The sequence below is a fragment of the Blautia sp. HA9023 genome (genome assembly GCF_056504095.1).
Genome location: NZ_JBWLUR010000009.1, coordinates 229460 through 287130, shown reverse-complemented (window position 1 = coordinate 287130; position 57671 = coordinate 229460). Strand labels below are relative to the sequence as shown.

The window sequence follows — 57671 nt, the reverse complement described above, 5'->3', positions numbered from 1 at the left end:
ATCTTGGATTTCTCTCTCTTCCATTACTTCTTTTATCTTCTTTGCCGCATTATATGCACCTTCATTTCTATGATGTCCGTCAATCATATATCCGATAGTCGCAGCTTCCGGATCTATCAGAAAACCTTCTTCATTTGTCTCAGCTTCCGGACTGTTTAAATATTCATAAATCTGGTCCAGATGGATCACCAGACATTTAATTTCATTCATTCCTGCTACATCCTGAAGCTCATAAAAGTTGCACTGTTCTTTCAGCATGATCGTAACGGAATTCGGTGTATCGTACCGACTGCTTTTAAGATGTCCCTGTTCAATATCATCTACATTTTTCTGTTTTAATGCTCTCTGGATTCCGTCCAGATGTTCATAATTTCGAGGAAGCCTTTCTATGCATGTATTCAGAAAAGCAACGTTTGTTTTTGTTGTATACAAGCAGGAATTTGGTCCCTGATCTACATTTATTATGTAAATTTTCAGATTATTTCTCTTCTCTTCCGGAGCTTCTGGATCTCTCATCATCATTTCCAGCATGTATAAAAGTTCTGTTTTCTTTCTTGCCTGCGTAAACTCTGTTTTCTCCATTATATTATTCCTCCTTGAGGTTTTGATCATTGAGATGCGCACCTCATTTATTCATAGTTTTATGATATTGCTATTTTTGTATTTTGTCAATTATATTTTTATAAAGTTTGGGTTTTCTGAGGTTTGCACCTCATCCTAAAAAAATGGAGTATGCTTGATCACATACTCCACCAGTCACATTCCAACTTTTTATTTTTTATCCCACATCAAACCCAAATTCCACCCATCCATTTCCCCACTCTCCACGGATCAGGTAGATCATATCTTTCTGTACATCTTTTACTATATAATTTCCATCTTTTTCTTCTACTTCCGCTTCTGCTCCTGCGCCTGGATCGCTTTCTCCTGAAAGTTCTGCCGGAAATGCGGTTGCTATTACTTTTTCTGGTTTTGTGTCGAAATACAGTTCCATATCTGTAGTCCCGTCCACATTCATAACCGGGAGATCTGGCCACTGAGTGACTGCTGCACTGTCTGCCGTTTTATTCTGTTCAACCCCATCTTTATCTGCATAGCTCCAGCTGTATCCTCCGCGCGTGGCTGCTGCGCTGACTTCACCATAAGATGCACGGTATCCTATGTTCAGATACGGCAGTTCCCCGGGATCTTTTTCCGGCCAGAATTCATCGAGAATGTCCTGATACTGGTCGGCATCGGATGCTTTTCCTTCTTTGACAACTTTGATCTTTGTTACACCTGGATACTGGCCAGGATAGGATTCCAACATGATCTCGTCGCCGTAGATTGCTACGATATCGCCCCGGTTCAGGTCTTCCTCGGAGATTTTTTTTCCGTTTTTATCCTGGATATTATCGGGCATTGTCACGGTAAAAACATTTCCTGTTCCCTCTCCTACCATCAGGTGACCGTCTTCTCCCGCCGGGATATACATGGCTTCTATAGGCTTCGCTGATGAAGATTCCTGACATCCCACAAGCATACTTCCCGCCGCGATCACAATCGCTGTTAAACAACATTTCCATTTTTTCATAATTACGCACTCCTCTTTGCAGCTGATCTTTATCGCTGTTATTTACCATCCTTTAAATACTGAAATCTGATATGCTCCAATGTTTTCCGGATCTTCCAGCGCTTTCTTTCTCCATGAATTCGGGGAAAGTCCGGTGATCTTTTTAAAATTCCGCATAAAGGTAGATAAAACCGTGTATCCGACCTGCTCGGATACACTCTCCACTGAACAGTTTCCTTTCATCAGAAGTTCACAGGCTTTATTGATCCGCACCAGATTCAGATATTCAAGGGGTGTTGCATTGGTATGTTCCAGAAAGATCCTCCTCATATGCGTTTCACTTAACTCACAGCATTTGGCAAGATCCTTCGCCATAATATTTTCCATATAGTGCAGTTCCATATAATTTATCAGTTTCCGAATATAATCCATTGTATCCGAGAGCGGGGTTTCTTCCATTTTTTCCTGTCCCAGCCGGTCAAAAAACAGCAAAAGGTTCAGTGCAAGAGCCGGAATCGCATACTTGTAATTTGGCCTTTTACACTGTTCTTCCTCTATGATCATCTGCATCAGTTCTGCCGCTCTTTTATTGTTTTTTTGATCCAGCGCAAAAACTTTCTGCTCCAGGTTCTTTTTTAATTTTACGTACTTTTCCGGCACATCTGCAAAACATTTTTTCAAAATAGTATCGGAATCAACAAACAGATATTCCCACTTCTGCTTCTCATCTGCCTTTTTCTGCTCCGGACATGTCCTGTGCGGAATGTTATGAGGAATGAATGTAATGGTGCCGGCATCATAAGTAAGTTCTCGATCCGCGAGCTGCACCGTTCCCTTTCCATAATGGCAATAACCGATCTCCAGATAATTATGAAAATGCATATTGTCTGTCCCGTAAATAGTTTCCCACTTTTCCCCGGTAAGCACCAGAACAGGAATATCCCGAGAAATTTCATAATAACGATATTCTGCTTTCTGCATTTATTGTCTCCATATTCTGTAAAAATTCTCTTATGTGTTCCTTTTATTTTATTAGAATCTCTGCGGAATAGCAACGATATTTTATACAGATACTCTTCTTCTCTTGAAACCCTTATATTTTCATGCTAATATATCCAATTAGACAAAAAATATAAAAATAATAAATGGAGGAAGTATGAATCAAAAAAGTACATCTGCTCCCATAGCAGAAAACAAAATGGGCACCATGCCCGTAGGGAAACTTGTACTGAACATGTCTCTGCCAATGATGATCTCTATGTTGGTACAGGCATTGTACAATATTGTGGACAGTGTTTTCGTTGCCATGCTGTCTGAAAATGCTCTGACTGCGGTTTCCATGGCCTTTCCGCTGCAGACACTTCTGATCGCGGTAGGTGCCGGTACCGGTGTCGGTATGAACGCACTGCTTTCCAAATCCCTTGGAGAAAAAAATTTCGAAAAAGCCAACCGCACAGCCAGCAACGCTGCTTTCCTGTACGGCTTAAGTTACCTGGTTTTCCTGGTTCTTGGAGCTACGGTTGTAAAACCATTTTACGCCAGTCAGGTACATAACGCAGATCCTGAGATCCTTAAATTTGGAATCGAATATCTCAGCACAGTTATGATGTTCTCCTTTGGTCTGCTTGGACAGTTTTTCTTTGAGCGTCTGCTCACATCCACGGGAAAAACAATCTTCAGCATGACTTCCCAGCTGTGCGGAGCAGTCACCAACATCATCCTTGACCCTATCCTGATCTTTGGTCTTCTCGGTGTTCCGAAAATGGGAGTTACCGGAGCTGCCGTGGCTACCGTGATCGGACAGTGTGTAGCCTGCATCGTTGCCGGAACCTGCAATCATAAATTTAATCATGAAGTACGGCTCAGTTTTAAGGGCTTCCGTCCTGATCTTAAGATCATCAGCCATATTTACGCAGTAGGTATTCCCTCGATCATCATGCAGTCCATCAGTTCCATCATGACCTACTGCATGAATCTGATCCTGGTACAGTTCACAGTTACCGCAACTGCGGTATTTGGCGTTTATTTCAAATTACAGAGTTTTTTCTTCATGCCTGTATTTGGGCTTAACAACGGTATTACACCGATCATTGCCTACAATTATGGGGCACGCCATAGAAAGCGTATGCTTAAAACTGTCAAAGTCAGCATGTTCATTGCATCCTGTTTTACATTTATCGGTTTCCTTGCCTTCGAATTCATTCCGAAAACACTGTTGGAACTGTTCAGCGCTTCCAGTGATATGCTTGCCATCGGTATTCCCGCACTTCGGATCATTGGTATCCATTACCTGATCGCATGGTTCTGTATCATTGCAGGAACTGTATTCCAGGCACTTGGAAAAGCTATATACAGTATGATCGTATCCATCATGCGTCAGCTTTTTGTCCTGGTACCTGCCGCTTATATCCTTGCTTCCATCGGCGGACTTCACGCAGTGTGGTGGGCATTCCCCATTGCGGAAATTATCTCTCTGATCGTATCTGTAGCTTTTCTGGTTGTCATAAACAGAACGATCATTCAGAAAATCACGGAAGCATAAGAACTTCAAAGCAGATATTAACCTTCCGATTTATGTAAAAAAGACAGAAGATTTCCTGTTTTCCCTGCCGGATATCTTCTGTCTTCTTTTTATTCTGTTATTTATAGATCCGGTATCCGTTCCTTCCGGAACGTTTTACCTGATAAAGAGCAAGATCTGCCTTCTGATACAGTTCCATAAAAGTATCCCCGTCCTGCGGTGCAAAAGCAATGCCCGCGCTTAAAGTAAACGTATGACCTTCCATTCCATCCATATGGATTTCACGAATTTTTTCCTGAAGACTTTTTACCCTGTTTTCCATATTTTGACGGGAGCCAATGTTATAAAGTAAAATCACAAATTCATCGCCCCCGATGCGTCCGATCACATCCTGCTCCCGGAACTGTTTTTTCAGAAAATTTCCCAGCATCTCCAGAACTTTATCTCCCATCAGCATGCCCATAAACATCATTAACCTCTTTAAAATGATCCATATCCAGGATCAAAAAGCCATGAAAACTGTCGGGATCTTTTTTCCGTAGTATTTCATCAATCATATTCTGTGTATTCTCTTTATTATAAACACCTGTCAAAGCATCGGTCTGTGCAGACCGGATCAACACTGCCTTTTCTTTATTATTGCGCACTATGATATACAAAACCAGCATTGCTACCAAAATGCAGAAAGCTCCCATAAATATCAGTTCATATCTGGAAATAAAATCATATACCTGCTGGGCATTTTTTACAGGAACTGTGTAGCAGATCATCCAGTCATTGTATCCAATCGGCATATATGCCAGATAACAGTCTTCTTCTTTTCTTTCGCCCAGGCTGAGCTTTACCAGTCCATTGTCACCCTTTTTGAAATCCACCTGCATATCCTGGAGCGTATGTTTTCCTCTGAGATCTTTCTCTCCATAATACTCAAAAAGATTGGTTCCATACGTAATCTCCGTACTGGAAGCAGATCCACTGTCAAATGCAATGATCTCTCCATCACTGGTGACCAGAAAACTGTTTCCGGCTCCGTCAAAAAGATCATCAAACAACATATGGCTCAGTGCGGTAACATTACAGGAACCGCCAAGAACTCCAATCACCTTATCATTTTTGTATACAGGCACTCCAAGCACAACTCTCACTTCGTAGTCAACACTGCTTTCCAGCGGATCACTGAGAGTCTGTTTTCCGCTTATTGCCTCTTTGAAATATCTTCTGTGCGAAACATTCTTGGTAGCTCCATTATCATAATACGCATCCCCATTTTTGTCGATGAGCGCTACCCGTTCCAGATCTGTTTTCTCATAGATGGACACCAGACGTTCTTTATTTTCTTCGGAAAAAAGTTCTTCTGACTTTCCTACTGCAGAGGCAATTTCATTCAGATACTGATAATTGATATCCAGAATCGTCCACAGATGCTCTCTCTGTCTTTCCACATTGGTCTTTAAAGTTTTCTGAGAATTCACCTGCACAGATCTCTGCACGCACCCAAAGAAAATCAAAATTCCTGCCACAACCGCCAGGACAAAAACACTGGTTGCAGTAACATAATTCTTCAGTTCAAAGTGACTCTTTTTCATACGTTTTCTCCTGTTTTTGCCTTTTTATATTGCATGCTTTTATTTTACCATGAATTTTTATTTTTCTCATCTATTATTTAAAGGTCAGACCAATAGCCTTCAAAGTTACTCTGTCTATTCTATAGTATTTTCGGCTTTTTCCTTGGCCTGGTGCAAGGGATTTTCCTATGCATACCCAACTGACCGTGCCGCATGCAGGAGCTCACTGATCTGCTCTTTGGAAATTATAACAAAAAAACTGCATCTTCCAATCCTGAGATTAAAAAATGCAGATTTTTTTCAGCAGTATCTGATTACTGTTTTGCCCCTTTTCTGGCCTCACGCCTGGATTCCATATTGGAGACTACAATAGTACAAGCTGCATCGCCTGTAATGTTGACGGTAGTACGTCCCATGTCAAAGATACGGTCAACACCTGCAACAAGTGCAATACCATCCACCGGAAGTCCCACAGATGTAAGAACCATTGCCAGCATGATCATACCCGCTCCGGGCACGCCGGCAGTTCCGATGGAAGCCAGTGTTGCGGTAAGAACAATAGTCAGCATCTGCGGAAATGTAAGGGAAATACCATAGCAGGATGCAATAAAGATTGCACAGACACCCTGGTAGATCGCAGTTCCATCCATATTGATCGTTGCGCCCAGTGGAAGTACAAAAGATGCAACTTCTCTTTTTGCTCCAAGCTTTTCTGTACATTCCAGGTTGATCGGAAGGGTTCCCACAGAAGAAGCACTGGAAAACGCAAACATAATGGCAGGAAGCATTCCCTTGAGAAATTTTGCAGGGCTTAATCCGCCCATGGTCTTAACAATAAGAGAATACACAACAAGCATATGGACAATATAACAGATATATGCGGCCAGAAGTACCATTGCAAGAGATCCGATGATCGTCGGACCGTTTGCCGCAATGACCGGGCACAGCAGGCAGAACACACCGATGGGTGACAGCTTCAGGATCATTTCCATGCATTTCATAAAAATCTCATTAAGATCATTAAACGCATTTACTACCCGGATATTTTTTTCTCCTACCAGGATAATGGCAAAACCAAGAAGAATGGCCATCACAATGATCTGCAGCATATTTGCTTCTACCATGGGAGATACAAAGTTTGACGGGAAAATATTTACAATTGTATCCATAAAAGAAGTAGCCTCTGCTGCTTCATATGTTAGATCCGTAGTCGCTACCACCGGAAAAAGCCCTTTAAAAAGATTTCCGCCAGTAAGTCCTATGGTAACCGCAAAAGCAGTGGTACAAAGATAAAAGATAACGGTTTTCAGACCGATCGCACCAACCTTTTTGATATCACTCATGGAGATGATTCCACACATAATGGAAAAAAGCACGATTGGAACAACAATAAATTTAACGAGATTCAAAAATATGGTACCGAATGGTTTAATATAAGATTCGGCAAAATCCGCATGGCTCTGCATAAGCAGACCAGCAATGATGGCCAGTACAAGCGCAATAAAGATCTGCATGGCCAGAGACAGTTTTTTCTTTTCTTTCATTTGATCTTCCCCCTGTTTTTTATACAAAAAAAGACACTGCTCCCGTCGCAGTGTCTTCATTGACGACTCATTATAACATGATCCGACTGTAAAAACAACGATATTTTATTTATTTCTCTTTTCACTTACAATCAGCGGAACAATTTCCCCTTTTTTCACATCCACCAGGCCCCGGTCTGTCAGTTTCAGTGCCGGACTTACCGGTAAGCCCAGAGTGCCCACAGACATGATCGGATTATTATGCACATAGCCCAGATCCACAAGGCTTTTTCTTACCGCTTTCAGTGCAAGGCCGTTTTCCTCGATGGATTTCTCAGAAAGAAGCCCACATACCGGAAGTGCAAGCTCAGAAAGGATCTCTCCGTCTTTCACTGTCAGAAATCCCCCCTGCAGTTCCTGTATCCTCTTTACTGCGAGCAGCATATCTTCCGGGCAGTTTCCTGCCACAAAGAGGTTGTGATGATCATGAAAATATGTTGTTGCCACAGTTCCTTCTCTCAGGCAGGAACCTGTAAGAAATCCATACCCGATGTTCCCGTTTTTTCCGTGACGTTCCAGCACCATGGCCAGCAGGCAGCCACTGTTTTCCCAGCAGATTTTCCCGTCCTTTACCGGCATTTCCACTATTTTCTCGGTAGTCTGGGTGCGGTCCGGATGGATCTCTATGGCGCGGACCGTTACGTGCCCTTCCTGAAAAGGAACTTTCACCTGAAAATCCTTTGGAAAAACTTCCGGGATCTGTACACTCCGGTAAAAATCTGCCGGAAATTCATATCTGAAAACAGGAGGCGGCAATTGCTGCTCATCCTTCGCATAAATCTGAATACCGTTTTTAAATACAGCCTCCGGTTTCAGAAGGGAAGGATTTTCAAGAAGCATAAAATCTGCAAGTTTTCCCGGTGCGATCGCTCCTCTGTCATAAAAATGCATACGCTGACAGGGTGTATAGGTGGCACAGTAGATTGCCTGTTCTACAGGAAATCCCATCTCCATCGCTTTCTGCACCACTGCATTCAGCGGTCCCTGCTCATACAAAACGTCTGCCATCGTATCATCCGTTACAAAAGAGCAATATTCGTAAAGCTGGTTCTGACAGATATATTCCAGGATTTCGGGCTTCAGCATTTTATCCTGGATTTCAAAAAACATTCCGTTTTCAATCCGCTGCTTCACTTCCTCCAGAGTGTGTTCCGTATGATCACCGTTAATACCCAGATACAGGAATTTTGCAAGATCCAGATCCAGAAGTGACGGACAGTGCCCTTCGATCACATATCCCGGATGTTCTTTTCTCAGATATTCCAGAAACCTGCTGATCTCCAGATCGTTTTCCCGGATGATCTGCCGGTAATTCATGATTTCTCCCACACATACTACATCTTTTTCTTCCAGCAGATGCTTCATGGCGCTGCAGTCAATGACTCCGCCTGTTGTTTCCAGCTTTTCGCTGGTTGAGGGAACGCTGCTTGGAATCCCGTAAAAAATATCGATTGGTGCGTCCTTTGCTGCGGAGATCATTTCCAGAATTCCCCGAATGCCTTTGACATTGGCCATTTCGTGAGGCTCAGAAACCACCGTTGTCACACCATTTTCTCCTGCACATTTGCCAAAAAAGCCAGGTGTGGTCATAGAACTTTCAATATGCATATGAATATCTGTCAGTCCGGGGATCATATAGGATCCTTTTGCATCGATCACATTGTCAGCTTGAAAATCCGTATCCTGTTTTCTGTCTATGTAATAAAATTTTCCTTCTTTCACCGCAACATTTGCAGATATAAATTTCTTAAGATAGGAATTAAATACTTTTGCGTTTTTGATCAGCAGATGAACCTGCTCCATATCCCTTCACCATCCCTAGATAATTGAATAAAAATACAGCAGACAGACTGCCACCAGTACATACATGACCGGTTCGATCTTTTTGATCTTTCCTGCTGCGATCTTCATGACGAGATAAGCCGGAAGTGCCACACAGATACCATTTGCGATATTATTTGCAAAGATCGTAAAGGTTACACATAAAAATGCCGGAATATACTCTGTGATATCTGAATAATCAATATTTCTCATCGCACCAAGCATATTGATACCGATATAGATCAGCACCGGTCCGGTTGCCGCAGACGGGATCACCAGAGCCAGCGGTGCCAGAAACAGGGAAAGCCCGAAGAAAATACTTGTAAAAATAACGGTAAGTCCTGTTTTTCCGCCTGCCTCTACGCCTGCAGATGACTCCAGATAGGTTGTAAGGCTTGGCATTCCAAACAGTGCTCCAAAGCTTGTTGCAACTGCATCTACCTTGAAACATTTATCAATACCCGGAAGGTTTCCATCCTTATCCAGATATCCGGCCTTTGCGCCGACACCCAGAACTGTTCCGAATGTAGAAAAGAAATCCGGTACAAACAAAGCGATCAGAAATGGAATATAGGCAAAATCCAGAGCACCCAGAAAATCAACTTTCAGGAACTGATGGCCAATACCTGCCGGAAGTGCAAAAATGGATTCCGAAGCATGGGTAACGCCAAAAGGAATTCCTGCCAGAGTAGTCAGAAGGATCGTAAGAATCATTCCTCCCGGAATATTTCGTACCTTGATCACCAGAAGGATCAGAAAACCGATCACTGCTACGATCACCGATGGAGAGGCAAGATCTCCAAAAGAAAGACAGTTTTTTGCATCGTTTGCCACGATCAGTCCACAGTTTTTTGCTCCAAGAAGTGCGATAAACAGTCCGATTCCGGCACTGACCGATTGTTTCAGGCTTACCGGGATCACACGTACCACTGCTTCTCTCAGACCAAAGAAAGAGATAATGATAAAAAGAACACCGCTCCAGAAGATCACCCCTGCTGCGATGGGCATGCTTACCCCTTCATTGGTGATCATAGATGCAATGATCCCAACGCTTCCAAGTCCCGGTGCCAGAGCAAATGGACGATTGGTAAACAATGCCATTGCACAGCTGGTCACAATGATCAGAAGGATCATAACCGTCAGCGTCGTATGTTTGTCATAGCCGGCACCTGCCAGAATGTTAGGAATCGTGGCAAGTACGTATGCCATAGTTACAAAAGTTGTCAGACCTGCCAGAAGTTCTGTTTTTATATCTGTATTGAACTCAGACAGTCTGAACTGTTTTTCCAGCCAGTTTTTCATTTGTTTTTCCCCCTTGATATGATGATAGAAAGTATTGTAAAATACCCATATCAGGAAGTCAAATTCATATTATACATAAAAATTATGCCAAAATGGAATAGTCGGAGGAGTCTATGAATTACCATGAACTGCAGTATATTCTCTGCATCGCAAAACATCAGAACCTTACAAAAGCTGCTCAGGAGCTTTATATTTCTCAGCCAACCTTAACCAAACATCTCCAGAAACTGGAGCGGGAAATGGGAACCAAACTGTTCAGCCGAAGTGGAAACAGCTATACGCCTACCTTCGCAGGCCGCAAATACATGGAATATGCCCGAAAGATCCTGCAGATACGGCAGGACTGGGAAAAAGAACTGAAAGATCTTACAGAAAATAATGAAGGGGAACTGAACGTAGCTTTCCCTCTGATGAGGAGTACCTGTATGGTTCCTCAGATCATGACCTCTTTTTTTCAAAAATATCCCAAAGTAAAGGTTAATATCCTGGAAGAAGCCTATTCCATCCAGGAAAAACTTCTTCTTAACGATCAGCTTGATTTCGGCATTTTTAACGAGGTTCATGAACACCCCAAGCTGGAATATGAGCTTCTGAAAAAGGAAGAGATCCTTCTGATCATGCCGCCGGATCATCCCCTTGCATCTGCCGGCAAGGCATCCACTCACAGCACATACCCGAAACTTGATCTCTCCCTTCTGGCAGAAGAGCCTTTTATCCTGCATTTTCCGGAACAGACCACCGGACAGCTTTCACTGGAAGCTTTGAAAGCTGTCCATATCAAACCCTACGTACCCATCCAGAGCCGCAACACAGAAACCTGTGTCAAGCTCTGCATGCAGGGACTTGGTATGTGCTTCACTCCAGAAACCTATGTCCGAAATATGGACCTCCCTGTAAAACCAGCCTGCTTTTCCGTTGGTGAAGATGGCGTTTTCAGCACACTGACTATTGCATACCGAAGAGGTACCTATCTTCCTCAGTATGCCAGGGATTTTATCTGTACTGCAAGGGAGGTGTTGTAGGATTAAGTAAGTATTTCTCTGTAAAAAGGCTCCCACCGCCTGCTATGCTCTGCGAAGTATTGATGTCAGCTCCATATTTCCTGACCAGCTATCTTGATTTTTATTTTTCAACATGGATATTTTTATCTGGTTTCAGTGAAAATATTTTTATAACCGCCATTCTATAGTATTTTCCGGTTTTTTCCTTGATCTGGCGCAGGTTTTTTCCTCTGCATAGCCCACGGCCAGTGCCGCATAAAGTTCTCCATTCAGCCATTCGCTCAGCTCTTTCTGTGCAAAAAATGTATCACAGATCCACAGGCTTCCAAGACCAAGTTCTGTAGCGGTAAGTGTCATATTTTCAATGGCTGCACCTATGGACTGTGCATTGCAGATTTCCGATACACGTTCATCCATAGTCAGTATCTTATCAAAGGATGCCGCAATTTCATTTACAACAAAAATAACCACCAGAGCCTGTCTCATGATCTGAAGAGTATGCTCCGCACCGGTTATATATGGGCTGCTGTCTGGAAACCGGCATGTCTTTGTATTTTCGGATACTTCTTCTGTTCTTGATCGCTTCCTGCATTTTTGCCTCCTGATTTTTTTCCCTGTAGTTTTAACCAAATCAAGTAAGTCCCCTGCTTCAATTGCGAAAAGCAATAAGCAGTGGGTGGGGACTTGCTTGTATCAGGATGAGCGCAAGCTCCTCCTGATAAACTGCGGAGCAGTTATTTGGTTATGAGCAAGTAGCGAAGCGGATTGCGAATATCCGCTTGACTTTTCCATCTTCACATAATCGAAGAGAACGAATGAAAGAAAGGAAGTTTTGTCGCATCGCAAAACTCCCCTCACTCTACATCCACACCATGTTTCTGGCAAGATTCATCATGGTCTGCATTCCTTCTTCATCCTGCGGTGCTTCCTCTCCATACAAACCATGCACCATGTTCCAGTATGTAGAACCAGCAACCGGCATCTGTGCAATTCCGAAATATTTATTCAAACCATCCAGCGCTGCAGTTGTTCCGCCTCTTCTTAGGATATATGGTCCAAAACATGCAAAAACTTTTTTCCTTAATTTGATATAAAACTGAATATCTGAATAGAAATATTCCATTTTATTTGTTAATAACTAAGACTTCCCATACCTAAAATGGGATTCGCACCTTGAAAATTCAATATTTCAGCTAACAAAATAGCAATTTATGCCGCTACAGCCTTGGGATGGAGTGCATTTCGCAGATATTCCGGCAGTCTTGCTTCAAAATCAGTGGTAAAAGCAGTCAGTTGTTCATCACTGAGCTTTAAATTTTCTTGAAGGCTCGCCATTAAGGCATCCATTAGGATGCCAAGTGATCTGTTGAAAGTAATGTCTGCCATTTCATCAACAAGGAAGAAGAACAGTTCCCCAAGAGTTCGCTGATCTTCATTTTGTCTCTGTTCCATTGCAAGTAACATATATCTGGTAAACACAATGGCCACATGGGCTGTCAGTGCATCATAAGATAAACTATGGCATTCTCCAATCAGGTTCAGCATGGATTTACAGGTCTTGAAGAAAACCTCGATCTGCCAGCGTTTCCCATAAATACGGATGATCTCTTCTTCGGAAAGAGTAGTATCTGTACAGATAAAGGCAAGCCAATCCCTGCGATTTGCTTTGTTCCTTACGCAAACAATTTTTGCAGGAATTGGATTTTCTTTTCCTACCATAACATCAACAGAAAGCAGATACTTTGATCTGCCGCGGCGTTTTTTATTCCGGGAATAGATCTCTTTGATATTCAGCTGTTCACCACAGTACAAATATTTAATCCGGCTGCTTTTCTTGATCATGGCAATCACATCCATACCTCTTGAGTGAATGTCTGTGACCTGTGCCGGGTTGGAAAACCAGGAATCAAACAGGATATAATCCGCTTTCAGTCCTGCACTGATGGCAGTATCCAACAGTGTCATCATTACTTCCGGTGCTTTTGTCTGAGCAAGTTTGCGTCTTTTGCCTGCAAGGGTTCTGTTATCAAAGGTCTTTACCGGGCCAATGATATTTGTATCTTTTGCGGATGCCAACAGACAGCTGTTAACAGGAATCAATGTATTTCCATCACTCCAGCTTAAAGTAAGCACTCGGAAGCCTTTTTTGAAATGCATATCCGTGTGGTCAAAAACTCTTGATCCCCGTTCTGTTTTCTTACAGCTTGTGCGATTAAAAAGACTGTCATCAATGATGAATACATTTTTTCTTTCTTGGTTTGTCAGATCACGAATGTCATTATTCACGATATCTGCTGCAAGAAGAGAAGTAAAACGGAGCCAGTTTGTTTTTGTAGAATTAAGGAAGCGATAGAAAGTGTTTTTAGAAAACTGTTCCTTAAAAGAGCCGGTTCGTTGCTGCATATACATACTTCTTCCGATAAAAATGTTACTGAGCTTGTAACGAAGCAGGGAAACAGGTGAAACACCTTTTTCTTTCATTCCGTTGCATTTAGCAAGAAGTTTGCCGACATGATATTTGGAAAAAAATCTTTGAACACAGTCGATTAAGTCGTTCTCATCGAAATGGTTTTGTGGTATACTGGACATGGCATAAATCTCCTTTGTAAAGATGGTTTCTAGTCAACTCCATTATACCAAAGTGAACAGATTTATGCCTTTTTTATTGGCTGAAATATTGAATTTTCAAGGTTCAACACACCGCATCGGTGTGGGAAGTTTTAGTCATATATTTTTATGTATTTTCTTATTCTGTGGTTCCGACCAATATACCAAAATCATATATCTTCATAACCTTTCATTTGTAATATCGTCCATATAATTGATAACATGTTCCATATCACGCGCCGCATCCACCTGCAGTTTTTCACAGATTAAGAAAATAAATGAAAGAAAGGAAGTTTTGTCGCATCACAAACCCCCCACTCTTTTATCTTTGGTTATCTTCTCGTCTGATAAAATTCGTACATGCTTCTGTCTCTGTCGCAGGATAAGGCACCCCTTCTTTCTTTCCAAGGGCAAAACATCTCATCATCCATACCATATTTCTGGCAAGATTCCGCATGGTCTGCATTCCTTCTTCATCCTGCGGTGCTTCCTCTCCATACAGACCATGCACCATGTTCCAGTATGTAGAACCAGCAACCGGCATCTGTGCAATTCCGAAATATTTATTCAGACCATCCAGCGCTGCAGTTGTTCCGCCTCTTCTTGCAACAGCTACCGCTGCTCCCGGTTTAAATTTAAAGACATCATAAACTTCATCACCCCCTGCACTGTAAAACGCCCGGTCCAGGAAATCATAAATCCTTCCACTGGGATGTGCAAAATACACCGGCGTTGCAAAAACAAAACCATCAGCAGATTTCGCCTTTTCTACAAAATCATTCACACCGTCATCTTTAAACACGCACTTTCCTGTTTTCTGACAGACATTACACTGCAGACAATCCGCAATCGGCTTTCCGCCCACCTGAATCACTTCCGTTTCTACGTTCTCTGCGTGAAATACTTTTTCCATTTCTTTGATTGCTGCCATTGTGGTTCCGTTGGGGTGGCTGCTTCCGTTTAGTAGTATTACTTTCATGTGAATACCCTCCTCTTTATTTTACAAAAAATTTTACAATTTCCCTTTTAATTCAATTGAAACATGTCCATGGCCTCCTCCTGGGATATATGGTCCAAAACATGCAAAAACTTTTTTCCCGGGTTTGATATAAAACTGAATATTTTCTAAACTTCTTTTTATAATTTATATGCTATCTCATCTTAACATTAAATCTACTGTCCCATTCCAATCTTCCCAATCAACTCCACATCCGCCGGCAACCAGTCTACTTTATCCAACTCGTTCTTCTTTAGCCATTTCGCATCTTCAGCTTCTTTCAGTACCAGATTGCCTTTTATCACCTCACACCAGAAGCAGTCCATGGACAGATGAAAGGTTGGATAGTCATATTCTATTGTATCAATCAGTTCTCCAACAGAAATTTCTGTATCCAGTTCTTCCATGATTTCTCGTTTCAGGGCTTCCTGGGGTGTTTCTCCTTCTTCTATCTTTCCACCCGGAAATTCCCAGCCGTCTTTGAATTCTCCGTATCCCCGCTGAGTTGCAAAAATAATATCTTCACCATTTTTATTTACTGCTTTGATAACTGCCGCTACTACTTTTATTGTTTTCATACTATTTATTTTCTCCTGTTATAATTTTGCTTTCTAAATATCTGAGCAAATCTTCTCTAACCGCATAATGCATTTTCATTGTCACTTTTGTAATGTCCCTTAAATTTCCGTTATTGTCTTTTTTCTTATCACCGATGATATTTATAATGTCGAATGTCCCCATATAATAAAAACTGGTTTCTGCATCACTTTTCTTAATAAAAAGATGCCGTCTCTTTGCTTCTACAACATCTTTCATATAACCACTTTCCGGCCCTTTGCCAATCTGAGAATCCCATTTAAAAATCATATTATCAACAAACATGTCTGCATAATCCGGCTTTCCATCTGCATATAATTTATCTTCATTTTCTGCTCCAACTTTGTGATATGTTACAAAAATGAAAACATCTTCACCAATTCGTTTCATACCGTACATCGTTGATGATAAGTCTTTTTCACAATTCATCAAAAAACTTACATCTCGCCGAGAATATTTTTCATATAAAACAAATTTACTATCCTTTGCATAGCTGTATTTGTTTTTATATCTCTTTAGCCCTACCAAGACAATATCTTTCATCTGTTTACGAAATTCTGCATGACTTAACCGTTGCGTATAACTATACATTCTTTCCAGCATATCGTCTGTATTGGCTTTCACAATTTCAATATTTGCAAATTTCTCATATTCTTCTTTATTGCTTACAAAATGTCCTTCAAGAACATAAATCGCATTATCCCAAGCATTTTCATTTTCAATCAAATATTCCTGTTTCATTTTTTCCAAAAATGTTTCTTTGGTGATACTCTCTTTTTCAAATAAATCTTTTAATATTTCCAATTCATAAGGTCTTACACCACTTAATACAGTTTTACAAAGATATTCTAATGTTACCTTCTCCTGTTCAGAAATTACCCCTTTGTAAATTTGAGGTTCTACGATACAAAGAAAATCCTGGTATGTTTTGTATTCTCGTATAAGTACCAGTGGATCAATTTCACCATTTTCATAAAAGTCCAGTAAATATGGAATTCTGCCCAAACGATTTTTCAGCATCATATAATTCTCGCGAATAATAGCTCTTATTCCTCGGATTTTATCAATAGAATGAAATATTCTTTCTTTAGAAATTTCATCAAAATGAATCGTTGAAGATCCTGGTATGATATTATTTCCACTAATCATATATTTTCGGATCGTGTCAGAATTGTAACTTCTGTCTCCATATAATGCAATCGGGATCATAAAGTTATTCCGATAATTTCCGATAAAATCCAAAATCACCACAACAACACATTAGCTTCATCGATTCGGCTGCAAAAAATCAAACCTTTTACACGTTCTCCGCTATGGCCAAAATATTCCGCCTGCTTCATAACATGTTCTACACGTTCATCCGATGTCAGATATCTGAAACTTTCCATTTTTTCTGTTGCTGATTTTCCCGCGTCTGAGATAACCTTCAGATCTGTAATCCCAAAATAATGAAATGTACATAACAGATCCTCTTCCATTGCATCCTGTAAACGAATCTCATAGGCAATCTGATGATTAAAGATTTCATAGATATTTCTGCCTTCCAGATTATCGTCCCGTTTATCCGGTGTTGCAGTCATACCTAGCCATAGCTTTGGAGTAAAATATTCCATTACTTTTTTGTAGCTGTTTGCAGAACTGTGATGTGCTTCATCGATCACGATCGCATCAAACGCATTCCTGTCATATTTCTCCAAAACATCTTCTTTGCTCAGTGTCTGGATCGTTGCAAAAATATAATCCGCATTATAATCCTGATGTTTCCCGGTAACCATTCCCATAGAAACACTTTTGTCAAATACTTTCTTATAAGATTCCAACGCCTGCTTTGCGATCTGTCCTCTGTGAACAAGAAACAGCACTCGTTTATATCCAAGTTCTCTCATGGCAAAAGCGGATGCATATGTTTTTCCCGTTCCTGTAGCGGAGATCAACAATGCCCTCTTTTCACCAGCTTCCACGATTTTCTGAAGATTTGTAATAAAACCAATCTGCATGGAATTGGGCTGTAGACGATATTTTTCTATGGATGTGATTTCTTCACTTCGGGCAAGTTTTCGCTGTTTTTTTATGAGTTCGTATCTCTTTTTATAGTTTTCGTAAAACTCATCAAAATCCAGTGCATACTTACTATTCCAAAGTTCATAAAATTCATCTACTACACTTTTTGACATTTCACCCTGGCTGGTGGATACAATTCGTGTATTCCATTCCCGGTTTGTAGTAAGTGCTGTTTTTGTTATATTGGAGCTTCCTATGATGATCCTGTAGATTTCTGCTTTCCGAAAAATATATCCCTTTGTATGAAATCCTTCTCCGGATTTGTCTACATCATACATTTTCAGCGTTATATTAGAAAGCGCATTCAGCGTTTTCAGAGCTTCCGGTTCACTGAAACTTAAGTAATTGGTTGTAAGAATTTCACCTTTTATCCCTTTCTCTTCCAGCTCCTGCAAAATCTGCAATAAGGGTGTAATTCCGCCCATTGTAATAAATGCAACACTGATCTGAAACTGATCGCAATGTCATCAATTCATCCTCTATTGATGACAGCACCTTTTTCCCCTGTTTATAATCGTTTGAGATAAACTGTGGTTTATATGCCAGATTTGATGTACTTGTTTTATCTATGTATGCGGTTTCAAATCCATTACGTAATTCCTGAAGTTTTTCCTGCATTCCCATTCGTACTATTTCCAATCCTGTTTTTAATGAATGTTTATTGCCAATATCGATTTTTATAATTATACCATTGTTCTGTCCCTATTTGTTTTGCAATTGTTGATCTTACAAATATTTTCTCCCATACACCACAAAAATCCCTTCCCGCACCGCACATCCACATCCTGGAAATGATTCCCCTTATTCCATTCCAGCACACACTCTATCTTCTCGCTGTTTTTATAACAGCTATCCATTTCCCGGATGTTCTGCCCGACCTGGCGCATTGCTGCATTCCGGGTTCTCTCTTCACGGTCTCCCAGGCTGAGATATACCCTTTTCGTTTGTATCTGTTTTGTTTTCATATATTCCAGCCATCCTGGAAACCAGACCGACGGAGACATTCCGGCTGCTGCCGCAAATTTGACAGCGCAGCTTTCCTGGTAAGCGCTCCACAGGGCAAACAGTCCCGCAAGGGAATATCCTCCCAGGATCACCGGAATATCTTTTATATTTTCTTCTAATCCATATCGTCTTCCAATCTCCGGTATCAGCATTTTTTCTATAAATGCCAATGTCTCTCCGGCACCTTTCCCAAAGTCCTCTTTTCTAAATACCGCCGGAGCACACCAGGGTGACAGATCCTGATTCCAGTCTTTTACCAGAAACGAAACCAGCAGAAAACTTTTTTCCGTGTGCTCTGTCATAAACCGGATCTGCTGATCCAGCATCTGTGAGTGTGGTTCGTTAACCGGCTGGAGCAGAAGATATTGCGGATTTTTCTTTCCATATGCAATGCATGTAATTTCGTTGATCTCAAAAATATTTTTTTCCATAATCATTTTCTCACGATACATAATATCCAATCTTATCTCTGGCCATCCGGTACTGTTCCAGGGACATGACAACCTTTCCTTTTCGGGTATCAATAAGGCCGTCTTCTTTCAGTTTTGTGATGGTTCGGTTGATGGTTTTTACAGTCATGCCCAGTTCTTCCCGGATTCCTTCTCTCGTTTTCCGAAGGATAACTTCTCCCTTCTTCTCGATATTGTGGGTGGAAGCAAATTTCAGCATATAGTCCAGAAACAGGAATGTAGGAGGATAAAATAATCTGGCACCCCGGTTATAGGAGGAGCGATAGAGTTTGTATGCAATCTTGTGGGCTACCAGCCGCAGAAGATGGATATCCTGGGCGATCCACATCTCAAAATCCTCCCTAGAGATCATAAACACCACACATTCGGTCAGTGTTTCAATGGATACGGATGTGAGCGGTTTTTCCGCAAGAATGGTAACTTCGCCGATAAAATCAATTGCTTCATTTTTTTCGATCATAAATACATTTCCATTCTCAAATTCATTGATCACCCGGTGGTCTCCACTGCATACGATCCCGAAATAATCCAGGGGATAATCTTTCTGATGGATGATGGTCCCAGGCGGAAATTTCCGGATGGTGTAACGGGTTTTCAATTCTTCCGGCATGTTTTTAAAGTAGGTTTCTGCCTCCGGATAGGTTTCGATCAGTTCTTCCAGTGTCATTTCGCGTCTCCTGATACAGGCAGATTACATGGGATCATCTGCCGTTTTTCATAAAACAGATATTTTTTTCCTTCTGCCTGTTTTCTAAATCCCCTGACATAAGAATGGTCATATTATATCATGGTATTCTCATAATTTTACAAATTTTTCTAAAAAAGTACCTTTTGTCCTTTTTTTTGCCTTTCCAAAAGCGTACAATCCTCACCGTGAAGAGTTCAGATGAGCATCGTTATTTACATATTGATCTGCTTTGTCCAAAGCTCTGCACCGGATTTCCACAGATGGTATCCGAAACACTTTACTGGCAGTTTTTTGCATCCAACCAGTTGCTTATCACAGATGGGAGCCCCGAAAAACTGTCTCTAAACACAGGGAGGAAAGAAATGAAGCAACAGGACTTTATGTATTCAGGCCTTGGCGAGCGCCTGAAAAAAGAATGGAAAATCTATCTCGCCGCACTGATCTTTATCATAATTGCTGATTCCATAGGACAGATCAAGATTCCCCTGGGACCAGGAACTTTGATCTTGTTTCCTATTTTTTATTCTATTTTTCTTGGTATCCTTTCAGGGCCTCAGATTCTGAAGATATTCAAAAAGCCTGAGGTAAAGGCTGCATCCAAACTTGTTATTGTATGTATCTGTCCTTTTATCGCCAAGCTTGGCATTAACGCAGGTGCAAGCATTGAGACTGTGATCTCCGCAGGTCCGGCACTTCTCCTTCAGGAGTTCGGAAACCTGGGAACCATCTTTTTATCACTGCCGATTGCACTGCTCCTTGGCCTGAAACGTGAGGCTGTAGGCGCCTGCCATTCTATCAACCGTGAAACAAACCTTGCTCTGATGCAGGATGTTTTCGGCCCGGATTCTGCTGAAGCCCGGGGAAGCCTTTCCATTTATATCATCGGTGGAATGGTTGGAACTATCTTCTTTGGATTCATGGCAACTGTGATTGCCTCCACCGGTATCTTCCATCCATATTCTCTTGGTATGGCTTCCGGTGTTGGTGCCGGTATCATGATGGCAACAGCTACTGCTACCTTATCGGAAATGTTCCCTGCAATGGCCGATCAGATCAGTGCACTTGCAAGTGCCAGTGAAACCATTTCCGGTATTGACGGAATTTACATGGCTCTGTTTGTAGGTATTCCACTGTGCAACTGGCTTTATGCAAAACTGGAACCCAAGCTTGGCCCCATCCATGACAAACTAACTGGAAAAGGAAGAAAAGGAGAGAAATAACAATGAGATATATTGAGTGGGCTGTAATGTTTCTTGTGGCAGGCATCGGAATCGCCCTTGCCAACTTTGTAGGATTTCAGGTAAACTTTATGGATTCTGTCCCAGGCATCCTGATCCTTCTTGCGATCTCTTTTGTATCCGTAGTGATCAGTAAGCTGGTACCTTTTAAATTGCCGGTGATCGCTTACTGTTCTCTTATCGGACTTCTTGTGGCAAGCCCGTTATGTCCGGCACGTGAGTTTGTGATCGAAGCTGCCGGAAAGATCAATTTCACCGCACCGCTGACTATGGTTGGCGCTTATGCCGGAATCTCCATCAGCGACCAGCTGAAAGAATTTGCAAAACAGGGATGGAAAATGCTTCTCATCGCGGCTCTGGTCATGATCGGAACTTTTACCTGTTCTGCCATCATCGCCCAGATTGTTCTTTCCATGACGCATGTGATCTAACAGATCTGACCAGATCAGATATGTCCCCTGTGACATCACAAAAACACGAAACAGCGTGATGAACTTTCTTGTAACTGTCTTCAAGCCGGCTGGTGTATTTTCACTGACCGGCTGTTTTTTCCTGTCACCCAAAACAAAGATTTCAAAAATCAGCTTTAATCTGAGAGGTAAACATGAACGAAAAAACAACTTGTGATATCTTAATCCGCAACACTTCCATCCTGGATGAAAACTTCCAGATCCGGTGCAATATTTTCATCGCCATTCAGAACGGAATCATTCTTTCCATCACTGAAAAAGAACCTTCCGGTCTTACAGTCACAAAAATCATCGACGGGAAAGATCTCCTGTGGATGCCAGGTCTTGTGGATGGCCATATGCATACCGGACAGCAGCTTCTCAAAGGTGCGGTTCTGGATGAACTGCCTATGATCTGGACCAGGATCATGCTGCCTTTTGAGAGCACTCTGACTCCGGAAAAAATGCGCCTCAGTGCCAGCCTTGCAGCCCTTGAGATGATCAAAAACGGAACGACCGGTTTTGTGGACGCCGGAAGCTATTTTATGGAAGAAGCCGCCAGAATTTATCTGACTTCCGGTCTTCGTGGCGCACTTTCCCATTCTTCCATGGATCAGGGAAATTTTCCGGATTCCATCCGCCAGACCACAGAGGAAGTTCTTGCATCGGAAGACCGGCTTTTTGATGAATTTCATGGAAAGGGTAATCTGAAGGTATTCTATTCTTTACGGGCACTGATGAACTGTTCCCCTGCACTTATCAAAGCCACTGCCGGGCGAGCCACAGAGCGGAATACTTTTTTCCAGGCTCATATGAACGAATACGCAGGGGAAGTGAATTATACTCTGGAAAAATACCGAATGCGCCCTGTGGAATATCTGGATTCCCTTGGAGTCCTGAATGAAAATTTTCTTTCTGCACACAGCATCATGTTGTCCGCCCACGAGCGTTCTCTTCTTGCAGAAAATCAGGTAAAAGTTGTTCATTGTCCTTTCAGCAACTGCGGAAAAGGTGTACCGGATACTCCTTCTCTTCTGGAGCAGGGAGTCTGCACCGGCCTCGGCACTGACGGAGCCGCCCACGGAGGCCTAAGTCTCTGGAATGAAATGAAGATCTTCCGCTCTGTTATGAATGCTTTCTGGGGAGCAAAAAATGCTGATCCCGCTGTAATGCCTGCAAAAACCATCCTGAAAATGGCCTCCGAAAACGGTACACACCTTCTCGGCGAAGAAAAATCCGGTGTATTAAAAGAAGGGTTCAAAGCAGATCTGATCTCCATCAACTGGCGCCAGCCTCATCTTCTTGCCACAAACAATCCGGTAAATACACTTCTGGAATGTGTCTGCGGAAATGATGTGTCTGACAGCATTGTAAACGGAAAGCTTCTGATGCGAAACCGCCAGGTCCTGACCCTGGATGAAGAAAAGATCCTTTGGCAGGCAGAAAAATATTTTACTTCCGGGGAGGTGTCTGAATGAGTTCTTTAACCATCCTGACTCTCGCGATCATCGCAGCCGCAAATATGGCAGTCGGCGGATGCATCGGAATCTGTGGAATTGCCGGTTTTCTGCTTCCCATGCTGTATACCAGCGGACTGGGCTTTGATGTGACCTATGCGCTGGCACTCAGTTTTCTTGCGTTTCTGGTGTCCGGCATCATTGGTTCTTTCAATTATTACAAAGCCGGAAATCTGGAGGTACGGATGTCCCTGAAACTTGGTATCGGCAGCCTCATCGGAGCCATTGCCGGTGTGTTCCTCCAGTCCATGATCGAGAAATCCACAGCAAAAACCATCCTTTATCTGGTGGTACTGTTTTCCGGTGCTTCCATTCTGGTCCGGATGTGGAATGAAAAACGGAAAGCGGATTCTGTCTCTGCAAAGAAAGTTATTTCCGATGGAAAAAAATCAGCATCTTCTAATCCTTCCCATCCAAAATCTATTGCAGACCATATGGGATTCCTGATTTTCCTCGGAATCACAACCGGAGCGATCTGTTCTCTCTCCGGTGCAGGCGGCCCGGTACTTGTGATGCCTCTTCTGGTAGCATGCGGAGTGTCCGCAAGGATTGCCGTCGGTGTGGCACTTTTTGATTCTGTGTTTATTGCCATTCCTGCATGTATCGGCTATCTTTCCAGAATTACCTGGACAGAAATCCTGGGACTTCTGGTGCTGATCGTTCTGACTCACGGAATTGGCGTATGGCTTGGAAGCCGGTTTGCAGGAAAAGTTCCGGTTCAGGGGCTGAAAATATTTGTAGCCGTTTTCTCTGTCTGCATCGCAATTTATATGCTGGCATAAAATACTGTAAATTATCTTTTTTTGTTGCATCATTCTAAAAATTCCTGTATAATCAACATAATCATTACAACAAAAGAGCGTAACGTACAAGGGCGTACAGCACATATTTTCATATGTCTGCACGCCCTTGTGTTATTTCTGCAGTCTTCCGATGATCACTTTCTCCATCACAGCATAAGGTATCTTTTTCATACCTGCCGACCTTAGAGCTTCGGAGATCTTTTTTTGAATATTGCAGAATCCGCTTTGAGAAAGGGAGGAGATTTCTATGATGAATGCAATCGGAAATGTGATAAACCAGATTGACAGCCTGGTGTGGGGCTGGTGGATGATCATTTTGCTTCTGGGCACCCATATTTTTATGACCATCCGTACCGGTGTGATCCAGCGAAAGATCGGTACTGCCATCCGCCTGTCTGTTACCAAGGATCCCGACGCAGAAGGTGAAGTCAGCCAGTTTGGTGCTCTGACCACAGCACTTGCTTCTACCATTGGAACCGGAAATATCATCGGTGTGGGAACCGCCATTGCTCTTGGCGGTCCCGGCGCAGTTCTCTGGTGCTGGCTTACCGGTGTTTTCGGAATCGCCACCAAATACAGCGAATCTCTCATTGCCGTAAAATACCGTGTCAAAACCAAAGACGGCCGTATGCAGGGTGGTGCCATGTATGCTCTGGAGCGTGGACTGAATATGCGCTGGCTTGGTCTGATCTTTGCATTCTTCGGCGGTTTTGCTTCCTTTGGAATCGGATGTGCCACACAGGTCAATGCCATTGCAACGGTATGCAATGAAAACCTCCATATCCCACCTGCAGTGATCGGTATCGCAGTAGCGGTTCTTACTGCTCTTGTTATTTTCGGTGGGATTAAATCCATTGCAACGGTATGTGAACGTCTTGTTCCGTTTATGGCATTTTTCTATGTGATCGGCTGCATCATCATCCTTGGGATCAATTTTGACTTTATTATCCCCGCTGTAGAAACCATCTGCAAGCTTGCATTTACACCAGGGGCTGCTGCCGGTGGTCTTGTAGGACGTGGTATCATGATGGCCATGCAGTATGGAATCGCAAGAGGACTTTTTTCCAATGAATCCGGTATGGGTTCTGCTCCTATCGCTGCCGCTGCTGCTCAGACAAGAAATCCGGTACGTCAGGCTCTTGTTTCCAGCACCGGTACCTTCTGGGATACCGTTGTAGTGTGTCTGATGACCGGTCTTGTTCTCGTTACCAGTATTATGAAAAACCCATCTATCGATATGGGAAATATCACAGATGGCAGTGTCCTTACCACCCTTGCTTTTCAGCAGATCCCAGGTTTGGGTCCCGTGATCCTGGTGGTAGGTATCATTTCCTTCGCATACTCTACCGTCCTTGGATGGGCATATTACGGGGAACGGTGTGTCGAGTATTTTTCCGGCAAAAAAGGCCTTATTCCATATCGTGTTCTGTACATTGCGGTAGCCGCCATTGCTCCTGTTATTTCTCTGAATCTGGTATGGACCGTAGCCGATATCCTGAATGCCCTGATGGCCATTCCGAACCTGATCGCAGTATTACTTCTTTCCAATGTGATCATAAAAGAGACCCAAAAATATATCAATGATCTGGATGCACGGGATGACACACCTGTAGAAGTGATCGATAAGTAAAAACACACAAATATGATTATTTTATATAACAAAATTACAGCTCCGACTGCTTCTGATATTACAAAGCAGTCGGAGCTGTTCATTTATGATCGGAACGCAATCGCAAAGCAATTACTTTCATAATAATACATCCTGCTCTTTCATCTCTTCAGACACTGCAAGATATTCTTTGCTGTTTTCCACAATCCCAAGTTTTTCTTCCCAGGTAAGATTACGTTTGATTCTGGCCGGACTTCCCATTACCAGAGAACCATCCGGGATTACTGTATTCTTGGTCACAAGGCTTCCGGCTCCTATGATGCAGTCGTTTCCAATCTTTGCACCATCCAGGATCACTGCCCCCATTCCGATCAGTGTCCGGTCTCCGATGATACAGCCGTGGATTACTGCATTATGTCCTACAGTAACATTATTTCCGATATGGACCGGCATGTTATGGCTGACATGAATCGTACAGTTCTCCTGGATATTCGTCTCCTCTCCAATCACTACAGGAGCATCATCTCCACGGATCACTGCATAATACAGCACACAGCTGTCACGACCGATCGTCACATCACCCAGGATCACCGACTGTTTTGCGATCCTGGCACCTTCTGCAATTTTTACATTTTTATAATTCATATTAATCTCCAAACATTATCAAGGGGATATTCGCGATCCGCAGGATATTTCCCTGATTCAGCTAAACTTTTTTCAAACCACAGACTGTCTTCAGCCCATGTTATATCTGGTACGGATCACGATATCTGTATATTGGAATTCTTTCTCCGGCTTCTTACTGTCAAATAGTAGCTGAAAAAGAATGGTCACCGGGGAATGCCCCTGTACAGCGGCATCCTGGCCGATAAGGAAATTAATGGTACCCTCTTTCAGCCATTTCAGATTTTCTTCCAGAAAATCGTTGGCGATCACATGCATGGTTTTGTCTTTTCCAAGCTTCTGTAGCGTCTGGCAGACACCCTTTACACCATGACCCGTAATATAGATACCGGTCAGTTCCGGATAAAGTTCCAGAAGTTCTTCCACGATCTTGGATGCCACCCACTCATCATCATAGGAATATCTTGTATCCACAACCTCAATTCCCGGGAAACTTTCCTTGATCTCTGTTGAAAATCCCTTCTGCCTGCTGATCAGGCCAGGATTGGCAACCTGTCCGGAAATGATGGCAACCTGTCCGCTTCCTCCTGTCATTTCCCCCATCAAGCCTGCTGCTGTACGACCGGCCTGAAACGTATCCTGTCCCACAAAACATAATCGCTTCGTATCTTCCAGATCTGCATTAAAGGTAACTACCGGAATTCCATACTCTTCCTGATACTGATCGATCCTCGCTCTTAATAACTGATCTTCCGATGGTGTCAGCGCAATCCCGTTAAAACCTTCTTCCCGGAGTTCTTCCATTGCAGCCATTACTTTTTCCGGCTCCACACCCTCGATCTCATAGATCTTTACCGTTCCGCCAAAACTCTCCACTTCTTCTTTTGCTTCCAGGACACCCTTTAAAACCTGCTGCATAAAAGGGGTCTTCATATACTGAAGGATCACACCGATACGGATCTTCCGCTTTGCCATAGCAAGGGCACGACCTGCACGGCTGGGTTGATACCCCATCTCCTGAGCGATCTTTTTGATCTTTTCCTCTACTTCCGGGCGGATACGGCCTCTGTTGTTCAGTGCCCTGTCCACGGTGCCTCTTGAAACCCCGGCCGCTTCCGCGATCTGCTGTAACGTTACTGCCATATTTTACCCTCCAAAACATCTCCTGTGCTTACTGTGTTCACGTGCACATATTTTTACTTTATTATACACATTTACGTGTTCTCAGGCAATCCCTGATTTGATTATTTTTATAATTTCCAGGCAAGTCCCCACCCACTGCTTATCTCTTTTCGCACCCCCACAAGAGACTTACTTGATTTTGTAAAAAAATGCTTCCGAAAATTTTTCCGGAAGCATTCTTATTTATCATTCTAAAACAAATCTCTGCGTCAGTCCAGAAGCTCCTGTACCATCTCCGGGGTAAAGGTCACGGCTTTCACATGATCCACCTCGATCTGATACAGCGCATTGGCCGCGATATGCTCTGCCGCCTGCTCCAGATCACGGATTCCTGTAGTGTCCTCAAATTTCTTGATCACTGCATCCAGCGCCTCATCGGTTACAATACATTCTTCCGGCTTCAGGCTCATACGTTTCAGAACTTTTGGAAGTGCAAATCTGGAGAAGATGATCTTCTTTTCCTCCGGTGTGTAATCCGGAATGTCGATCACTGCAAAACGGGACATCAGAGGAGCACTGATCTGTGCCTTGTCATTGGCTGTGGCAATCGGATAGACACCAACGGTCGGAACCATACATTCCATGTAGTTATCTGTGAAACCAAGATTATCCAGAAGTGTCAGAAGCACATCTGCCGGATTTCCGTTGCCTTTCCCTGATGCAGCCTTGTCAAGCTCGTTGATAATAAATACCAGATTGGATTCTCCTGCCATGGAAAAAGCCTCCATGATGATTCCTGGCTTGGCATTTGCGTAGACACGGGAACTTCCGGTCAGCTGTTCCGGATCGTTAATGGAACTCATATCCAGAGTTGTCCACGGCATTTTCAGGATCCTTGCAACTGCATAGGCGATCTGAGATTTACCGGTACCCGCCGGTCCTACCAGAAGCAGTCCGTAAGCAGGAAGTGTATGGGTACGGTTGATCTGGATGATCGTCTCAATAATCCTCTGTTTTACACGTTCCATTCCATAAAGTTCCTCATCCAGGATACGACGTGCTTCCTTGGGATCAATAGACTCAAAGTAATTATGTTTCCACTGAATGTTCATCATGATGGAAAGTGCTCTCTGAGCATGACGTCTTTCCTCCTGGGAAACCTCATGGGAGCGGGCAACTGCCAGGTTTCTTCTCGCCCAGAGACGGATATTATCCGGCATGGTCTTTCCGGCACAGGTCATAAAGTCGGTGATACTCTGAATGCTGGTGAGCTTCATGTCATCACCGTCTTCTTCCTCCTCATCGTCCTCATTTACTTCTGCCGGCGCACTGCTTGCAAAGAGACGCTCGATCATGAACTGAAGAAATCCATCCTCTGCAGAAAGCTTGGTACCGCCGCCAAAAGCGATCTCACGGATCTTGTAAACGGCATATCCCTCTTCTGTATTCTGTCCGGAAAGACGGATGTTGATATGATTTTCTCCGAGCCATTTAATCAGGCTTGTAAAACGAGAATCGATCTTCAGGATATCTGCCGGAAAAACACCGTCCTCTTCCTTGAACTCAAATGCAGTCTGCTTTGCAGGATTGGAAAAATATCCGCAGGAATGATGTTTCCACTCTCTTTTGCTGTTATCCAGGATCAGCACCGGTTTCTCCGGTGTGGCTTTTGTCTCATTGGAACGAAACGTTGTATATGTGCACTGGCTCTTTGTCTCATTTTTGTCTGCCGGTGCCGCACTGAAATCAAAAACTGGCATGTGCTTTACTCCTCTTTCTCTGAAAATATCTTTCGCAAGGCGGATTTTTCTGTTCCACTTCGCCGTATGTTCATGAACACGATTGTTTCACGGTTTGCATTCAGTGTATCACGGATTGGAAATCTCAACAACTGGTGATCTGATTTTTTATGCATTTTTTTGCATAAAACCATGATGTTTCCTCTGCGGACTTGTCTTCGTCATTTTCCCATAAGCTGTTTAAACAATTTTGCAGTTTGCCGATTGACACTGTCTGTAAACTGTGTTATCGTGCAATTATGTTGGCTTTATATTTTTTACAAAAGCTGACACAATTACGGTACCTGTGGATTTCCTGTTTGTAAAACGTGCACTCCCATTACTGTAGTTGTATTTTTTTGGAGGAGGAAATGAGAAATCAACTTTCGCAGCGGGATGACTTTTATCCACAGATCGTTAAGCTTGTCATCCCTATCATCATTCAGAACCTGCTCAGTGCAGCGGTCAATTCTGCTGACGTTATCATGCTGAACTTTGTAGGTCAGTCATCCATCTCCGCAGTTTCCCTGGCAGCAAATTATTCCAATGTCCTGTTCATGGTATACTACGGTCTTGGTACAGGTGCTACCCTGCTTTGTGCCCAGTATTACGGAAAAGGGGATTACAAAGCCATTCAGATCATTGAGGGAATTGCACTTCGTTTTTCCATGATCATCTCTATTCTTGTGGCTCTGGTTGCGTTTACCATGCCGCAGATGATGATGAAACTGTTCACCAATGACCCGGAACTTCTGGCCATAGGTTCTTCTTATATCCGCATTATGGGTATCACCTATATCTGCTGGGGTATGACGGAGGTTTATCTGGCTGTCCTTCGAAGTATCGGGCGGGTGACTGTCAGCATGGCCATGAATATGCTGGCTTTCGGGCTGAATATCCTTTTGAACGCAACATTTATCTTCGGCCTTTTCGGAGCTCCAAAACTTGGAGCCACTGGTGTTGCCATTGCTACCGCGCTTTCCAGAACCGTGGAGCTGATCGCATGTTTTATCGTTTCCGCCTTCAGTAAAAATGTACGGCTGGATCTTCGGTATATGTTTATTAAAAATAAGCTGCTGTTCAGCGATTTTGTACGGCTTTCCCTGCCGGCTCTTGGCAATGATATTTCCTGGAGTGTTGGTTTTTCCATGTATTCGGTGATCCTCGGGCATCTTGGCACAGATGCAGTTGCTGCCAATTCTCTGGTTGTGGTTGTCCGTAATATTGGTACAGTTTTCTGTTTTGGTATTGCAAGCGCAGGTGGTATCCTTCTTGGAAATGTGATGGGCCAGGGAGATCTGGAGCGTTCCAAGCATTATGCTTCCAAAACTTTGAAACTTACAGTGATCGCCGGTGCTTTTGGCGGCCTGATCGTTCTTGCTATTACGCCTTTTATCATGAAGTTTGCTTCCCTGACTCCTACGGCTATGCATTATCTGAAGTATATGCTTCTGATCAACTGTTATTACATTATGGGAACTGCAGTAAATACAACCCTGATCGCCGGTGTATTCCGTGCAGGCGGTGATACGAAGTTTGGCCTGATCTGTGATACCATTGATATGTGGGTATATGCAGTACCACTTGGATTCTTCGCCGCATTTGTACTGAAGCTACCGGTTATGTGGGTGTATTTTCTGCTCTGTACGGATGAATTTGTGAAGTGGCCTTGGGTTATTAAGAGGTATCTTAGTGGAAAATGGGCTAAGAATATTACCCGTGAGGATATATTTGAGAATAATAAATAGAATATTGGGTGGATGTGGAGTATTGACTTTTACTGACAAACGGACGCAGGAGAGCGCAGATCAAGCTGCGCTCTCCTGCTGTGTTTTCATTGGGTGAAATTTCCAGTCAATTCAACAGGACAGAACGTTCACGTTCGTCTCCGTCCCTTCCGGTTTGAAATGCCAGCCCCCGACGAAGCCGCAGAGCCGGACAGATACTGTCTCCCGGGCGTCCGTTCAGCACCAACACCTTCCGCCCGACTCCCTCCCCGGTACACCAGACCGAACCCGCAAACTACACCTGCAATCTTCTTATCACACACTCTGTCAAACGTCCAACACTCTCCTGCACCTCCCGGATCTCCTCCGCCGAAATCCCATTTTTATGAAATCCCCCGGTACAAATAACTCTCCTGTTCAATTCTCCGGAAACTTTCTCCGCCATCCATCTGCAGATCACCTCATCCTTATGCCCCGGAAAATTCAAAACCGAAGAAGTCGCACTCACCGAACCATCCCCTGACAGAGACACCCTCGGTTCCGTCTGCACCACACACCCCAGATGCGGTCGCTCCCCGCCCTGCAGGCAAAGAAGCACATCCTCACCGATCAATGCAGCACTGACCTCCAACTGACATCCCGCAGCCACCATACATTCCGTCACAATCCATTCCATCTACGATACTCCTTCGCTTCAATCCCAAACGGCTCCAGAAGCTTTGCCGCAATATGATATACCATATCATCAATACTTTCCGGCTTATGATAAAACGTCATCATCGGCGGAATGATCCGCACCCCCGGGAGCATGGAAAGCTCATAAAGATTCCGGAGATGGATCCCGCTTAACGGCGTTTCCCTGGCAGCCAGCACCAGCGTTCTCTGCTCCTTGATCGTCACATCTGCCGCACGCAGGATCAGATTATCCGCATAGCCGCTGTGGATACCCGCAATCGTCTTCATGCTGCAGGGTACGATCAGCATTCCCTCTGTTTTAAAAGAACCACTGGCCGGTTTTGCCCCAATTTCCTCCGGTGCACATACATGATCAGCCAGTCGTTTCACATCATTCACTTCCAGTTCCGTCTCCTGCCGAAGAGTCAGTTCTGCACTGGAACTCATGATCAGATAAGACTCAAAATCCGGATCCTCCCGGATAATCTCCAGACATTTTACAAGGAGCGGCAGGCCACTTGCACCTGTCGCACCGACTACAATTCTCTTTTTCATTTTTTCAGCCATTTCTCCGGATCCAGTTCCATAAAACGCGCTCTGTGGAAATGATCTTTCAGATCATAAGGTACCGTACAGTCAAAAATCGTTTTGCATGCAATTCCATGATCCCGGATACTTGGAGAAAATGCCGGATCATTGGACGGATCCAGCGGATGGCATCGAACACCCGGAATGGTGATCACATCCACATCCCCCTGGAACCTTGTGTTCATTGCCCAGAGAACATCATTCATGTCAAAGCAGTCCACATCTTCATCTACGAGGAATACATTTTTCAGCTCACTGAACGCGGAAAAGGCAAGAAGTGCAGCCTGACGCTGTCTGCCCTCATCACTTGGCGAACGTTTCTTAAACTGAAGAACAGCCATATATTTTCCACCGCCGGCACTGCTGCAGTATACATTCTGAAGTCTTCCCGGCATCGCCTTCTCCACCATTCCATAGATACTGGCCTCTGTAGGAATTCCTGCCATGGAAACATGTTCTTCACTTGGTCCGATACAGGTCTGCATGATCGGTTTCTCCCGATGCGTTACCGCAGTTACCTTGATCAGCCAGCACTGGTCACTTGCAGGACCAGTATATCCCGGAAACTCCGGCATCGCATAGCCGGTATTGCTGTTCTGATCTTCCTTTACACGTACTCCAGGGATCACTTCTCCCTCGATCACATATTCCGCATTTGCAATAGCACGCTCATTTACCGTCACACATTTACAAAGCTCCACCGGTTCTCCACGCAAAGCCCCTGCCACAGAAAGCTCATCATATCCCAGCGGTGTTGTAGGCGGCTCAAAGCAGGAACCGATCTCAATGGCGGGATCAACTCCGATACTGATAGAGATCGGAAGCTTCTGTCCCAGTTCCTCAGCACGCTCCGCCATTGCTCCGATATGTCTGGCCCCAGGTGTAAAGAAAATCGAAAGCTCATCTTTTCCCTGAATACAGAGACGGTGAATCGTCACATCATGTACACCAGTATCCGGATGTGTGGCATAACACATACCAAGTGTAATGTACGGTCCAGCATCATCCGGTGTATTGGTCGGTGCCGGAACCAGCTTGTACAGATCAAAATCCGGATCTGTTGCTTTATGGATCACCTGCTGACACGGTGCATCCCCTTCAAAATCTATCGGTGGAACAGGATTCTCCACACTTTTACAAAGCATCTTTCCAAGATTTTCCGGCTGGGTATCAAGTAAAGCAGCAACTCTTTTCCTGCTTGCGAGAAGACCGATGGCTACTTTTGCATCCGGATGTCCTTTCACATGATTAAAGATCATGGCCGGTCCCTCTTTTGTAGGACGCTTTACTGTTCCACCAGCTCCTACATAACGGTATACACCTGCAAGCTCTGCCATCGGATCTACTTCCACATCTGTCTCGATCAGCTGATCCGGCATCCGTTCCAGAAGTGCCAGGGCACTTCTTAAATCTCTTACTTTCTCTGCCATAAAAACCTCCTGCATTCTCTTTATTTCCTGATGTTATTTTATCTCTTTTTCACGTGGTCAATCAATTCTTTCTATGGTATAATTGTTTCCAATATGGAATGATTCGGTTAAAAATCAATATCCTATGAAAGGCAGGTGTTATCATGACTCTCGAACAGATCGACTATTTTATCTGCACGGTCCAGTCCCGGACTTTTTTTGATGCAGCGGAAACCATGCATATCTCCCAGTCCTCTCTTTCCAAACAGATCATGAAACTGGAAAAAGAACTGGACCTCACCTTATGGGATCGTAGTAAACGGACTGCTGTGCTTACTCCTGCAGGGGAATTTTTTTATAAAGAAGCACTTAAGATTTCCAGACAGTATCATCGTTCCATGGAATCAGTGTCCCATTTTAAGGACTGTGAATCCCAGACCCTTCATATCGGAACCCTTCCTTTTCTCTCCCAGTACCATCTCACTTCTGTGATCCACAGTTTCTGTGCCGCACATCCGGAGCTTTCTTTCTCTCTGAAGGAGGTGGAAGATCAGGATCTTCTCTCCGGCCTCGAAAAAAATCTTTTCGATCTGATTTTTGTACGGAAGCACATGCTGGATCTGAAACTTTATACTTTTCACGTTCTCACAGAAGACCGGTTGGTTGCCGTACTTCCCAAAAATCATCCTTCTGCGTCCAAAAAAACGGCCTCTCTTACTGAACTGAAAAGGGAAATTTTTATCCTGATGCCCCCACACACTTCCATTTACCGTTTCTGCATGCAAAGTTTTCATGATGCAGGGATCCATCCTCAGATCCTGCGTACTGCCCGTGCAGAATCCATCGTCAGCGCAGTGGAAATTGGTGAAGGAATCAGTCTTCTTACAGAAAGCAGCTTTCAGCTTTTCCGTCAGCCTTCTCTTGCTGCAGTCCCGATTAACGGACTGGAAAAATTATCCGTTGGAGTTGCCCATAAAAAAAATATGGCTCTCACATCTTCCGCAGAATGTTTTCTGCAGTATGTGAAAAGCCATATATAAAATATTTTTTCTATAATCCAAGCATCATTCCCACACCATGTACAACAAATGCAACGATCCATGCAGTGGCACACTGCATCAGTGCAATACCTGCTGCGGCCCTTACGGTTCCCATCTCTCTCCGCACAGTTGCAATAGCTGCAACACAAGGTGTATAGAGCAAAGTAAAGATCAAAAATACATAAGCAGTAAACGGAGTAAACAAAGTCTGAAGCAATGCCGTCTTTCCGCCCAGAAGAACTGTCAGCGTTGACACAACACTCTCTTTTGCCATAAAGCCGGTAATCAATGCTGTGGATACTCTCCAGTCACCAAAGCCCAGTGGGGCAAAAAGTGGTGCCACAATACTTCCGATCTTTGCCAGAAGGCTCTGATCTGCACTGGAAACCAGATGCAGGCCTGCATCAAAGTTCTGCAGGAACCATACGATCAGCGTTGCCGCAAAAATAATGGTAAATGCTTTCTGAATGAAACCCTTTGCTTTCTCCCAGATCAGCTGTCCCACGCTTTTTGCAGAGGGAAGACGATAGTTTGGGAGCTCCATGACAAATGGTACCGGCTCACCTTTATATTTGGTTTTCTTCAGGATCAGCGCATACAGAATACCACAAAGGATACCTGCAAAATAAAGACTGATCATCACAACGCCTCTCCACTGTTTCGGGAAAAAAGCACTGGTAAGAAGTCCGTAAATTGGAAGCTTGGCACTGCAGCTCATAAAAGGAGTCAGCAAAATCGTCATCTTCCGGTCACGTTCACTGGACAGTGTTCTTGTTGCCATAATAGCAGGTACGGAACATCCAAATCCGATCAGCATCGGCACAAAACTTCTTCCGGAAAGTCCGATCTTTCGAAGAAGTTTGTCCATAACAAAAGCCACCCTGGCCATATATCCGGTATCTTCCAGAATTGACAGGAAGAAAAACAAAGTAACAATGGTGGGAAGAAATCCAATTACACTTCCGATACCACTTAAAATTCCATCTACAACCAGGGACTGCAGTACTGAGCTGACACCTGCTGCTGCCAGTCCCTTGCCGATAAGAGCAATTACCCAGTCCACAGCCATGGTCATTCCATCCGAAAGCCAGGCTCCCAGATAATTAAACGTCATCACAAATACAAAAGCCATAATTCCCACGAAACAGGGAATCGCTGTATATTTTCCGGTGAGGATACGATCTATGGCTACACTTCGTTTATGTTCCCGGCTTTCTGCCGGTTTTACCACAGTTTTTTCACAGAGCTTTTCAATAAAATCAAAGCGCATGTTCGCAAGCGCTGCCTCACGGTCCAGGCCCCCATCTTTTTCCATGACATGTACCAGCTCACCAAGGACCTTTTTTTCCCCTTCAGGCAAAGCCAGACGTTCTTCGATGAGCGGATCTTTCTCCACGATCTTTGTGGCTGCAAAACGCACAGGGAGTCCTGCTTTTTTTGCATAGGGTTCGATCAGATGAACGGTTGCATGGATACATCTGTGAAGAGCACCTACCGGATCCTTCGGTGACTGATTGTCCGTACAGAAATCAATTCTTCCCGGTGCTTCTCTATATCTTGCAACATGAATCGCATGATCGATCAGCTCATCGATTCCCTCATTCTTTACTGCTGAGATTGGAACAACCGGTATACCCAGGATCTCCTCCAACTCATTGATCCGGACAGAGCCTCCATTTGCCCTTACCTCATCCATCATATTTAACGCCAGCACCATTGGAATTCCGAGTTCCATCAGCTGCATGGTAAGATAAAGATTTCTTTCAATATTGGAAGCATCTACTATATTAATGATTCCTGTAGGTTTCTCATTCAGCAGAAAATCCCTTGTTACGATCTCCTCGCTGGAATACGGAGAAAGTGAATAAATTCCGGGAAGATCCGTCACTGTCGCCTCCGGATGTCTCCGGATACTGCCTTCTTTCTTGTCAACAGTTACACCTGGAAAGTTTCCAACATGCTGATTGGAACCAGTCAGCTGATTAAAAAGTGTTGTCTTTCCACAGTTCTGATTACCTGCCAGGGCAAACGTGATCGGTTCTCCCTTGGGGATCGTGTCCCCAATCCGGTTCTTACGGTAATCGCGGGCCTTTCCAAGCTCTCCAACGCCAGGATGGGCAATTGGCTGATGCCGTTCGCTCTCTTTCTTCGTTTCTGTCATCGATTCGATCCCAACGATCTCAATCTTTGCAGCTTCTGCCAGCCGCAATGTCAGCTCATATCCACGCAGCACAAGCTGTACCGGATCTCCCATAGGAGCGGTTTTACGAAGGGACACCTCTGTCCCTGGTGTAAGCCCCATGTCCAGAAGATGATGTCTCAGCTCCCCCTCGCCACGAACACTGATAATTCTGCCACATTCTCCAGTCTTTAATTTGTCCAGTGTCATATCGTCACCTCATCATAAGTACAATTTATATGGTAATACAGCTGTCTGTATTATCCACTGGTATAAATGTAACACACTTCAAGTTGTTTGACAATAACTGATTAATCTGATAAGTTTTATATAAATAACATTAATTTATGAGTTATTTATCATTAACATTTTTATTTTTTCTCATTTTAATTTAATTTAAATTTAACAGACAAGAAACTGTATCTTTTCAGCAAACATCTTCTAACATATTCTCCTCACTAAAAAAGCACAAACGACATATTACCTGTCGTCTGTGCTCTCTTATTACTTTGAATTTGTTTCAAAAAATTCTTACTCACCAATCAGCCAGTTATACATCTCTTCATACTGACGTGCGGAATTATTCCAGGAGAAATCTGCTGCCATTGCACGATCTACCAGTTTATTCCATTCACGCTTCTTATCATAATATACACTCTCTGCATAACGGATCGTAGCAAGCATTTCATGTGCATTGTAATTCACGAAGGAAAATCCTGTTCCTGTTCCCTCGAATTCATTGTATGGAATAACCGTATCCTTCAGACCGCCGGTTTCTCTGACGATCGGAAGAGTTCCATAACGAAGGCTCATCAGCTGACTTAAGCCACATGGCTCAAACAGTGACGGCATCAGGAATGCGTCAGATGCTGCATAAATTCTGTGAGACATTGCCTCATCATAGTAAATCTGTGCAGATACCTTGCCGTGATATTTCCAGTCAAAGTGACGGAACATATTCTCATAGCGTTCTTCACCGGTACCGAGGACAACGATCTGAACCGCATCCTGGCAAAGCTCATCCATGATGTAAGCGATCAGATCGAATCCTTTCTGATCTGTCAGGCGGGATACGATACCGATCATCATGGCCTTTGGATCCTGCTCAAGTCCGAGATCTTTCTGAAGCTGGATCTTATTCTTGATCTTTTCCTTGCGGAAATTCTTCGCATTGTAGTTTCTGGTGATGTTTGGATCTGTCTCCGGATTGAATTCATTGTAATCAATACCATTTACAATACCTCGCAGGCTGTTGGCCCTTGCATTGAGAAGACCATCCAGCTTTTCACCGTAGAATGGTGTTTTGATCTCCTCTGCGTAAGTATTACTTACTGTGGTGATCGCATCTGCAAATACTATACCGCCCTTCAGGAAGTTGGCATCCTTATACGCCTCCAGTTTATCCGGTGCAAAATAGTAATCAGAAAGCCCTGTAATATCCTTAACAGTCTTAACATCCCATACACCCTGGAATTTCAGGTTATGTATTGTCATAACAGTCTTGATTCCACGGAAGAATTCATTCTGCTGGAAAGAATCATGAAGGTAAACCGGAACAAGTCCTGTCTGCCAGTCATGACAGTGAATGATATCCGGTCTGAATCCGATCACCGGAAGAACTGATAACACAGCTTTGGAAAAGAAAGCAAATTTCTCAAGATCCCACGGTGCGCTGTCATATGGTTTCGGACCGCTGAAATAATATTCATTGTCAATGAAGTAGAACTGGATCCCATCATACTGCATCTGCATGATTCCCACATAGCAGTTCTTGAATCCAAGATCCATATAAAAATGGGTCACATACTCCATTTTATCTTTCCATTCCTGTTTCATGCAGGCATATTTCGGTAAGATCACGCGGATATCAAAATATTTTTTGTCAAAGCACTTAGGCAGTGAGCCGGCAACATCAGCAAGTCCTCCTGTTTTGATAAAAGGTACTGCTTCTGATGTAGCAAACAGAATTTTTTTCATCTGTATTCCCCTCCCTGGGTACACCCGTTTTTATTTATGATTATACTCCAAAATTCCTCTAATTTAAAGACCGATTTTTATATTCCAGTCTGATTTTATCGGCAATCAGTGCTATGAATTCTGAATTCGTGGGTTTCCCTTTTCCGGTGCTTACGGTATATCCAAACAATTCATCGATGGTATCCATCTTTCCGCGGCTCCATGCCACCTCGATCGCATGGCGTATCGCCCGCTCCACCCTGCTTGGCGTTGTCTGATGGCGTTTCGCAATGGTTGGATATAAAACTTTGGTGATGGAATTGAGCATTTCCATGTCATTGACAGACAGGATGATCGCATCCCTTAAATATTGATATCCCTTGATATGTGCCGGAACTCCGATCTCATGAATGATATTCGTCACATCGGTTTCCAGATTCCTCTCCGGCTGAGGTTTTTTGGTTTCTGTGATACCTGGCCTTGGAATCTCCCGCACTCTTCTTTCCCCGATTTTCCGGATATGTTTGATCCGGTTTAAAAGTGTGGTGTTGTCAAAAGGCTTCAACACATAGTAGTCTGCTCCAAGACTGAATGCATCCTCTGTAATCCTTTCCTGTCCAACTGCGGATAATACGATAAACACTGGAACTTTTTTGACATTTGCGTCATGGGAAAATTTCTCCATAACGGAAAGGCCGTCCATCTTCGGCATAATGATGTCGAGAATCACAACATCCGGCTCCTTATCTTTGATTATGTTACAGATTTCTTCTCCGTTGTGTGCTTTTCCGACCAGTTCAAGGTCTTTATCTTCTTCGATCATCTGACCGAGCATGTCTGTCATTTTCGCGTTATCATCAGCAATTGCAACATTTAATTTGTCCATGAGGACCCTCCTAACTTCTCTCTCCTTGGGTTTCCAGACATACCCCCTGTCACCACGGCAGTAACCGACACTGTTAGCTGCCTGCGCTTTCCCCTTGCTGGCGACAAAATTATTATAGTGGAAATCCTATGGTAAAATCAAGATAAAAGTAGTTATTTTACCTCACTTTCGTACGATATTTTTCGACATTTTTTCTCTTTTATATCACAAAATTCACTAAAATACTGACGTTTCCTTCTGTATCCGGCATTTTTTTCCATATAAAAAAGAGGCACTTTTCCTGGATTTTTCCGTGTTTTTCTGTGCCTCTTTCCAAAGTTTCCGATTATGCATTACCTGTCATATTTTCTATAAAAATCCCATACCCTCCGGTAGAATCCTGCACAAATACATGAGTCACGGCACCAAAGAGTTTTCCATTCTGGAGCACCGGGCTTCCGGACATTCCCTGAACGATCCCGCCGGTTTTTTCCAGGAGTTCTTTGTCTGTGATCCGGATCACGAAGCTTTTATTGGAGTCCTCATGGTTCATATCGATCCTGGTGATCTCTGCGGCATATTCTTTTACTTCGCCATCTGTACAGCAGAGAATGGACGCAGGTCCGGTTTTCAGATCCTGTTTGTAGCCTATGGGGATTTTTTTCAGATCCAGATTTTTCATCCGCCAGGCATCCATGATCCCAAAAATGCCATTTTTACTGTTTTCCGAAATTTCTCCCAGGATATTATCGGCGTCGTATCGGATCAGCCCGGAAAGTTCTCCCGGATTTCCTTTTTCTCCTTTCCGGATTCCCAGAATCTGGGCATCATAAAGATTTCCGTCTGCAATACTTAAAAGTTCACCTGTGTCCACATCGCTGATCCCATGACCAAGTGCGCCGAATCTTCCATCTTCATCCACATAGGTTAACGTTCCGATTCCCTGTGTATCATCCCGCACCCAGATTCCCAGTTTGTATTTGCCTTCTTTATCTTTTACCGGAGTCAGAGACAGAGGAATCGTCTCTTTTCCCCTGCGGACTTTCAACATCACAGAATCTCCGTCAAGAGCAGCCAGATCCTCCATAAGATCCTGCTTGCACTGGATCCTGTTCTGATCAAAAGCCACAATATAATCTCCCGGCTTTACAATGTCCCGGGCAGGTTCTTCCGTCTCACCACTTTCTGAGAAGATCTCACCTGTGTCAATGATCAGGACACCTTTGGTCTGCATATAGATGCCCACTGCGTCTCCGCTTACGTATACTTCTTTTGCAGTTGTATGTTTTACTTTCACATCCTTAAAAGGAATCACTCCAAAAACTCTGCAGTGCAAAGTATAGCTGTCTTTCCCCGAGACTGTAATGGCATCATCAAAACTGACAAAAGGGCGCTCAAGAAGGCCTGCCACCTCCCGGCTGTTCTCATGATCTACCAGGATCTGATCCGGAATCTTCCGATCCAGAAGCCGATAGCCCAGCCATCCCATCAGCATCAGATCCAGAGCAAGAAATGCCAGGATCAGATAGCGGTACTTCCTTTTTCTGTTCATCATACGTCACATCCTTTGTATTTTTTTAACAAGGGGCTATTCGCAATCCACATTCGGTTAAAAAAGAGGACTGACCTTTCGGCCGTCCTCTCTTAGTATGTAACGTATGATTTATTTCAGTCTTGTATTTTTTTGTTGCTGTGCCAATTCCTTCATTTCTCTCGCATTTCCAAGAACAGCCGGCGTGATCTCTGCGCCGCCCAGGAGTCTTGCAAGCTCTCGGACGGATTCCTCTCCTTCAAGAGGATGGATCTGAGTGATGGTCTCTGTTCCCTCCACATGTTTCTCAATCTCAAAATGGGTATCTGCCATTGCCGCGATCTGCGGAAGATGGGTGATACAAAGCACCTGTCTGTGCTGTCCGATCACTGCCATTTTTTCGGATACTTTCTGCGCGGTACGGCCGCTGATTCCTGTATCGATCTCATCGAAGATCAGCGTATCGATCTGGTCCTTATCTGCAAGGATCGCTTTGATGGCAAGCATGATCCTGGAAAGCTCACCACCGGATACGATCTGCCCCAGCGGTTTTCTGCTTTCACCTGGGTTTGTGGAAATCTCATATTCTACCGCATCATAACCATTATCTGTATAATTTTTCCTGCGGTCAAAACGGATAGAAAAATCCACATCCGCAAAATTCAGCTCCTTCAATCCATCGATGATTTTTTCATCCAGCTGTTTACTGTATTCTTTCCGGATTTCTGAAAGTTCATGCGAAGCTTCTTCAAGAATCTTTTCTGACTGTACAAGTTTTTCTTTCAGAAACTGGAAATTTTCTTCAAATTTTTGAAGTTTTTCCAGTTTTTCCTGCTGTTCTTTCTGATAAGACAAAATTTCCGGGATCGTCTGTCCGTATTTTGCCTTCAGGCTGTTGATCAGATCCAGACGTTTTTCTGTTTCAAAAAAAGTTTCTTCGTCAAAAGTAAGACTGTCCATATAAGAGGACAGATCCCGGCAGAAGTCGCTGAGAAGAGAATCGATTTCTCCGAGAGCTTCCTGCAAAGGCGCAAGTTCCTTATCGTAATCCACAATTCTTGAAAACTCTTTCAGAGCGTTTCCGGTCATGTCCGCAGCGCCCTGTTCATATCCGGTCATCCCATGGACTATCTGTGCGGTTTCCATGATCCTTCTGGCATTGCTCAATTTCCGGTATCGGTCTTCCAGCGTTTCGTCCTCGCCCGGAATAAGAGCTGCTTCTTCAATCTCATTGATCTCAAATTCCAGAAAGGCCTTTTCCCTGTTACGCTGTTCCTCATCCATATCCAGCGCTTTCAGCTGATCCATGCAGGCCCGATACTCCCGGTAAGCTTCCCGGACTTTCTCCCTGGCTGGAAGGATCCGTTCTTTTCCGTATACGTCCAGAATCGACAGCTGGCGATCCCCGTAAAGAAGGGACTGATGTTCATGCTGCCCGTGAATGTCCAGAAGGCAGGCTGCTGCTGCTTTCATCTGGCTGACTGTGCTTGTCTCTCCGTTGATTTTGTTGATACTTCTGCCATCCATGATCTTACGGGACATCAGCACCTGTCCGTCCTCCGGATAGATATCAAGCGCCGCAAGGGACTCTCTGGCTTTCGTGTTTTCAACCTGAAATAACAGCTCTACCAGGGCATGGGAAGCATTTTCGCGGATCATGCTTCTGGAAGTTTTTCCGCCCAGGATGAGCTGTATAGATCCTAACAGAATGGATTTTCCGGCTCCGGTTTCACCGGTTAAAATGTTTAATCCCGGTCCGAATTCCACCTCTGTTTCCTCTATCAGTGCAAGATTTTTTACATGCAGATGTACTAACATTGGTTTCCTTTCTGGTATAAAGTGTCTACATATTCTGTCATTTTATTTTCCACGGGATAAGATCCCGCCAAGCTTCTGTACTACTCCAGGCGCCTGCTCGGAAGTTTTTACCACACACATGATGGCATCATCTCCGGCAATGCACCCCAGAATCTCCGGCCATTTCATGGCATCAAGAGCTGCTGCTGCAGCCATGGCCATTCCGGGAATCGTTTTTACCACTACGATATTCTGTCCGATATTCATGGAGATCACTGCATCTTTCAGGACTCTGGAATATTTATCACTTAACATATCCGGTGTATGTTCTTCCAGGATCGCATATCTGGATTTTCCGTTGCTGCCTGCAACTTTTGTCATCTTCAGAGCCCGGATATCTCTGGATACGGTAGCCTGTGTAACCTTGAAACCGGCCTCATTCAGTCTTGCCGCAAGTTCTTCCTGTGTATCGATCTCGTACTGACGGATCAGTTCGATAATTTTTTCATGTCTTGCTACTTTCAAAATTGAACCTCCTGCATCAGCTGTTACTCATTTTCTGTCTCAGAACCTCCACAAAGCTCAGATGATTCAGCTTGAGGATCTTTGTCCTGACTGTGGCTTTCCGGATGACGATCCGGTCACCGGTGACCATGGATATCTGGGTATCCCCGTCAAAAGATGCCACCGCTTTCTCAATGGTATTATGTCTTCCCTCGCCGATCTCCACTGTAACCGCCTCTTCCCCGGAAAGAATGATACTTCGGGTATTCATAGTGTGGGGTGCAATGGGTGTCATGATCATCATACTGGCACTTGGAGAAACTACCGGGCCTCCTGCTGACAGGCTGTATCCGGTAGAACCGGTTGGCGTGGAGATGATGATTCCATCCGCATTGTAGGAATTCATATATGAATCATTGACATAATTCTTGAAACGGATCACACGGAGATGTCCCTCTCTTCCGATCACAATATCGTTTAACGCGATATCTTTTCCGATCAGTTCTTCTCCCCGATAGATCTTTCCCTCCAGCATCATCCGCTCTTCCAGCTCATAATCGTCAGTCAGAAGTCTGTCCAACGCCGGATATACGGAATTTTTGTCCACCTCTGCAAGAAATCCCAGAGTTCCCAGATTGATTCCGAGAAGAGGGATATCCAGATGTACCACGTCCCTTGCAGCCTGCAGAAGTGTTCCGTCTCCGCCCAGTACGATAATACACTGTGTATCCCCGGGGATTCCGTCCGGATCTGTATAATGATACGGTCCTTCCATTTTTTCGGTGATCTTCTGCACGTGGCACCTGGCACCATGTTCTTCCAGATAGTCGATGATCATATTGGAAAATGTCAGTTCCGGATCCTTGGCACTGTTTGGAATTATATAAAATCTGTCCATATTGCTTCAGTCCTTTCCAAACATCAGTCCAGCTGACCGTGGGCTTCCTTTACCACATCCTCTACGGATACCTCAAGACTCATAGGCACTTCGGTTCCTTCCGGATGTTTTTTGAGGTGAAGAAGATATTCAATATTTCCCTCCGGTCCTTTGATCGGGGAAAAGGAAAGATGACAGGGCTCCATGGAAATGCTCATGGCATAATCCCGTACCTTCTCAATGACTTCCTCATGGACTTTCGGATCACGGACAACGCCTTTTTTTCCGACTTTTTCTCTGCCTGCCTCAAACTGCGGTTTGATGAGACATACGATCTCTCCGTCTTCTGTGAGAAGATTTCTTACAGGAAGAAGAACTTTTGTCAGGGAGATGAAAGAAACATCGATGGAAGAAAATGCTGCCGGCCCTTCCAGATCTTCCGGTACCACATAACGGATGTTTGTCTTTTCCATGCATACAACTCTCGGATCATTCCGAAGTTTCCAGTCCAGCTGTCCGTATCCCACATCAATGGAATAGACTTTGACCGCTCCGTTCTGAAGCATACAATCTGTGAAACCGCCGGTGGATGCGCCTACATCCATACATACTTTATCATTCAGCGTTACGCCAAAATTTTTCATGGCTTTCTCCAGTTTCAGTCCGCCTCTGCTGACATAGGGAAGGGTTTTTCCTCTTACCTCCAGCTTGGCAGTTTCCGCAAACATAGAACCTGCCTTGTCCTCTTTCTGACCATTGACATATACTTCCCCGGCCATGATATAAGCTTTTGCTTTTTCCCTTGACGGTGCAAGTCCCTGTTCCACCATCATGATATCCAGTCTTTTTTTCATGTTATCCTCCAACAGCCCGGCTCTTTATGTGCCGGGCTGTAAAATGCCCTGCAAGTCCTTTTCCCTGCAAAGGCTGTCTCTTTTATTTTCTGTTATTCCCAATATCTTCCCAGCTCTGTTCTACAGCATCCAGGACTGCCTGTACATTCAAACCAGTTTTCATCCGCTGACTGTCCACAGTTCCGTGTTCAATAAAGTGATCCGGTATTGCCAGAGGAAGCACTCTAACTTCCGGATGACAGGCCTCCATATAAGCAGATACATGTTCTCCGAATCCACCGCTTTTTACATTCTCCTCCACAGTGACCAAAAGACTGTGGTTCTGTGAAAGCCGGTCAAGAAGGCTGGTATCCAGCGGCTTTACAAAACGTACATTGACAAATGTAGATCTTGCGATTCCGTGATCTCTTATCTCCCTACAGACTTTCTGACAGACAGAAACCATACTTCCGACACCGAGAACAGCGATCTCACTGCCCGGAGTGATCACTTCGCTTCTGCCCCTCTTAAGTGGTTCATCATGCTCTTCCATATCTGTACATGCCGTTCCCTTCGGATAACGGATCGCACAGGGACCATCCAGCTCTTCTACTGCAAATTTCAGCATCTCTTCTAGTTCTTTCCCATTCTTGGGAGCCATAACAGTCATATTGGGAATCATAGACAGATAGGAAAGGTCAAAGCATCCATGATGTGTTTCTCCGTCCGCCCCCACAAAGCCTGCCCTGTCAATAGCAAAGATCACATGAAGGTTCTGCATGCATACATCGTGGAGGATCTGATCGATTCCTCTCTGCAAAAACGAAGAATAGACCGCAAAAACCGGGATCATTCCTCCAAGAGCCAGCCCTGCCGCAAAGGTTACCGCATGCTCTTCCGCAATCCCCACGTCAAAAAAACGCTCCGGGAATTTCTTCCGGAACCGGTTCAGTCCGGTCCCATCGGGCATGGCAGCCGTAATGGCAACTACTTTCCGGTTCTTCTCTGCCACAGAACATATTGCGCTGGAAAAACAGTCCGTATATGTCGGCGCCGTTTTTTCCGCAAGGGGTCTTCCACTTTTGACCTCAAAAGGACCGGTTCCATGAAAACGCTCCGGGTGAGAAGATGCCGGGCCATAGCCTCTGCCCTTTTCCGTAAGGACATGGACAACCACCGGTCCCTCCACTCTTTTTGCCTCATTAAAAAGCTTCATCATCTGACGCATATTATGGCCGTCTACTGGCCCCAGATAAGTCAGACCCATATTTTCAAAAAGCATTCCGGGAATGATCAGCTGCTTAATACTGCTCTTGGTTTTGCGGACCGTATCCACCACGGCAGTTCCAACATGTGGAATTTTTTTGAGCGTTTTTGTCACGCCGATTTTCATTCCCGTGTAAGTCTCCGCTGTACGCAGGGCACTTAAATAGGTGGACATTCCTCCTACATTCTTGGAAATGGACATGTTGTTATCATTGATGATGATAATAAAATTCGTCTTCAGCTCAGCTGCATTGTTTAATGCTTCATATGCCATTCCGCCGGTAAGCGCACCATCTCCGATGACAGAAACCACATGGTGTTTCTCTCCCCGCAGATCTCTGGCACGGACATAACCAAGTCCTGCGGAAATGGAATTGGAACTGTGTCCGGTATCAAAAGAATCACAGTCACTTTCATTTCTCTTCGGGAAGCCACTTAAGCCTCCCTCTTTACGAAGATCCTTAAAGCCATCTTTCCTGCCTGTAAGAATCTTATGCGTATAAGCCTGATGTCCCACATCCCAGATCAGTTTATCCTGTGGAAAATCAAGCACATTATGCAGAGCAAGGGTCAGCTCCACCACACCCAGATTGGATGCCAGATGGCCGCCTGTCTCACTTACACTCTGGATCAAAAAGCTCCTGATTTCCTCGGCAAGGCGCGGAAAATCCTCCAATGAAACTTTATGAATATCATTTGGCTTTTTAATTTTTTCCAGAATCATTCGTATCCTTCCTTTATTCCTTCTATTTCCTGCGGCTGATAAGACTTTCCACAAGAAGATCCAGAAATTCGTTCTTCCTGTCAAGACTGTTTAAAAGCTCTACCGCATGTTCAGAAAGTTCTTTAACCTTGCCGGCTGCTGCCGGGGCTCCCATGAGGCTTACATAGGTAACCTTATTGTTCTTCTCATCACTGTGGATCGGTTTTCCCAGTTCCTCCTGGGTACTGGTCACATCAAGGATATCATCCTGGATCTGAAAAGCCAGCCCGATGTTCTCTGCAGCCTGCTCCACAACTTCAAGTTCTTCCTCCGATGCCCCTGCCAGCACGGCGCCGGTCATCATAGAAGCCTCGATCAGTGCGGAGGTCTTGTTCTTGTAAATATAATCCAGCATCTCACGTTCCAGAGGTTTGCCGTCATTCTCCACATCCACACTCTGTCCTCCAAGCATACCGTTAATGCCTGTCTTATCTGCCATGATCCGCATGGCAGCTATCACACGTTCTTTATCTTCAGTCAGGTCGAAAGCGGAAATCATCACCTCATAGGCTCTGTTTAAAAGTGCCACGCCGCTTAAAACGCCCATGGCCTCTCCATATACCTTATGTGTAGTCAGCCTTCCCCTCCGGTAATCATCATTATCCAATGCCGGAAGATCATCGTGGATCAGCGAATGTGTATGGATCATCTCCATCGCCGCCATAAAGGTTTCACAGAGCACGCCCTCTCCTCCAAACAGACGATAGGTTTCCCGGATCAGGATCGGACGAAGTCTCTTTCCGCCTGCCGTCATACTGTAATTCATGGCCTCTGCCATGGTTTTCGCAAAACCGGATTCTTCCGGAAGATATTTCCGGATCACGCGTTCCGCTTCTTCTGTTCTTTTTTTCAGTTCTTCATTAAAATTCACGAAATGTCCCATCCTCATTCATCTGAAGCATCTTTTTTTCTACAGTGTCCAGTCTTCCGTTCAGATCCTTAAGAAGCTCCATTCCCTGTCTGTAGAGACGGAAAGACTCTTCCAGAGGGGTATCTTTATCCTCAAGCTTCCGGGCAAGCTGATCAAGCTCCCCAAAAGTTTCTTCTATGGATCTCTCTTCTTTCTTTTCTTCTGTCTCTGCCATTATCGCTCTTCCTTCCTGATGCGATCCGCAACTGCTTCTATAACTCCGTCGGTTACTGCAATGGAAATCCTGTCACCCTTTTTTATCTGGCTGATCTCTGTCACTGCATGTCCTCCTTCGTCGGACACGAAGGCATATCCTCCATTTAACTTTCTTAATGGGGAAAGCCCTTCAAAACGCTGGATCCATATTGCCAGTTCATGTCTTTTCTCTGTAAGCTTCTGTTCCATGAAAGAACGCAGACGTTCCTCCATATCTGATGCATACTGGCGTTTTTCCCGCAGCATGGACTCCGGACTCAGATACTGAAATCTGGTCTCATAGGACTTAAGTCTTGCAGAAAAAAGAGCTGTCTTACTGTTCATGGCACGCTGCAGACGATCTCCGTACATACGGAAATTCTCCAGGACACTGCGAAAATCATCTACTGCCAGCTCTGCTGCAGCTGATGGTGTAGGTGCCCGTAAGTCTGCCACAAAATCCGCAATGGTAAAATCCGTCTCATGTCCCACTGCCGAAATCACAGGTGTTCTGCACTCAAAAATAGCACGGGCCACGCTCTCCTCGTTAAAAGCCCAGAGATCTTCAATAGAGCCACCTCCACGGCCAACGATGATCACGTCCACCCCTGCTTCATCCAGCATCCGGATTCCCTTCACAATACTCTGTGCCGCTCCTTCTCCCTGCACAAGTGCCGGGTAGAGGATCACCTGCAGATACGGATTCCTTCTGCCTGCAATATTGCGGATATCCTGTACTGCCGCACCGGTAGGTGCTGTCACCACGCCAAGAGTATGGATAAAATGAGGAATAGGCTGCTTATATTCCTGGGCAAACATTCCCATATCCTCAAGCTCCTGTTTCAGTGCCAGATACCGCTCATAGAGAGCACCAGCGCCCTCCAGTGTGATTTCTTTCGCATAGAGCTGATAACGCCCGTCTCTCTCATATACGTCTACAGCACCACCTACAACTACCTTATCTCCGTCCTTCATGCGAAAAGCAAGGCCACGACGATGCCCCGCAAACATCACACAGCTTAATGTACCTGTTTCATCCTTCAGGGAAAAATAGATATGCCCGCTGGTATGATATTTACAATTGGATACTTCTCCCTTTACATAGACTTTGCGGAGAAAGTAATCCTGAGTAAACATATTCTTGACATAATGGTTTACCTGGCCGACAGAATAGACGTTTCTCATGCGTTCTCTTCTGGGGTTTCTGCTGCTTTCTCTTCTGTGTCAGCAGTCTCCTCCTCGTTTTTCTTCTCTTCCTTTTCGGATGCGATCTTTCCAAGGACTCCGTTTACAAAAGAACCGGAAGCATCTCCGCCAAATCTCTTGGCAAGTTCTACCGCTTCATTGATCGCTACTCCTGTCGGTACATCCTCATCATATTCCATCTCATATACTGCCAGACGAAGTGCCGCGAGATCCACACGGCTCATACGTTTGGTCTTCCAGCCACGGCTCGCACTGTTCAGCTGTGCATCGATCTCTTCCAGATGCTCCTTCACATGTGCATACTTCTTCTTCATATATTCCTGGTCCTGCTCTGAAAGTTCTCCAAGACCCTCAAAATAAAGAGAGAGCTGTTCTGTCATCTCTTCTTCTGAATTAAACTCTGTCATAAACATAAGTTTAAATACATGTTCTCTCTGTTCTCTTCTTCTCATAATTTCCTCCTAAGACGGAAAAAAGGAAAGGTTTACTTTCCTTTTTCGTTCTCCATATCCACGCTGGCAATATGAATATTTACATCTGCAACCTCAAGTCCTGTCATATTCTCGATAGCGGATTTCACTTTCTCCTGAACCTTCTTGCTTGTCTCAAGAATGTTTCTGCCATACTCGATATTCAGTGACAGATCCACGGTAACGACGCCTTCCAGAATGGTTACTCTCACACCCTTGGACAGGTTCTTCTTTCCAAGTTTACTTACCAGCTCATTGGTGATATTTCCTGCCATGGAAGCAACTCCATCCACGTCTGTTGCCGCAAGTCCTGCAACGATCGCAACAACCTCATCTGCAATGTGGACTTCACCGATTCCGCCCAGATCCTGTATCTTATATGTTGTTCTTTTTTCTGCCATGGGAAACCCTCCTACGGATATAATATTTTTGTTCGTAATTTTATACTATTATACCAAAAAATGTTATGAAATAAAAGGGCTTATTTACTGAATTCTGTCAGTACCAGATCCGGGTTTCTGTCCTCAACCATACCAACGCTCCATGCATTGACAAAGAGAAGCAGCGGATTTCCCTTAAGATCTGTGACTTTCTTCATATCTGAAGTTCCCACGATCTTGTCTACTTTCACAGCTTCCTTGTTGGCGATCCAGCGGATATGCTCATATGGAAGTGTTTCAAGGCGGATATCTACATTATACTCATTCTCCAGACGATATTTCAGGACATCAAACTGAAGGACACCTACAACGCCCACGATGATCTCTTCCATACCGGTATTAAACTCCTGGAATATCTGGATCGCACCTTCCTGAGCGATCTGGTTGATACCTTTTACAAACTGTTTTCTCTTCATGGTATCGATCTGACGTACACGTGCAAAATGCTCCGGTGCGAAAGTCGGGATTCCTTCAAAAGCAAATTTCTTTCCAGGCGTACAGATCGTATCTCCAATGGAAAAGATACCCGGATCAAAGACACCGATGATATCTCCTGCATAAGCCTCGTCCACAACATGGCGGGATTCCGCCATCATCTGCTGCGGCTGAAGAAGGCGCATTTTCTTGTCACCCTGAACATGATAAACTTCCTTGGTCGCGTCAAACTTGCCGGAACAGATCCTCATAAATGCGATACGGTCTCTGTGAGCCTTGTTCATATTTGCCTGGATCTTAAATACAAAGGCTGAAAAATCATCGCTCATCGGATCTATCGGTCCGCAGTCAGCAGTTCTCGGAAGCGGAGAGGTGGTCATCTTCAGGAAATGCTCCAGGAATGTCTCCACACCGAAGTTAGTAAGAGCGGAACCGAAAAATACCGGTGTCAGCTGTCCTTTGCTGACTTCTTCCTGGGAAAACTCCGCACTTGCGCCATCCAGAAGCTCAATTTCTTCCATCAGCTGCTCTTTCTGCTCCGGATCCATGATCTCATCTGCATGCGGATCATCAATATCGATCTCTTCGATCACACCTTCCTTGGTACCTTTTTGTGTATCGGAGAAGGTAAGGATCTTCTTTGTATTACGGTCAAAAACTCCTCGGAATTTCTTACCGGAACCAATCGGCCAGTTGATCGGACAAGTAGCAATACCAAGCTCTTTTTCGATCTCATCCAGAAGATCAAACGTATCATTTGCATCTCGGTCCATCTTATTGATAAAAGTAAAGATCGGGATGTGTCTCATAACACAGACTTTAAAAAGTTTACGTGTCTGTGCCTCAACACCTTTGGAACCATCGATGACCATGACTGCGGAATCCGCTGCCATCAGTGTACGGTAAGTATCCTCGGAGAAATCCTGATGTCCCGGTGTATCCAGAATGTTGATACAATATCCGTCATAATGGAACTGAAGTACGGAAGAGGTGACGGAAATACCTCGCTCCTTCTCGATCTCCATCCAGTCTGATACTGCATGGCGGGCCGTAGCCTTACCTTTTACGCTTCCGGCCAGATTGATGGCCCCTCCATACAGCAGAAATTTTTCTGTCAATGTTGTTTTACCGGCATCCGGATGGGAGATGATGGCAAAAGTTCTTCTTTTTTCTATTTCTTTCGTATACTTCGACACGTGAGCCTCCTGTATATTCTCTGATATCTCTATTTTACTATAACCTTACCTATTCTAGTATAGACAAGGCTTTGCTGTCAAGGCAATTCAGTCGTAAATTCCCTCTGTATCAATGGTAGGATCATTCTGAGCACCTGCTGCTGTCTCTTTGTCCTCTGATCCTGAATCTGCAGGATCACTTTCTGCTGATGCAGCGGTATCCTGCGCTTCATTGCCCTCACTCCCCGCTGTATCTTTTGTGTCTGTGGCATTTTCCGCACCTGCTGCGTCCGCTGCTGTATCCGGGGCATCTGATGTATTATCATCTGCCGCTTCTTTACTCTGGCTCAGAGGCGTGATCACAATACTCTCTGCTGCCACACCGGTTTTCCGTTTTACAATATCCTCGATCTGTGCACGTTTTACATCTTCAAGATCCGCATCCGGCACTACCACATCCGCAGTTTCTCCCGTCAGATTTACGATCACATTCTCAAAGCCCTTCGCTTCCAGAAGAAGTTCTGCTGCCGACTCTTTTTCTGTAAGATCTGTCATGGAAACCATGGTATTGATGGCATTCTGTTTTTCTTCATCGCTGATATCCTTATTGCTGATGATCGCCTGCAGGTCCGCCTTGTTCTGAGAGCGCACCTGTTCTCTGCTGATTTTCGCCTGCGCCGCAAAATCCGACGCACCGGTAAGTACGGCTTCGCCCGGAGATGCGGTATCCATCACCTCCGACTGGGTTGTGCCATCTGCCCCGTTCTCATCCAGAAGGGCTGTTTCATCGGTCAGGTCATAATTCACATCGTCCAGGATACTGCTGCTGTCGGTGCTTGCCTCCTTATCTTTAAATCCCAGATCCACATCTGCGAAATTCAGATACCCGGCCACCGCGATCAAAATGGCCAGCGAGGTGATGATTACCTGGTTTTTCTTCATGATCTTTTTCACTTCTACTCTCCTCATTTCATTTTCATTACTCTAATTTTATGGGCGTCAATCTGAAATAATGCCATAATTGCCTGCTGAATATTCTGAACTGTCACTGCGCTGCCCGCCCCCTGGGCAGCCACTAGCACGCCGGTCACTTCATTTTTGCTGCTTATGGAAAAACCATCCGTATTTCCTTCATCTCCGGTCATAATGATCACTTCCACCTCTCCGACTCCTTCCACGTTGGAAAGCAGTTCCTCCAGGCGGCTCTCCAGTCTTGTTTTTTCAGACACCTGGGTATTCGCATTCTTACTACTTTTCTGGGTTACCGGAAGCCCTGCCACCAGCAGAAGTATCCCCAGAAGAAGTACGATTCCCCACTCCTTCCACCCCATCGCCAGGATCCAGGATCTGATACTGATCTTTTCCGAGTCCGCAGATCCTTTCACACCCATCTTGTACCGCCTCCTTCTGCTTTTCCGTGATCTTCTCAGAAAACCTTATGATCACCCGGAGATTTTTCTCCATATCCACTTCAATTTCCCCACAAAAAATCTTCTGTTCATTTAAGATCTCCTCCACCTGTTTTTTCAGCTCACTTTCGTAAGCTTCCTTCAGAAAGGTTTCCCGGATCCCCTGCGCTTCCGCTTCCATCCGCTCCTGTTCTTCCTGGCTGTAATTTTTCCGGAATCCCTCCAGAAGTTCCTGACTTTTTCCTACAACAGCAAAAACAGGCGTGCAGATAAGAAGTATCAGGAGAAGGCCCATAAACAGACGGACATACTGTTCATACCGTTTATCCGGCAGAATATGCAGGATCGCCGTAGTAAGCACATGAAAAAAAGCCAGATCTTTCATCCACTGATAGATTTCCTGCCGCATGATCAGATTCCCCCTGCCATCAATATCAGAAATGTCAACATACATAAAACTTCTGCTGTAAACAGGATCCGCATCAGAAGAGCGCACCCTTCTCCCATGGTACTGAATACTTCCACAAGCCGTTTATCAGACACCGGCTGTGCCACTGCTGCCAGAAACCTGTATACAAGAGCCAGCAGTCCGTAGCGGATCACGGGGCCGGCTCCGACCACCAGAAATACAAGAAGAAACACCACACCCAGACTGTTTCTTACAAGAACTGCTGTCGTAAGCACCAGTTCTGTCACTGCATTGACCGCATTACCTACCCCCGGAAGCGTACCGGCAGTTTTTCCGATGGCACTTCTTTTCAGAGAATCCATCACTGGAGTCACCAGTCCCCGCACTACCTGCAGTCCTGCAACAACCCCCAGCAGCGTCCGAAGGCCCCAGGAAATCAAAGTTTCGATCAGTTCTGCCATCTTTCCCAGCATCTCTTCCCTGGAAAGATGATTCACAAACTTAAGAAGTATATACAAGCTGACTCCAGGAAGCAAAACACTTTCCAGTATCCACTGAAACAGCCACACCAGAAGAAGTACTCCCTGATAGAAAACAGCAGCCGTAGATGCTCCGGATGCAGCAGCCACTGCCATAAAGTACACCGGCGACAGCTCTTTCATAAATTCCGTGATCCACCGCAGTATGGAAAGCAGTGATGCACTTAAGCCGGAAAAGCTGTTCATCAGCAAAGTAAAAACAAGAAGATACACAACATAAAAACTGATCTCACCGATCTGTCCGTTATCAAAAGCACCTGCAAATCCGGAAAAAACTGCCGCGAATAAGAGAAGAAGCAGCAGTTTTACGATCAGGCTTTTTTCTTTTTCAAGGCTGGAAAAAAGGAGACTATGCAGAAATTCCCGCACACTCTCCTCCGAAAGCACTTCTTCACCGGACAATAACCTGTGGAAAGCTTCTGTAACAGAAAAGCTGTTCTCACCAAGCATTTCATCCACCATGGACTGCAGATCTGTAAGTTCCAGCTGATCTGTGAGCTGTTTTTCCTGGGAATTGTCTATGGATGCAGAACCTTCTGAGTCTGCCTGTCGGACCGCATCCGCTTCTGTTGTTTCTCCTGATACCGGCTGTGCAAAAACACAAACACCATTTACACCAGTATCCATCCGCTCCGGCCACTGTATCAATCCCGTGCATATCATTACCAGGACCACGATCCTGGCTTTCCACCAGACCTTTGCTCTTCTTTTTTCTTCTGATCCCCTCTTCTGATCTGTTTCTTTTTTTTTCATACAAGAAATCCCTGTATCGTATCCAGAAGTGCCAGCAGTACCGGCATACTCAGAACCATCACAGACAATCTGCAAAACAGATCGATCTGTGCCCCTGTGGAAGCATACCCGGCATCTTTACATATACCAGATGAAAATTGTCCGATATAGGTAATTCCGATCATTTTTAACAAGGTAGTGATGTAACTTCCGTCAACCGGAAGACATTCTTTCAGTTTTTCAAGAGACTGAAAAAGATATCCGATCTTTCCTGCCGCCAGGCCCAGGATCATCAGACCGATTCCCACAGTAATCAGACTTGTATATTCAGGAGCCCGTGATTTCAGAAGGATCCCCAGAAGAACACCCACTGTTCCCAAAATGGAAATTCTTAAAATATCCACGTTTTTTACCTCCTTTAAAGAACAAAAAGCTGCTGGATATTTTCAAAGAGTTCATAGATATACGGTACGATCCAGAACAGCACGATCAGAAGTCCTGAAAGACTTACGAGAAATGCCTGTTCTTCCCTTCCGCTGTGCTTCAGGATCTGAGAAAGAACAGAGACCAGAATCCCTACTGCCCCAATCTTAAATATGATACTGACCTCCAAAAACTCCCTCCTTTTTCTTCAATAAGCCCGTCCCATCTTCACTGTTCAGACAAAACCTCTATATCAAAAGCACCGCCAGAAGCAGTCCTCCCAGAATTCCCAGACTCCGGTACAATCTCTTTTTTACGGAGGCCTCTTCTTTTAACCGGGAAATCTCCTCTTCCAGGTTTTCCTCATATAGAGAAAGCTGTTTCATCTGCATTTCCAGATCCAGATAACCAAGATGCTCTCCCAAAGAAAAAAAAGCGTCCTTTTCCCCGGAGGTAAGGCAGCTTTTTTTCAGGGATGTTTCTGCACATTCCCTGCATATCTGTGAGAGCGTTTCTCCTGTTCCAGACTTCATCCTGTCTGCAGCACTTATGAGAAATTCCCTGTATTTTCCATCCATTCTTCCGGCAACTCCGTAAAAAGCATCCGGCAGAGACATATTTCCGCAACGGATCTCTCCTTTCAGGAAGATTCCCATCCGCAGCAGCATCTCAAGCGTATATATTCTCTCCGAAAGCTTCATACTTCCGGAAAATCCCATTCCGGTCCCTGCCGCCACGAGCAGAATGCATCCTACAATTCTGTACATAGGCATTTTCCGTTTCCATCATAAATTCCCTCTACAATTCCCGCACGGTCATGTTTTCCAAGAAAAATATATCTTTGAAAAACCCGCGCTTCCCACAACTTCTGAAAAAACGGCTGAGACAACGTTTCTTCCACAGAATCACCGTGAGCAGTGGCGATCAGACGACAGCCACAGTGGATCACCGCTTCCACTGCCTTGAAATCTTCTTCCTTTCCAAGCTCATCCACAGCAACCACAACCGGTGACATGGACCGGATCAGCATCTGCATGCCCTCTGCTTTCGGACAGCCGTCCAGGATGTCTGTCCGCATTCCAAGATCATTCTGCGGAATTCCCTGATAACATCCTGCAAGTTCACTTCGCTCATTTACCACCCCTACTGTCACACCGGAAATATCTCCCCAACCATTACTCATCTGGCGGATGATATCCCGAAGAAGCGTAGTCTTCCCACATCTGGGCGGGGAAACGATCAATGTGTGCATAATCTGCTCTCGTGTCTGGATATAAGGCATCACGCCTCCGGCACATCCCTGGATCTCATGAGCCAGCCGCACATTGATGCAGGAAATGTATTTCATTCCCCGGACCCGGTTTCCGTCCAGGATCACTTTTCCGGTAACTCCTACACGATGTCCGCCCTGTACACTCAAAAATCCCTGACGTATTTCGTCTTCATAAGCGTACAGAGAATAACCACTGACATATTCCAGTGTCTCCTTCAGATCCTCCCGTGTCACCAGATAAGGCTCTGTGTCTTTCTGCCGCAGAAAACATTCTCCCCCGTCATAGGTAAGAAACAGAGGTCTTCCCACCCGGAGACGTATCTCATATAATTTATCATAATCAAGGTCTGCATCCACCAACAGCTGGCGGACATTGCTGGCAAACAGGTTCTGAATCTGGTTTGCGTCCATTTTTTCACCTCTTACACTTAAATATATTGCGGACATGCAGGATTTAGTACCCTTTGTCTCCTTTGGAAAAAATCTGTTTTTCCTTTATTCCGACAGAAAAAAGAGGCTTTCTTCCTCATCGTAAGCCTCCATCTTCGGAAGGCTCAGCTTCAGTACCCGGTCCACAATATTTACGGAGGATGCACGGTATGCATAGGCACAGGATTCAAACATCACATAGAGATTGTCTCCCTCCACCACGATCTGTTCCAGGCGCTCCGGAAAGCGGTAGGTCCTGGCCGAATTTTCATTTACATACAAACGCTTGTCGGACTGTTCATAAAATACCAGTCTGGATGGCAGGATTCCAAAGGAATGAGAGATCAGCAGTTTGTCATTGTAAAAAGCGATTCCCTGGACCTGCTCCGATATGGTGGAATAATCCAGCGGAACTGCCATTTCAAAATCCATGCCCAGCTCCTCATCCATGGTATTGATCAGATTTCCATCTGCGTCAACTCCGTATCGTGCAATTACACTTTCGTTATATTTTTCAAAGCAGCCTACATACAGACACCCTTCGTAAAAAGTCATAAATGAATCCCTTACAATTCCATAAAGACTGACTGTCTGCAAAGTATCCACCGGCAGGTGACTGTCATCATAATCATAGGCTTCTATTGTATCCATTTTTATGCTTACTGCCTGTGCAATTCCGTTAATATTGGAAGAATACCACAGAATC

General features: G+C 44.4%; 56 protein-coding genes and 1 pseudogene (2 of these 57 running past the window's edge). 9 read left to right on the top strand and 48 right to left on the bottom strand.

What is annotated here, in order from left to right:
• The 3 genes from AC04Q6_RS15095 to AC04Q6_RS15085 all read right to left on the bottom strand — a co-directional run.
• On the bottom strand, positions 1-582 hold the start of the coding sequence (locus AC04Q6_RS15095) for a DGQHR domain-containing protein (protein WP_178087516.1). It extends 765 nt beyond the left edge of the window; 582 of the gene's 1347 nt are visible here — the first part of the coding sequence; its start codon is at positions 580-582; the stop codon falls past the left edge of the window.
• A gap of 196 nt (positions 583-778) precedes the next feature.
• On the bottom strand, positions 779-1573 hold the full coding sequence (locus AC04Q6_RS15090; protein ID WP_118071602.1) for a hypothetical protein: 795 nt from the start codon (positions 1571-1573) through the stop codon (positions 779-781).
• Positions 1574-1615: 42 nt separating this feature from the next.
• Positions 1616-2533, bottom strand: a complete 918-nt coding sequence (locus AC04Q6_RS15085) for a helix-turn-helix domain-containing protein (protein ID WP_118071601.1) — start codon at positions 2531-2533, stop codon at positions 1616-1618.
• Between the two features lie 175 nt (positions 2534-2708).
• Here AC04Q6_RS15085 and AC04Q6_RS15080 point away from each other — a divergent pair, with 175 nt between their 5' ends.
• Entirely contained in the window at positions 2709-4094 is a 1386-nt protein-coding gene (locus AC04Q6_RS15080) for an MATE family efflux transporter (RefSeq protein ID WP_118071600.1), read from the top strand.
• A gap of 97 nt (positions 4095-4191) precedes the next feature.
• Here AC04Q6_RS15080 and AC04Q6_RS15075 read toward each other — a convergent pair whose 3' ends face one another.
• The 5 genes from AC04Q6_RS15075 to AC04Q6_RS15055 all read right to left on the bottom strand — a co-directional run bounded on the left by AC04Q6_RS15075 (position 4192) and on the right by AC04Q6_RS15055 (position 10344).
• Complete coding sequence (locus tag AC04Q6_RS15075; RefSeq protein WP_476389763.1) at positions 4192-4536, bottom strand: diguanylate cyclase domain-containing protein; 345 nt, start codon at positions 4534-4536, stop codon at positions 4192-4194.
• Positions 4514-5659 carry a cache domain-containing protein gene (locus AC04Q6_RS15070; RefSeq protein WP_476389762.1) on the bottom strand — a complete coding sequence of 382 codons (1146 nt, stop codon included), beginning with the start codon at positions 5657-5659 and terminating at the stop codon, positions 4514-4516. The genes AC04Q6_RS15075 and AC04Q6_RS15070 overlap by 23 nt, the downstream gene beginning before the upstream one ends.
• Before the next feature lie 293 nt (positions 5660-5952).
• The gene (locus tag AC04Q6_RS15065; RefSeq protein ID WP_118071598.1) at positions 5953-7182 is read right to left on the bottom strand and encodes a dicarboxylate/amino acid:cation symporter; all 1230 of its coding nucleotides are present in this window, start codon (positions 7180-7182) and stop codon (positions 5953-5955) included.
• A gap of 105 nt (positions 7183-7287) precedes the next feature.
• Positions 7288-9024 (bottom strand): adenine deaminase C-terminal domain-containing protein, encoded by a 1737-nt coding sequence (locus tag AC04Q6_RS15060; RefSeq protein WP_118071597.1) that lies wholly within the window; start codon positions 9022-9024, stop codon positions 7288-7290.
• A 15-nt stretch (positions 9025-9039) separates the two neighbouring features.
• Entirely contained in the window at positions 9040-10344 is a 1305-nt protein-coding gene (locus AC04Q6_RS15055; RefSeq protein WP_118071596.1) for an NCS2 family permease, read from the bottom strand.
• Positions 10345-10457: 113 nt separating this feature from the next.
• Between AC04Q6_RS15055 and AC04Q6_RS15050 the strand changes: the two genes are divergently transcribed.
• A complete protein-coding gene (locus AC04Q6_RS15050; protein WP_118071595.1) occupies positions 10458-11366 on the top strand; it encodes a LysR family transcriptional regulator in 909 nt (302 codons plus the stop codon).
• 147 nt (positions 11367-11513) lie between these two features.
• Here AC04Q6_RS15050 and AC04Q6_RS15045 read toward each other — a convergent pair whose 3' ends face one another.
• The 10 genes and pseudogenes from AC04Q6_RS15045 to AC04Q6_RS15000 all read right to left on the bottom strand — a co-directional run bounded on the left by AC04Q6_RS15045 (position 11514) and on the right by AC04Q6_RS15000 (position 19749).
• On the bottom strand, positions 11514-11975 hold the full coding sequence (locus AC04Q6_RS15045) for a nitroreductase family protein (RefSeq protein ID WP_242997107.1): 462 nt from the start codon (positions 11973-11975) through the stop codon (positions 11514-11516).
• A gap of 232 nt (positions 11976-12207) precedes the next feature.
• Positions 12208-12393: pseudogene (locus AC04Q6_RS15040) on the bottom strand (flavodoxin family protein); the annotation flags it as partial.
• A 161-nt stretch (positions 12394-12554) separates the two neighbouring features.
• Positions 12555-13934: an IS4 family transposase gene (locus tag AC04Q6_RS15035; protein WP_118071594.1), complete on the bottom strand. Its 1380-nt coding sequence runs from the start codon at positions 13932-13934 to the stop codon at positions 12555-12557.
• Positions 13935-14274: 340 nt separating this feature from the next.
• Positions 14275-14931: a flavodoxin family protein gene (locus AC04Q6_RS15030; RefSeq protein WP_118071593.1), complete on the bottom strand. Its 657-nt coding sequence runs from the start codon at positions 14929-14931 to the stop codon at positions 14275-14277.
• Between the two features lie 194 nt (positions 14932-15125).
• The gene (locus AC04Q6_RS15025; RefSeq protein ID WP_118063019.1) at positions 15126-15527 is read right to left on the bottom strand and encodes a (deoxy)nucleoside triphosphate pyrophosphohydrolase; all 402 of its coding nucleotides are present in this window, start codon (positions 15525-15527) and stop codon (positions 15126-15128) included.
• A gap of 1 nt (position 15528) precedes the next feature.
• On the bottom strand, positions 15529-16755 hold the full coding sequence (locus AC04Q6_RS15020) for a DUF3427 domain-containing protein (RefSeq protein WP_243004423.1): 1227 nt from the start codon (positions 16753-16755) through the stop codon (positions 15529-15531).
• A gap of 35 nt (positions 16756-16790) precedes the next feature.
• The gene (locus tag AC04Q6_RS15015) at positions 16791-18011 is read right to left on the bottom strand and encodes a DEAD/DEAH box helicase family protein (RefSeq protein ID WP_476389761.1); all 1221 of its coding nucleotides are present in this window, start codon (positions 18009-18011) and stop codon (positions 16791-16793) included.
• On the bottom strand, positions 17968-18231 hold the full coding sequence (locus AC04Q6_RS15010; protein ID WP_476389760.1) for a hypothetical protein: 264 nt from the start codon (positions 18229-18231) through the stop codon (positions 17968-17970). Before AC04Q6_RS15010 ends, AC04Q6_RS15015 begins: the two co-directional genes overlap by 44 nt.
• A gap of 59 nt (positions 18232-18290) precedes the next feature.
• A complete protein-coding gene (locus AC04Q6_RS15005; RefSeq protein WP_202031865.1) occupies positions 18291-19043 on the bottom strand; it encodes an alpha/beta hydrolase in 753 nt (250 codons plus the stop codon).
• 10 nt (positions 19044-19053) lie between these two features.
• On the bottom strand, positions 19054-19749 hold the full coding sequence (locus AC04Q6_RS15000; RefSeq protein WP_118063021.1) for a Crp/Fnr family transcriptional regulator: 696 nt from the start codon (positions 19747-19749) through the stop codon (positions 19054-19056).
• A 383-nt stretch (positions 19750-20132) separates the two neighbouring features.
• Between AC04Q6_RS15000 and AC04Q6_RS14995 the strand changes: the two genes are divergently transcribed.
• From AC04Q6_RS14995 to AC04Q6_RS14975, 5 genes are all read left to right on the top strand, one after another.
• Positions 20133-20990, top strand: a complete 858-nt coding sequence (locus AC04Q6_RS14995; protein WP_021976854.1) for a DUF3100 domain-containing protein — start codon at positions 20133-20135, stop codon at positions 20988-20990.
• 2 nt (positions 20991-20992) lie between these two features.
• Positions 20993-21439: a hypothetical protein gene (locus AC04Q6_RS14990; protein ID WP_118063026.1), complete on the top strand. Its 447-nt coding sequence runs from the start codon at positions 20993-20995 to the stop codon at positions 21437-21439.
• Positions 21440-21612: 173 nt separating this feature from the next.
• The gene (locus AC04Q6_RS14985; protein ID WP_476389759.1) at positions 21613-22935 is read left to right on the top strand and encodes an amidohydrolase family protein; all 1323 of its coding nucleotides are present in this window, start codon (positions 21613-21615) and stop codon (positions 22933-22935) included.
• The gene (locus AC04Q6_RS14980) at positions 22932-23756 is read left to right on the top strand and encodes a sulfite exporter TauE/SafE family protein (protein WP_242997027.1); all 825 of its coding nucleotides are present in this window, start codon (positions 22932-22934) and stop codon (positions 23754-23756) included. The genes AC04Q6_RS14985 and AC04Q6_RS14980 overlap by 4 nt, the downstream gene beginning before the upstream one ends.
• Positions 23757-24027: 271 nt before the next feature.
• Positions 24028-25407, top strand: coding sequence for an amino acid carrier protein (locus AC04Q6_RS14975; protein ID WP_476389765.1), 1380 nt, complete (start codon positions 24028-24030; stop codon positions 25405-25407).
• A gap of 117 nt (positions 25408-25524) precedes the next feature.
• Here the strand turns inward: AC04Q6_RS14975 and AC04Q6_RS14970 are convergent, their stop codons facing one another.
• The 3 genes from AC04Q6_RS14970 to AC04Q6_RS14960 all read right to left on the bottom strand — a co-directional run bounded on the left by AC04Q6_RS14970 (position 25525) and on the right by AC04Q6_RS14960 (position 28892).
• A complete protein-coding gene (locus AC04Q6_RS14970) occupies positions 25525-26031 on the bottom strand; it encodes a gamma carbonic anhydrase family protein (RefSeq protein WP_118071590.1) in 507 nt (168 codons plus the stop codon).
• A gap of 90 nt (positions 26032-26121) precedes the next feature.
• Entirely contained in the window at positions 26122-27153 is a 1032-nt protein-coding gene (locus tag AC04Q6_RS14965; RefSeq protein ID WP_118071589.1) for a LacI family DNA-binding transcriptional regulator, read from the bottom strand.
• Positions 27154-27401: 248 nt separating this feature from the next.
• Positions 27402-28892: an AAA family ATPase gene (locus AC04Q6_RS14960; RefSeq protein WP_118071588.1), complete on the bottom strand. Its 1491-nt coding sequence runs from the start codon at positions 28890-28892 to the stop codon at positions 27402-27404.
• Between the two features lie 389 nt (positions 28893-29281).
• Between AC04Q6_RS14960 and AC04Q6_RS14955 the strand changes: the two genes are divergently transcribed.
• Positions 29282-30658: an MATE family efflux transporter gene (locus AC04Q6_RS14955; RefSeq protein WP_021976846.1), complete on the top strand. Its 1377-nt coding sequence runs from the start codon at positions 29282-29284 to the stop codon at positions 30656-30658.
• 274 nt (positions 30659-30932) lie between these two features.
• On the opposite strand, the gene lpdD is transcribed toward AC04Q6_RS14955, so the two are convergent.
• Genes lpdD through AC04Q6_RS14940 form a run of 3 tightly spaced genes read right to left on the bottom strand, consistent with a single transcriptional unit; the run spans position 30933 to position 33330 of the window.
• Positions 30933-31313 carry a prenylated flavin chaperone LpdD gene (lpdD, locus tag AC04Q6_RS14950; protein WP_244832602.1) on the bottom strand — a complete coding sequence of 127 codons (381 nt, stop codon included), beginning with the start codon at positions 31311-31313 and terminating at the stop codon, positions 30933-30935.
• Positions 31298-31867 carry a UbiX family flavin prenyltransferase gene (locus tag AC04Q6_RS14945; protein ID WP_174087621.1) on the bottom strand — a complete coding sequence of 190 codons (570 nt, stop codon included), beginning with the start codon at positions 31865-31867 and terminating at the stop codon, positions 31298-31300. Before AC04Q6_RS14945 ends, lpdD begins: the two co-directional genes overlap by 16 nt.
• Complete coding sequence (locus AC04Q6_RS14940) at positions 31864-33330, bottom strand: UbiD family decarboxylase (protein ID WP_118071616.1); 1467 nt, start codon at positions 33328-33330, stop codon at positions 31864-31866. The genes AC04Q6_RS14945 and AC04Q6_RS14940 overlap by 4 nt, the downstream gene beginning before the upstream one ends.
• Before the next feature lie 143 nt (positions 33331-33473).
• Here AC04Q6_RS14940 and AC04Q6_RS14935 point away from each other — a divergent pair, with 143 nt between their 5' ends.
• A complete protein-coding gene (locus tag AC04Q6_RS14935) occupies positions 33474-34349 on the top strand; it encodes a LysR family transcriptional regulator (RefSeq protein WP_118071586.1) in 876 nt (291 codons plus the stop codon).
• Between the two features lie 10 nt (positions 34350-34359).
• Here AC04Q6_RS14935 and feoB read toward each other — a convergent pair whose 3' ends face one another.
• The 24 genes from feoB to AC04Q6_RS14815 form a co-directional block, all read right to left on the bottom strand.
• On the bottom strand, positions 34360-36738 hold the full coding sequence (feoB, locus tag AC04Q6_RS14930) for a ferrous iron transport protein B (protein WP_021976841.1): 2379 nt from the start codon (positions 36736-36738) through the stop codon (positions 34360-34362).
• Between the two features lie 321 nt (positions 36739-37059).
• A complete protein-coding gene (gene glgA / locus AC04Q6_RS14925) occupies positions 37060-38505 on the bottom strand; it encodes a glycogen synthase GlgA (protein ID WP_119248070.1) in 1446 nt (481 codons plus the stop codon).
• A 58-nt stretch (positions 38506-38563) separates the two neighbouring features.
• A complete protein-coding gene (spo0A, locus tag AC04Q6_RS14920) occupies positions 38564-39370 on the bottom strand; it encodes a sporulation transcription factor Spo0A (RefSeq protein WP_118063038.1) in 807 nt (268 codons plus the stop codon).
• Positions 39371-39695: 325 nt separating this feature from the next.
• Entirely contained in the window at positions 39696-40904 is a 1209-nt protein-coding gene (gene spoIVB / locus AC04Q6_RS14915; RefSeq protein WP_243004421.1) for a SpoIVB peptidase, read from the bottom strand.
• A 108-nt stretch (positions 40905-41012) separates the two neighbouring features.
• Positions 41013-42698 carry a DNA repair protein RecN gene (gene recN / locus AC04Q6_RS14910; protein WP_118071584.1) on the bottom strand — a complete coding sequence of 562 codons (1686 nt, stop codon included), beginning with the start codon at positions 42696-42698 and terminating at the stop codon, positions 41013-41015.
• 42 nt (positions 42699-42740) lie between these two features.
• A complete protein-coding gene (argR, locus tag AC04Q6_RS14905; protein ID WP_118071583.1) occupies positions 42741-43202 on the bottom strand; it encodes an arginine repressor in 462 nt (153 codons plus the stop codon).
• A gap of 16 nt (positions 43203-43218) precedes the next feature.
• Complete coding sequence (locus AC04Q6_RS14900; RefSeq protein ID WP_118071582.1) at positions 43219-44079, bottom strand: NAD(+)/NADH kinase; 861 nt, start codon at positions 44077-44079, stop codon at positions 43219-43221.
• Positions 44080-44102: 23 nt separating this feature from the next.
• Positions 44103-44912: a TlyA family RNA methyltransferase gene (locus AC04Q6_RS14895; RefSeq protein WP_118071581.1), complete on the bottom strand. Its 810-nt coding sequence runs from the start codon at positions 44910-44912 to the stop codon at positions 44103-44105.
• An 82-nt stretch (positions 44913-44994) separates the two neighbouring features.
• Positions 44995-46881 carry a 1-deoxy-D-xylulose-5-phosphate synthase gene (dxs, locus tag AC04Q6_RS14890; RefSeq protein WP_178087514.1) on the bottom strand — a complete coding sequence of 629 codons (1887 nt, stop codon included), beginning with the start codon at positions 46879-46881 and terminating at the stop codon, positions 44995-44997.
• 22 nt (positions 46882-46903) lie between these two features.
• Positions 46904-47791 (bottom strand): polyprenyl synthetase family protein, encoded by an 888-nt coding sequence (locus AC04Q6_RS14885; RefSeq protein WP_118071580.1) that lies wholly within the window; start codon positions 47789-47791, stop codon positions 46904-46906.
• On the bottom strand, positions 47781-48005 hold the full coding sequence (xseB, locus tag AC04Q6_RS14880; RefSeq protein ID WP_021976830.1) for an exodeoxyribonuclease VII small subunit: 225 nt from the start codon (positions 48003-48005) through the stop codon (positions 47781-47783). Before xseB ends, AC04Q6_RS14885 begins: the two co-directional genes overlap by 11 nt.
• The gene (gene xseA, locus AC04Q6_RS14875; protein ID WP_021976829.1) at positions 48005-49210 is read right to left on the bottom strand and encodes an exodeoxyribonuclease VII large subunit; all 1206 of its coding nucleotides are present in this window, start codon (positions 49208-49210) and stop codon (positions 48005-48007) included. The genes xseB and xseA overlap by 1 nt, the downstream gene beginning before the upstream one ends.
• On the bottom strand, positions 49207-49683 hold the full coding sequence (gene nusB, locus AC04Q6_RS14870) for a transcription antitermination factor NusB (RefSeq protein WP_021976828.1): 477 nt from the start codon (positions 49681-49683) through the stop codon (positions 49207-49209). Before nusB ends, xseA begins: the two co-directional genes overlap by 4 nt.
• Positions 49684-49715: 32 nt before the next feature.
• Positions 49716-50102, bottom strand: coding sequence for an Asp23/Gls24 family envelope stress response protein (locus AC04Q6_RS14865; RefSeq protein ID WP_015524453.1), 387 nt, complete (start codon positions 50100-50102; stop codon positions 49716-49718).
• Between the two features lie 80 nt (positions 50103-50182).
• Positions 50183-51772 carry a peptide chain release factor 3 gene (locus AC04Q6_RS14860; RefSeq protein WP_021976827.1) on the bottom strand — a complete coding sequence of 530 codons (1590 nt, stop codon included), beginning with the start codon at positions 51770-51772 and terminating at the stop codon, positions 50183-50185.
• A gap of 87 nt (positions 51773-51859) precedes the next feature.
• Positions 51860-52705, bottom strand: coding sequence for a SpoIIIAH-like family protein (locus AC04Q6_RS14855; protein ID WP_021976826.1), 846 nt, complete (start codon positions 52703-52705; stop codon positions 51860-51862).
• Positions 52706-52716: 11 nt separating this feature from the next.
• Positions 52717-52980, bottom strand: coding sequence for a hypothetical protein (locus AC04Q6_RS14850; protein WP_417029034.1), 264 nt, complete (start codon positions 52978-52980; stop codon positions 52717-52719).
• A gap of 19 nt (positions 52981-52999) precedes the next feature.
• The gene (locus AC04Q6_RS14845) at positions 53000-53614 is read right to left on the bottom strand and encodes a stage III sporulation protein AF (RefSeq protein WP_118063051.1); all 615 of its coding nucleotides are present in this window, start codon (positions 53612-53614) and stop codon (positions 53000-53002) included.
• Entirely contained in the window at positions 53572-54861 is a 1290-nt protein-coding gene (locus AC04Q6_RS14840; RefSeq protein ID WP_021976823.1) for a stage III sporulation protein AE, read from the bottom strand. The genes AC04Q6_RS14845 and AC04Q6_RS14840 overlap by 43 nt, the downstream gene beginning before the upstream one ends.
• Positions 54858-55244, bottom strand: a complete 387-nt coding sequence (locus AC04Q6_RS14835; protein WP_021976822.1) for a SpoIIIAC/SpoIIIAD family protein — start codon at positions 55242-55244, stop codon at positions 54858-54860. The genes AC04Q6_RS14840 and AC04Q6_RS14835 overlap by 4 nt, the downstream gene beginning before the upstream one ends.
• Before the next feature lie 14 nt (positions 55245-55258).
• Positions 55259-55453 (bottom strand): stage III sporulation protein AC, encoded by a 195-nt coding sequence (gene spoIIIAC, locus AC04Q6_RS14830; RefSeq protein ID WP_021976821.1) that lies wholly within the window; start codon positions 55451-55453, stop codon positions 55259-55261.
• A gap of 58 nt (positions 55454-55511) precedes the next feature.
• Positions 55512-56030: a stage III sporulation protein AB gene (locus AC04Q6_RS14825; RefSeq protein WP_021976820.1), complete on the bottom strand. Its 519-nt coding sequence runs from the start codon at positions 56028-56030 to the stop codon at positions 55512-55514.
• Entirely contained in the window at positions 56015-56947 is a 933-nt protein-coding gene (gene spoIIIAA, locus AC04Q6_RS14820) for a stage III sporulation protein AA (RefSeq protein WP_476389758.1), read from the bottom strand. The genes AC04Q6_RS14825 and spoIIIAA overlap by 16 nt, the downstream gene beginning before the upstream one ends.
• A gap of 84 nt (positions 56948-57031) precedes the next feature.
• Positions 57032-57671, bottom strand: partial view of a YncE family protein gene (locus AC04Q6_RS14815; RefSeq protein ID WP_021976818.1) — the 3' portion only. Its footprint extends 509 nt past the window's final position; the window shows 640 of its 1149 coding nt (coding positions 510-1149); its start codon lies off the right edge, out of view; it ends in the stop codon at positions 57032-57034.

What these genes read in the sequence shown, in the direction of transcription:
- AC04Q6_RS15090 (WP_118071602.1), bottom strand. Translation starts at nt 1,573, where the DNA reads ATGAAAAAATGGAAATGTTGTTTAACAGCGATTGTGATCGCGGCGGGA.
- AC04Q6_RS15085 (WP_118071601.1), bottom strand. Translation starts at nt 2,533, where the DNA reads ATGCAGAAAGCAGAATATCGTTATTATGAAATTTCTCGGGATATTCCT.
- AC04Q6_RS15080 (WP_118071600.1), top strand. Translation starts at nt 2,709, where the DNA reads ATGAATCAAAAAAGTACATCTGCTCCCATAGCAGAAAACAAAATGGGC.
- AC04Q6_RS15075 (WP_476389763.1), bottom strand. Translation starts at nt 4,536, where the DNA reads ATGGGCATGCTGATGGGAGATAAAGTTCTGGAGATGCTGGGAAATTTT.
- AC04Q6_RS15070 (WP_476389762.1), bottom strand. Translation starts at nt 5,659, where the DNA reads ATGAAAAAGAGTCACTTTGAACTGAAGAATTATGTTACTGCAACCAGT.
- AC04Q6_RS15065 (WP_118071598.1), bottom strand. Translation starts at nt 7,182, where the DNA reads ATGAAAGAAAAGAAAAAACTGTCTCTGGCCATGCAGATCTTTATTGCG.
- AC04Q6_RS15060 (WP_118071597.1), bottom strand. Translation starts at nt 9,024, where the DNA reads ATGGAGCAGGTTCATCTGCTGATCAAAAACGCAAAAGTATTTAATTCC.
- AC04Q6_RS15055 (WP_118071596.1), bottom strand. Translation starts at nt 10,344, where the DNA reads ATGAAAAACTGGCTGGAAAAACAGTTCAGACTGTCTGAGTTCAATACA.
- AC04Q6_RS15050 (WP_118071595.1), top strand. Translation starts at nt 10,458, where the DNA reads ATGAATTACCATGAACTGCAGTATATTCTCTGCATCGCAAAACATCAG.
- AC04Q6_RS15035 (WP_118071594.1), bottom strand. Translation starts at nt 13,934, where the DNA reads ATGTCCAGTATACCACAAAACCATTTCGATGAGAACGACTTAATCGAC.
- AC04Q6_RS15030 (WP_118071593.1), bottom strand. Translation starts at nt 14,931, where the DNA reads ATGAAAGTAATACTACTAAACGGAAGCAGCCACCCCAACGGAACCACA.
- AC04Q6_RS15025 (WP_118063019.1), bottom strand. Translation starts at nt 15,527, where the DNA reads ATGAAAACAATAAAAGTAGTAGCGGCAGTTATCAAAGCAGTAAATAAA.
- AC04Q6_RS15020 (WP_243004423.1), bottom strand. Translation starts at nt 16,755, where the DNA reads ATGATCCCGATTGCATTATATGGAGACAGAAGTTACAATTCTGACACG.
- AC04Q6_RS15010 (WP_476389760.1), bottom strand. Translation starts at nt 18,231, where the DNA reads ATGGGAATGCAGGAAAAACTTCAGGAATTACGTAATGGATTTGAAACC.
- AC04Q6_RS15005 (WP_202031865.1), bottom strand. Translation starts at nt 19,043, where the DNA reads ATGGAAAAAAATATTTTTGAGATCAACGAAATTACATGCATTGCATAT.
- AC04Q6_RS15000 (WP_118063021.1), bottom strand. Translation starts at nt 19,749, where the DNA reads ATGACACTGGAAGAACTGATCGAAACCTATCCGGAGGCAGAAACCTAC.
- AC04Q6_RS14995 (WP_021976854.1), top strand. Translation starts at nt 20,133, where the DNA reads ATGAAGCAACAGGACTTTATGTATTCAGGCCTTGGCGAGCGCCTGAAA.
- AC04Q6_RS14990 (WP_118063026.1), top strand. Translation starts at nt 20,993, where the DNA reads ATGAGATATATTGAGTGGGCTGTAATGTTTCTTGTGGCAGGCATCGGA.
- AC04Q6_RS14985 (WP_476389759.1), top strand. Translation starts at nt 21,613, where the DNA reads ATGAACGAAAAAACAACTTGTGATATCTTAATCCGCAACACTTCCATC.
- AC04Q6_RS14980 (WP_242997027.1), top strand. Translation starts at nt 22,932, where the DNA reads ATGAGTTCTTTAACCATCCTGACTCTCGCGATCATCGCAGCCGCAAAT.
- AC04Q6_RS14975 (WP_476389765.1), top strand. Translation starts at nt 24,028, where the DNA reads ATGAATGCAATCGGAAATGTGATAAACCAGATTGACAGCCTGGTGTGG.
- AC04Q6_RS14970 (WP_118071590.1), bottom strand. Translation starts at nt 26,031, where the DNA reads ATGAATTATAAAAATGTAAAAATTGCAGAAGGTGCCAGGATCGCAAAA.
- AC04Q6_RS14965 (WP_118071589.1), bottom strand. Translation starts at nt 27,153, where the DNA reads ATGGCAGTAACGTTACAGCAGATCGCGGAAGCGGCCGGGGTTTCAAGA.
- AC04Q6_RS14960 (WP_118071588.1), bottom strand. Translation starts at nt 28,892, where the DNA reads ATGCCAGTTTTTGATTTCAGTGCGGCACCGGCAGACAAAAATGAGACA.
- AC04Q6_RS14955 (WP_021976846.1), top strand. Translation starts at nt 29,282, where the DNA reads ATGAGAAATCAACTTTCGCAGCGGGATGACTTTTATCCACAGATCGTT.
- lpdD (WP_244832602.1), bottom strand. Translation starts at nt 31,313, where the DNA reads ATGGAATGGATTGTGACGGAATGTATGGTGGCTGCGGGATGTCAGTTG.
- AC04Q6_RS14945 (WP_174087621.1), bottom strand. Translation starts at nt 31,867, where the DNA reads ATGAAAAAGAGAATTGTAGTCGGTGCGACAGGTGCAAGTGGCCTGCCG.
- AC04Q6_RS14940 (WP_118071616.1), bottom strand. Translation starts at nt 33,330, where the DNA reads ATGGCAGAGAAAGTAAGAGATTTAAGAAGTGCCCTGGCACTTCTGGAA.
- AC04Q6_RS14935 (WP_118071586.1), top strand. Translation starts at nt 33,474, where the DNA reads ATGACTCTCGAACAGATCGACTATTTTATCTGCACGGTCCAGTCCCGG.
- feoB (WP_021976841.1), bottom strand. Translation starts at nt 36,738, where the DNA reads ATGACACTGGACAAATTAAAGACTGGAGAATGTGGCAGAATTATCAGT.
- glgA (WP_119248070.1), bottom strand. Translation starts at nt 38,505, where the DNA reads ATGAAAAAAATTCTGTTTGCTACATCAGAAGCAGTACCTTTTATCAAA.
- spo0A (WP_118063038.1), bottom strand. Translation starts at nt 39,370, where the DNA reads ATGGACAAATTAAATGTTGCAATTGCTGATGATAACGCGAAAATGACA.
- spoIVB (WP_243004421.1), bottom strand. Translation starts at nt 40,904, where the DNA reads ATGATGAACAGAAAAAGGAAGTACCGCTATCTGATCCTGGCATTTCTT.
- recN (WP_118071584.1), bottom strand. Translation starts at nt 42,698, where the DNA reads ATGTTAGTACATCTGCATGTAAAAAATCTTGCACTGATAGAGGAAACA.
- AC04Q6_RS14900 (WP_118071582.1), bottom strand. Translation starts at nt 44,079, where the DNA reads ATGGACAGATTTTATATAATTCCAAACAGTGCCAAGGATCCGGAACTG.
- AC04Q6_RS14895 (WP_118071581.1), bottom strand. Translation starts at nt 44,912, where the DNA reads ATGAAAAAAAGACTGGATATCATGATGGTGGAACAGGGACTTGCACCG.
- dxs (WP_178087514.1), bottom strand. Translation starts at nt 46,881, where the DNA reads ATGATTCTGGAAAAAATTAAAAAGCCAAATGATATTCATAAAGTTTCA.
- xseB (WP_021976830.1), bottom strand. Translation starts at nt 48,005, where the DNA reads ATGGCAGAGACAGAAGAAAAGAAAGAAGAGAGATCCATAGAAGAAACT.
- xseA (WP_021976829.1), bottom strand. Translation starts at nt 49,210, where the DNA reads ATGAGAAACGTCTATTCTGTCGGCCAGGTAAACCATTATGTCAAGAAT.
- nusB (WP_021976828.1), bottom strand. Translation starts at nt 49,683, where the DNA reads ATGAGAAGAAGAGAACAGAGAGAACATGTATTTAAACTTATGTTTATG.
- AC04Q6_RS14865 (WP_015524453.1), bottom strand. Translation starts at nt 50,102, where the DNA reads ATGGCAGAAAAAAGAACAACATATAAGATACAGGATCTGGGCGGAATC.
- AC04Q6_RS14845 (WP_118063051.1), bottom strand. Translation starts at nt 53,614, where the DNA reads ATGTATGTTGACATTTCTGATATTGATGGCAGGGGGAATCTGATCATG.
- AC04Q6_RS14840 (WP_021976823.1), bottom strand. Translation starts at nt 54,861, where the DNA reads ATGAAAAAAAAAGAAACAGATCAGAAGAGGGGATCAGAAGAAAAAAGA.
- AC04Q6_RS14825 (WP_021976820.1), bottom strand. Translation starts at nt 56,030, where the DNA reads ATGTACAGAATTGTAGGATGCATTCTGCTCGTGGCGGCAGGGACCGGA.
- spoIIIAA (WP_476389758.1), bottom strand. Translation starts at nt 56,947, where the DNA reads ATGGACGCAAACCAGATTCAGAACCTGTTTGCCAGCAATGTCCGCCAG.